We start from the raw sequence: 56,995 nt of genomic DNA on the forward strand, positions 1-56,995 counted from the left end.
CTACGGGGCCTCGCTGGCCGAGATCACCGACGGCACCAGCAACACGTTCCTGATGGCCGAGCTGATCCAGCTCCCCCACCCGGTAGGACAGCCCGTCGCCACGATCGATCGCCGCGGACGTGTCTGGAGCGACCAGCCCTCGTCCCACCAGATCAACACCCGCAACGGCCCGAACAGCCAGGTCCCCGACTACGGTGCCTGCTGGCACGACACCGATCCTCGCAAGGCCCCCTGCACCCGCCTGCTCGGCTCCCCCGAGACCCACCACCTCGCCTCGCGCAGCAAGCACCCCGGCGGGGTGAACGTCCTGCTGGGGGACGGCTCCGTCCGGTTCATCAAGGACTCGATCGCCATCCCCACCTGGCGTGCCCTCAGCAGTCGCGCCGGCGGCGAGGTCATCAGCGCGGACTCCCTCTGACAACCACGGCGTGCGTCGACTTCAAAGATCTGGCGACCCGACGAACGGGAGCGGATTGGGATTCTCTAGTTGTTTGATAGAAAAAAGCGGTTATCCAAGTTGACAATGCCGATAGAGATTGCCAGTATTGGGCCGTGAGCCGCCCCCGCAGGGGAGCGAGCCTGACTCTTCCAGGAGAGGGCGCTCCCGCGACGACCGCCGGTCGATCGCGGGACGACGGAACGAGGATTGAGATGCTGAACCAAGATGCGAACGGACGACGAGGCGGGTTCACGTTGATCGAGCTGCTGGTGGTGATCGCGATCATCGCCGTGCTTATCGCCTTGCTGTTGCCGGCGGTGCAGTCGGCCCGCGAGGCGGCGCGGCGGATCCAGTGCACGAACAACATCAAGCAGCTGGGCCTGGCCTTGCACAACTACCACGACGTGCACGGCCGGTTCGCCCCGGGCTCGATCACGGTGGCGATCACGCCGACGCGGGACTACCGCCAGCCGTTCGTCACCTCGCTGCTGCCGTATGTGGAGCAGGGGAACCTGGCCGCCAGCTACAACTTCAACCAGTCGTTCCAGCACGGGACCAACGACACGACCCGGCTGGCGCGGGTGAACGTATTCGACTGCCCCTCGGATCAGCAGGTCCTGTTCCTGAACTCCGACGGCACCAACGCCGACGTGAAGGGGAATTACGGGATCAACTGGGGCCAGGACACGTACGGGGACCCGATCCTGAAGGCCCCCTTCGCCCTGAACTACGGGGCCTCGCTGGCCGAGATCACCGACGGCACCAGCAACACGTTCCTGATGGCCGAGCAGATCCAGCTCCCGCAGCCGGCGGGGCAGCCGGTCAACGTGATCGACCGTCGGGGTCGGATCTGGAGCGATCAGCCGTCGTCGCACCAGATTTCCACCCGCAACGGCCCCAACAGCCAGGTCCCGGACCTCGGCGCCTGCTGGCCCGCCACCGACCCGCGCAAGGCCCCTTGCGTCCGGCGGACCGCCCAGGGGCCCACGCACTACATGGCCTCGCGCGGCAAGCACCCCGGCGGGGTGAACGTCCTGCTGGGGGACGGCTCCGTCCGGTTCATCAAGGACTCGATCTCGATCCCGACCTGGCGGGCGCTCAGCAGCATCGCCGGCGGCGAGGTCATCAGCGCGGACTCCCTCTGATGCTCACGAATCGCACCGATCGCCCCCGGAACCGTTCGCTCGTCTCACTCGCCGCGAGGCTCGTCCCGGCGGCCCTCGTCGTCGCCGCCGTCGTCGGCTGCGGCGACTCCTCGGAGCCGCCGCGGCTGCCGGTATCGGGCAAGGTCACGCTCGACGGCAAGCCGCTCCCCGCGGGCCAGCTGACCTTCGTCCCGCTGGACGGCCGGACCGCTTCCGTCGCCGAGGTCCGCGACGGCGCGTTCCAGACCGACGGCTCCACCGGCCCCGCGCCAGGCCGGTATCAGGTCGAAATCTACGCCGTCGAGTCGACCGGCAAGACGATCCCCAGCCCCGACATCCCCGGCGCGACGATCGAGGAGGAGCGAGACCTCGTCCCCGAGCGTTACAACGTCAAGTCCGAGCTGACCGCCGAGGTCAAGCCCGACGGCGACAACGCCTACGAGTTCGCCCTCACCTCGCAGGCCCCCGCGGCGCGAAAGGTCCGACGCCGCTGAGGGCCGGGGCCGACTGGGGTCAGCTCCCCTCGAACCGCTTCAAGAGCCGGTCGAGCTTCTCCTCGACCGACCGGAGCCGCTCCTCCATCGAGGGCGAGCCCGAGGCGGGCGCGGCGGCATTGCTCCTGGCGGCCCCCGCGCCCTCGGCGGCCGCAGGGTCGGGGTCGGCGAAGACGTCCGAGGAGATGATCTCGCCGCCGGCCCGGCTGATGAGGGCGGTCAGGACGGCCTGGACGTCCGGGCGATCTTTCTTCAGCAGGCGGGGTTCCCCGTAACAGGGGCCCAGCAGGTAGCCCCGGGGGTCGGAATCGTCGAGCGCCGGGAGTTCCTCACCGGGCACGAACGGCAACTCGCCCGGCTTCGTCCAGGGGGTGGCGTCGCGGGCCACGACGGCGAAGACGGTGTTCGACGTGCCGTCGAGAATCTCGGCCGACAAGACGCCCCGTCGCCCCGGTGATGGAGGGGGCGATCCCATCATCATGCCCATACCCCCGTCCATGTCGGCGGCGCCCATCATGCCGCCCATCCCCATCATCGACGACCGGCCGCCTTGGGCGGCGTCTTGCGGGCCGAGCTTCGGGTCGAAGACCGATCCCTCGCCGGCGACGCCTCGGAAGCGCGTGAAGCCTCGCGGGGCGGGGGAGGCGGGAGTTTCGAAGACGGCGGGCATCCGGCCGATCAAGGTCTTGTTGTGCGGGCTGTCCCAGCGCTCGTTCAGGTGGAATTCCCGGTACAGCTCCATCTGGCCGAGGTAGGGGAGGATCGCCACCCGCCAGCTCAGCAGGGGGCCGGCATCGCCCTGAATCGCCGGGGGAGGGAAATAGCCGTTGGCCGCTTCGTGATTGACCGCGGCGAGGAGGATCTCCTTGAGGTTCCTCGCCTGCCTGCGCGCGTCGTCGGTCTCGGCCGACGCCGGGGACGACGCGCTTGCGGGTGTGCCGCGAGGTGGTTCGACCTGGATCGGGGGAGGGGCGGTCCAGGTGGCCGAGGCGAGCCCGGCGACGCCCAGGCCGACGACGACCAGGGCCGAGAGGGTCGATTTCGAGATCATGGTCGGTGCGACTCCCGCGAGGAGTGTGGCGACGCTCGGCGACGCGGCTCGGGCCGCGACCGCCGTCAGGGTCGCGCGGATCAGATTGGACGACACGGGAGATGCGAACGCCGACGCCTCGCCCGCCAGCGCCGAGAGAGCCACGGCCGGGGCGACGCCTCGGCTGGTCAGGCGGGCGCGGAGGGCCTCGCGGGCGCGGGACAGGCGGCTCTTGACGGTCCCGACCGGGCAGTCGAGCCGTCGCGAGGCCTCCTCGACCGTCGCGCCGTCGAGCAGGCAGGCGACGAGCACCTCGCGATGCTTCGCCGGCAGCCGGGCCAGCTCGGAGTCGATGATCGGCATGACGTCGGACCATTCGGCCCCCGGGGCCGCCCCTTCCTGACAAGGGACGTCGGGCAGCGCCCGGTCCCCTCGACGCGCGGCGCGGGCCTTGAGGGCCTCGCGGGTCGCGACGCCGTGGAGCCACGGCCCCAGGCGGTCGGGGTCGCGGAGCCGCCCCCCCTTCCGCACCAGGACCAGGAAGGTCGCCTGGAACGCGTCGTCCGCGTCGTGCGGGCTCGCCAGCAGCCGACGGCAGACGCCCCGGACCATCGGCCCGTGACGACCTACGAGCGCCTCGAAGGCCGACTCGTCCCCCCGTCTCAGGAACAGGTCGAGCAACGCGCCATCCCCGGACGGCACCGTCCCTCGGCGGAACAGGCGATCCAAGTCATGAAACACCAGACCTTTACCGGATCTCGTCATCGGCGGCCCCCCGTCGATCGATTCCCATCTCCTCAGGATACCGCGGTCCGAGGGTCGTCCGGTTCCATCTGCGGCCGAATAATTCGCCAGAGCGAGCCTCGAAGCCCGGGCTCAAGTTCGTTTGCAAAGGGGGTGGCGATGGCTCGGACGACGCCCGATGGGGATTTCGACGGCCCGCCGAAGGCTCCGGGGGCCGACGAGGGCGAGGCCGGGGCGCGGCTGGCGCTCTTGCTGGCCTTGCTCGCGGCCTTCACCTTGCTGACGTTCCTGGCGGTCTCGTCGGGCTCGCCGAGCGACGTTCGTCAGCGGCCGAGGATGCTGACCACCCTCGCCACGGCGACCGGGCCGTTCACCGGGGCGATCGCCCGAGGCGGGCAGTCGTGCTGCCTGGAGTTCTCGCTCCGGCTCGCCGCCTGGCTCGCCCCCATCCTGGCGGCGGGCATCCTCGCCTCGCTGGCGATCCCCGGGAACGACCCGGGCGCGCGGGCCCTCCGCCTGGGCTGCTGGACCCTCGGCTGGTTCCTCTGGCTGGCCGGCGGGCCCGTCTCGTTCCTGCACGCGCTGAACTGAGGCTCGCAAGCCGCGGCCGTGCCGCCGAGCCGGGCTCTTGCATGGGAACGCGGCTGACGTCATGATCCGGCGTTGGGAAGGGCCTCGGCCGGGGCGGACGCTCTCCGAGGCCGTCGACCGTCGGAGCGTCGTCGTCGATCTCATCGAACCTCTGTGAGGCCGTGGGCCATGCGTCGCATCCTGCCGATCTACCTCGTCCTCACGGCGTCCGTCCTGCCCTGGTCGGTTCCCGTCGCCCGCGGAGGCTTCGCCTACACCACGCTCAGGCCGACGGGCTCGGTCAACGGCTTCGCCTACGGGATCAACGATCGGGGGGATATCGTCGGCAACTACGCCACGGCGGGGGGGGAGTCGCACGGGTTCCTGCTGAGCGGAGGGGCTTACTCCACCGTCTCGTACGGGCTGCTCTACGGCACGTCGGTCGCGGGCGTCAACGACGCGGGCGACATGGTGGGATACTACGCACTGGCCTTCGATTCGAACCCCGGCGGGTTCAAGACGTTCGGAGGCTCGACCCTGCCGCTCAACATCCCCGACGCCCGCAACACGCAAGCCCTGGGGATCAACGCGGCCGGCCGGATCGTGGGGACCTTCGAGGCCGCCGACGGTCGACGGTCCGGCTTCCTCGTCGACGGCCCGAACTTCACCGTGCTCGACGCCCCGGGGGCTTCCACGACCGCGCGCGGGATCAACGACGCGGGGGACGTCGTGGGGAGCTATCTCGGGCAGGACGGATACCGGGGCTTCGTGCTGAGCGGCGGCCTTTATACGACGCTCTCCTTCGCCGACGACGTGGACACCTACGCCACGGGGATCAACCGGCTGGGCCAGATCGTCGGCTATTACGAGGACGCCGCCGGGGGCGCGCACGGCTTCCTGTACAGCAACGGCGCGTTCACGACGCTGGACGCCCCCGACGCGGTCGGGCGGACCTACGTCTACGGCATCAACGCGAGCGGCCGGATGGTCGGCGCCTATCTTGGCGCCGACGGCTTCCAGGCCTTCACGGCCGTCGCCGTGCCCGAGCCCGCCTCGCTGTCGCTCTTGGCCGGCGGCCTGGGCCTCGCCTTCGCGGCCGGGACGCGCGCCCGGCGATCCCCGACGCAGCCTCGCGGCGAATCCTCGGTCTGATCCGAACCGCCTCAGCCCTTCACCTCGACGCCGAGCCTCGCCGCGGCGCGCCGGGCGGTTTCGAGACGCTGCTTCGTGAGGGGGGCCGTGGCGGACCGGGCTGCTTCGAGGACCTCGGGGGGCGCGGTCTTGGGCGTGCCGCTCTGGAAGGGGGGCTCGGGCGCGTACTCGATGCCGAGCTGGATCGCCTGCGCCGCGAGGTCGCCGCGCAGGAGAGCGGCGAGCTTCAGGGCCCCGTCGATCCCCGCCGTGACGCCGGCCGCGCTCAGGTGCTTGCCGTCGAGCACGACCCGTTCGTCCGTCGGCAAGGCGCCGAAGTACCGGAGCAGGTCGAACGACGCCCAGTGCGTGGTGGCCCGGACGCCCTTGAGCAGCCCCGCCGCCCCGCAGATCAGGGCCCCGGTGCAGACCGAGTAGACGTACTGCGCCTTCGCCGCGCGATCGCGGAGGAAGGCCAGGACCTCCTCGTCCTCCATCAGCGCCTCCTGGCCGGGCCCGCCGGGGACGACCAGCACGTCGAGCGGCGGGACCTCGGCCAGCGACTCCTCGGGGGTCAGGATCAGCCCCTTGACGTCTCGCAGGGGTGCCTTGTCCTTCGCGAAGACGTGCACCGTCGAGTCCGGCACCCGCGAGAGGACCTCGAATGGCCCGGTGAAGTCGATCTGGTCCATCCGGGGGAAGATCAGGATGCCGATGTGGAGGTGCCCGGTCGGATCCTCGGCCGCCGCGGCCTGCGCCGTCCGTTTCGGGACGCCCGCCAATCCGGCCGCCGTGCCCGCGAGCCCCTGCTGGAGGAATCCCCTGCGCGTCGCCATGTCGTCGGACCTCGGGGGTGTGGATCGCCGGCCGGCGTGCTCGTCGGCCGGATCTCGCCCCATGGTAGCGGGATTTCCGCCGCGTCGAACGGGGGCGGCGGCCGAGGGACCGGCGGGCGGCGCATTTGCATTGGCCTGATCGGGCGCACTGTCAGGATGGAGAGCTGCGCGACGACGTCGCGGGTGGAGTCGTCAGGGCCTGACCTCGCCGAGGATTCGAACACGCGAAGCGCGTCGAACGAAGCCAATTCGCGAGGCGGTTTGCCTTTCGTTAGTCTCTACTGTATATGAATTTAAGGTCGGAGTGTGCCGTTGGGGTCGGCGCGAACGAAGCCAATCTCAAACCCACTTCACCGGCTGCGAAGGTCTGGCTTTCGGGAGGCTCGACCTGACGAAACACGGTGAGTTTTGACGGATCTTGCTTTCGTTCGGCGTTCAACAGGCTGTGTCGTTTTGGGATGTCTTCGTGCTGGACGGGTGAGGGGTGGCTTGGTTTGGCCGGGCCCGGGTCCGCAGCCGAGCTTGTTCCGGTGCCAGGTTGAGTAACGGACCGGTTTTGAATCGACGGGACCCTAATTGTGTTTGGCGGCCGGGCGTGGCCAGAATGCCGGGATCGCCGCACGGTCCCGTCGACCCTGCCGGTGGATTCGACACGCGCCGGAGAGCAGCCCATGCCTTCGCCCCATCATCGAAACAGGTCGTCCCGCCGCCGGAACTTCAGGCCCTGGAGCGAACGCCTGGAGGCGCGGGCTTTGCTGGCCGTGGACCTCGACGACCAGTTGAGCGAGGCCGTGCTCCTGGGACCCGTCGCCTCGTCCAGGTCGGTTGCAGGGACCATTTCCGAAGCGGCCGACGTCGATATGTACGCATTCGAGGTCCAGGCGGGTCAGGTCGTCGAGTTCGACATCGACACCCCCACGAACGGGGTGCCCGGCCTCGGCTCTTACATCCGGATCTTCGACGCGAACGGGACTCAACTCGCCGCGAACAACGACGCCCAGGCCCCCGACGAGCCGCAGCCCCCGTCGGGCGCCTCGCACGTCTCCACCTTCTTCGACTCCTATGTGCGGCGCACCTTCGGGACCGCGGGAGTCTATTACATCGGAGTTTCGAACTGGGAGAACACCCAATACTCGGCGGCTGAAGGAGAGGCCGACTTCGTCGGCAGCCAGCACCTGACCGGGCCTTACACCCTCACCATCTCCGCCGTGCACCCGAACGTCTACATCGACCGGGGAGCCGACGGCCTGTGGGGCTGGACGGTGGGCGTCGGCGTCGCGCCGCTCAACTCGGGAAACCCGGAGGCGATGGCCGTCGCGCAGGACGGGACCCTTTTCGTCGACTTCGGCCCCAACGGGCTCTGGACCAGGACCGGGGCCGGATTCGTGCAGATCAACCCCGCCAACCCCCAGAACATGGCGGTCGCCGTCGACGGCTCGCTCTATCTCGATTACGGCCCGTTCGGCCTCTGGCGGTTGACGGCGTCGGGGCTGGGGATCATCAACGGCGCGAACCCCGAGAACATGGTACCGGCGGCCGACGGCTCGCTCTACGTCGACTACGGCACGTTCGGCCTCTGGCGATTGACGGCGTCGGGGCTGCGGATCGTCAACGGGGCGAACCCCGAGAACATGGTACCGGCGGCCGACGGCTCGCTCTTCATCGACTACGGCCAGTTCGGGCTCTGGCGGATGACCGCGGGCGGGGGCTCGATCTCTCAGATCAGCGTCGCCAATCCCGAGGGCCTGACCGCGGCGCCCGACGGGACCCTGTTCGTCGACTACGGCCCGTTCGGCCTCTGGACCTGGATCGCCGGCTCCATCACAAGGATCAGTTCGGGCAACCCGGAGGGATTCGACGTGGGGAGGGACGGCTTCCTCTATGTCGACTTCGGGCGGTTCGGGATCTTGCGGCGCAGCCCGACCGGCTCCTTCGTGCTCATCGTGACCGAGGATCCGGAGGCGCTCGCCGGGTGAGTCGCAGGGCTTCGCCTACCTCGGCCGGGCGAGGGCGGGCATGGCGAAGTCGGAGGCGAAGGTGAGCGAGGTCTGGCCGCCACGGGCGAACTTGATGGTGTTGTCCAGCAGCCGCATGGCGAGGGGGTCGCCCTGGCGGCTGTTGAGGACGGCGATCTCGGAGGCGGACCAGTCGTAGTCGACGACCCGGATGGTGACGGGATCGCCGTACTTCCAGACGACCGGCTGGGGGAACGTGTAGTCCCAGATCGGCCGGGTGGAGTTGGCGATGACCGGCGAGGGCCCGTAGGTCACGCCGCCGACCTGGATCGTCACCCCCAGGTCGGGCCCGCCGCCGGCCAGGTACTTGCCGGTGGACGAAGCCACCTCGCCCCGGCGCAGAGTGACACGGTAACCGTGGGGGGTGGACGCCTTGTCCCACCAGTCGAGGTAAGTCTTGGAGGTCTCGGCGAAGCGGCCGTCGGGGTGGTCGCGGAGGTAGTCCCGGAGGCGGCGGGCTACCTCGGCCACGTCGTCGGGGTGGGACGCGGCGTGGTCGTAGGCCTGGCGGTAGGAGTAGGCGTCCCACTCGCGGAGGATCTTGTCGCGGGCCTCGATCGCCTCGCTGATGTACCGTCCGCCGGCCTGGTGGGCCTTCAGGTATTCCTGGTACTTCTCGATCCGCGCCGCGAAGCTCGTCGGCTGGCGCTGGGAATACTCGCGGGCGCGGGCGATGTCGCGGTCGTCGAGGCGGCGGACGTACTCGTCGAGCCGGTCCTGGACCTCGGTCCGGTAGGGGCTCTCCGGGTGCTCGTCCAGGAACTTCCGCGAGCGTTCGATCAGGTCGGCGAGCGAGGCGTTGGGGAGGGCCTCGGACCGAACCAGGTCGTCGACGGTCCGGCGCTCGGCGGCGGTGCGGCGGGTGGTCAGCTCGGCCTTGAGGCCCTGGGCCAGCTTGAGGATCTCGGGCCGTCGCGTGGTGTCCGGGAACTCGCGGAGGAAGCCGTCGAGGGCGGCGACCCCCTTGTCGGGCTCGTCGACCGTCTCCAGCGAGTTCACCTGGGCGTACACGTCCTTCCAGCGCTCGTCGTGGCGGACCTGCTCGCGGGACTTCTCGACTTCGCGGATCGCCGGGGCGAGTTCGGGCGCCTGGGTGCGGGCGGCCTCCAGCCGGGCGTCGAGGTCCGGGACGACCGTACCGGCGGCGATCTGCACGCCGGTGGCCTTGACGGTCCACTCGGCCCTCTTGTTCGCCGCCTCGCGGGCCAGGCGGGGGAGGAAGTAGGGGAGCGTGGGGTGGGCCTCCAGCAGATCCGACCAGCTCCGGGCGACGGCCGTCGCCGCGTTGCCCGAGTCGCGCTCGAAGGCCGAGGCCCGGGTGTAGCCCCAGTAGTCGTAGCCGACGGCCAGGCCCGCCAGGATGGCGGCGGCCCCGGCGAGCTTCCCGAACCGGGCCAGCTTCCGGCCCCGTTCGCGGCGCTTCAGCCGCTCCCGGAACTCGTAGGTCCGGTTCGAGCGGGGGTAGCGTTTCTCGTACGCGGCCAGGCAGCGCCGGAGCCTCGGCAGGTCCTTCGGGGCGAGGTCCCAGAGCAATTCCATCTGGGCCCGGTCGCGGGTTTCGAGCTGCTCGGCGACCCAGCCCAGAGGGCCTTCGAGGCCCATCGGGCGGATCTCCGACGGAGGCCGGTTGCCGTCCGAGCCGGAGCCGAACGAGCTGACGGCGAAGATCACGCCGTCGGGGGCGTGCTGGCGGAGGGCGTGACGGGTCATGCCGTACTGGCGGTCGACCAGGGCCTCGACGAACGCCTCGTCGGCCGTCGACCCCCGGCCCTCGCGGTCGAGCACGCGGTCGAACTTGGTCAGCAGCAGGGCGACGGGGCGGTCGGTGCTGATGTCCTCGGAACGCTCGATGTAACGCTCCAGGAGGTTCTCGACCTCCTGCTGGCGGCGTCGGCGCTCGGCGACGTCGGTGGAGCCCTCGGGGTCCAGGCAGAGGAACACGGCGTCGCAGCCCGCGAAGAACTCCTGGATCGGCTCGTCGGTCCCCAGGGTGACGTGCTCCCCCTGATAGTCCTTGACGATCAGCTCGAACCGGGCCGGGCCGTGGTAGAGCCGCAAGTGCAGCTCGGTCTCCGAGAGCGTGCCCGAGGTCGGGTCGCCGGACTCGATCTGGGCGATCTTCTCGGCCAGGTACTCGGCCGTGGGCGCATCGGCGGCGGCCAGGCGCACGCCCGGGACCAGCCCGCCGGCGGCCTGGCGGTAGAACATCGCCAGCAGGGTCGTCTTACCGACGTTGCGATGCCCGAACAGGGCGATCCGCTTGGGGCCGGTGAGCCTGGCCTCCAGGGCGTCCAGTCGCGCGTTGCGGTTTGACACGCTCGTCCCCGATATCCTGGTTCACCGAGACGTGAGGGCATCCATGCCCACGGTAGACGGGCCCGCGAGAGAGGCGAACCCCTGGCTTCATCGACCGATCCCACCCCCGACCCGCAAGCCCCGGAATGGTCCCGAGGCGTTTCGGGACGGTTGCTCCGCGCCCGACGAGTTTGCCGGCCCATCCGGCGCGGAACGATCCCGGATTCGCTACGAGCGTCGAGGCCCCGGGGTTCGGCCCCGGCCGCGATCAGGTCGGGCGTCGGAGGACGGCCCGGCGGAACAGCCAGGCGGCCCCGGTGAACGGCCGCAGCAGCGTGCGGACCGGCATCCCCACGACCACCAAAAGGGCCCCGCAGGCCACCAGCCCGGCGAGCACCGCGCCGATCCGACGGAAGATGGGGACGTCCAGGCCGCGGCTCGCCAGGGCCTCGCCGATCGACGCCTCCAGGCCCTGGGCCAGGCCGCCGCCGACCGTCGTCGCCAGGGCCACTCCGGCGCGGGCGAACTCGCGGGCGGCGTATTCGGTGGCGCGGCCGGTGTAGTCGATGAAGGCGTCCGGGTTGGCGTAGAAGGCGGCCAGCACCCCGGCCGCCGCCAGCTTCTTCTTATGCGGGAGCACCTGGGTCGTCAGGAACTCCCAGCCCCCCCGGCCGGTCTTGCGCAGGACGCCCAGGCTCTCCGGGCCTTCCTTTGCCAGGACCTCGGCCACGTCGTCGCCGAAGACCCGGACGGCCGTCAGGCCCTCGGGGCCGAGCTGCCGGACCATGGTCTCGGCCTCCTGCGGGTAGCGCTGAGCGATCCGGCGGGCCGACTCGCCCATCTCGACCACCACCCGCTTCTCGGCCGGCTTGAGCGCGGAGAAGGTCCGCAGGGCGTCGGCGTCGCGGCCCACGAGCTGGCCGAACCGGGTTTCCAGCAGTAGCTCGCTCGGGGTCTCGACCCGACGCGCGGCCGTCGCCAACTCGTCCGACTGCTTGACCAGGCCTTCGAGCCCTTCCTCCGACCCGCGGGCGAACAGCTTGCCGACGCCTCGGGCCTCGACCCGGGCGGCGTCGCCGCCCTGGAGCACCGCCTTGCCGCCGCGGGCCTCCACGATGATCTGCTGCACGACCTCGTCCAGCCAGGAGAACGCCCCCGCCCGCGCCGGGGCCGAGACCCCGAGCGTCGCCAGGGCCAGCCCGAGCGTCAAAATCAGGCCGCGTCGGCCGGCCGGGCGTCCGCTGTGGGAGAGGAGCTGCATGTTCCCTTTCCTTCCGCGCGTGTTCCGAGACCCAGAGGAAGTCGATTCGGCCGAGGCCGTCCCCTTATTGTATCGCCCGGAAGGAATTCCCAGGTGAAGCCCGGTTCGAATGCAAAAGTTGAACCGGGCCGGTCAGGGGGCCTGGCGGTAGAGCTTGTGCGCCTCGATGTACGCCTCGACCGACCTGGGCGTCATGTAGCGGATGCTCCGCCCCTCGGCCAGCCGGGCCCGGAGGTCCTGCGAGGCCACGCCGATGGGGGGGATGGAGACGAGACGGAGGGGCAGGGCATCGGGACCGAAGGGGGAAGTCGGGGGGGGCTCGACGTCCGAACCCGGCCGGTTGGCCACGACGATCGTCGCCATCGCGGCGATCTTGCCCGGCTCGCGCCAGGTCGGCAGGTCCACCAGGCTGTCGCCGCCGATCAGGAAGAACAGCTCGTCCTCGGGCCGCTGCTCGCGGATCTGGGCCAGCGTCTCGACGCTGTAGGAAGGGCCCGGGCGGGAAGCCTCGATCTCCGAGACCTCGAACGCGGCATGGCCGGCGATCGCCAGTCGGGTCATCTCGATCCGGTGGTGGACCGCCGACCGCTTGGCCCCGCGTTTGTGCGGCGGCTCGTTCGCCACGACGAACCAGACCCGATCCAGCTCGCAGGCCTCGCGGCACTGCTCCGCCAGGATCAGGTGCCCCAGGTGGATCGGGTCGAACGTGCCGCCGTAAATCCCCAATCGCATGGACGAGCAAACCCCCTCCGACCCGCCGCGACCTCGCCCCCGGCCGTCTGGACAGGCGTGCAGAAGTCCGGCGGTTCGGCGTATAATGACGGTAGTCAGCCGACGACCCGGAAACCCGACGATAGGTCCGCCCGATGAGCGTTGTCAATCAGGATCAGGACGGCGAAGACGCCCGATCCCCGGGCCGGCTGGTCCGCCCCCCGTCCTGGTTCGGGGGCGAGGACGAAGCCCGGGCGGATCGCGGCGGGCTGTTCATCGAGGTCGTCGTCAACCGGGCGTTCGACCAGGCGCTCACCTACGGCGTCCCCCGCAAGCTGGTGGGGGGCGTCAAGGTCGGGCAGAGGGTCCGGGTGCCGCTGGGGAGGGGCGGGGCTCCCGTCACGGGCTACTGCGTGTCGGTCGGCCTGCTCCCCCCCGAGGGCCTCGATCCGTCTCGGATCAAGAACATCGTCGAGATCCTCGACCCGGTCCCGCTGATCGACGACCGGATGCTGGAGCTGACCCGCTGGATGGCCGGGTACTACATGTGCTCGTGGGGCCAGGCCCTCGACGCCGTGGTGCCGGCCGGGGTCCGCAATCAGGCGGGGACGCGCATCGGCACGTTCCTGGTCGTCACGCCGGAGACCCGCCAGGCCTGGCGGGACGGCACCCTGGAGGCGACCCTCACCGCCAAGCAGGCCGCGGCGATCGACGCCCTCTGCCGGTCTGAGGAAGAGCCGCTCACCGCGGCCGACGTCTGCCGGCGCGCCCGCTGCGGCCCGGGCGTCCTCGCCGGGCTCCGGAAGGACGGCGTGATCCACACCGTCAAGCGTCGGCTCTCGCTCGACGAGTCCCGGAAGGCGGCGAAGGAGGCGGAAGCCGAGGGCCCCGCCGCCGTCGACGCCGCAGCGGCCGTCGAGGCGGCATCCAGGCCGGCGCTCACCCCCGAGCAGCAGGCGGCGATGGATGCGCTGACGCCGGCCTTGCAGGGGGACGCGTTCGCCCCGTTCGTGGTCTTCGGCGTCACGGGGAGCGGCAAGACCGAGGTCTACCTGTCGGCCATCGAGCAGGTCGTCGCCCGGGGCCGCGAGGCGATCGTGCTGGTCCCCGAGATCAGCCTGACGCCCCAGACGATCCGCCGCTTCAAGCGGCGGTTCCGCCGGGTGGCCGTGCTCCACAGCCACCTGAGCGACGTGGAGCGGCACCGCCACTGGAGCCGCATCGCCCGGGGCGAGGTCGACGTGGTCGTCGGCGCGCGCTCGGCCATCTTCGCCCCCGCCCGCCGGCTCGGCCTGATCGTCGTCGACGAGGAGCACGAGAGCACCTTCAAGCAGGAGTCCGTCCCCCGCTACCACGCCCGCGACGTGGCCGTGAAGCGGGCCCAGCTCGAAGGGGTCCCGGTCATGCTGGGCTCGGCGACCCCGTCCCTCGAATCCTGGGCCAACGCCGAGCGCGGGCGGTACGCGCGGATCGCCATGCCGAGCCGCGTCGAGGGCCGGCCGATGCCGGCCGTCGAGCTGATCGACCTCCGCCACGAGAAGAACCTGCACGGCGGCCTGAGCGACTCCCTGCGCCTGGCCATGCACCAGGCGCTCGACGACGACGGCCAGGTCATCCTGCTGCTGAACCGCCGGGGCTACAACACGTTCGTCATCTGCCCCAAGTGCGGCGACGTGGTCAAGTGCCGCCACTGCGACGTGGCCGCCACCTTCCACAAGGGGCGGCGGCTCCTGATCTGCCACACCTGCGACGCCGAGCGGCCGTGCCCCCCCGCCTGCCCGTCGTGCCAGGCGCCCGTCCTCCACTACGGGGGCATCGGCACCGAGCGACTGGAGCGCGAGGTCCTCTCGGAGTTCCCGTTCCACGCCGCCAGGCGGATGGACTCCGACACGATGCGACGGCACGGCAGCCACGAGGAGACGCTCGCCGCGTTCAAGGCGGGAGACGTGCGGATCCTGCTGGGGACGCAGATGATCGCCAAGGGGCTGGACTTCCCCAACGTCACCCTCGTCGGCGTGGTCGACGCCGACGTGGCCCTGCACCTGCCGGACTTCCGCGCCGCCGAGCGGACGTTCCAGCTCGTGGCGCAGGTCGCCGGCCGGACCGGCCGGGGGAGCCGCGCCGGGCGGGTCCTGGTCCAGACCTACAGCCCGGACAGCCCGGCGATCCTCCACGCGGCCAGGCATGATTACGAGAGCTTCGTCGCCCAGGAACTCCCCCAGCGCTCCGGGGTCCTGGCCTCGCCCTACGGCCGGATCGTCCGGCTGCTGGCCCGGGGCCGCGACGAGGCCCGGGTGAAGGCCTACATGGAGGGACTGGCCGTGGCGCTTCGGGACCGGGCCGACCCCTCGGTGCGGTTCCTCGGCCCCTGCCCGGCGCCGGTGCTGAAGATCAAGGAGGAGTTCCGGTTCCACCTCCAGCTCCGGTGCGCGACGGCGGGGCCGCTCCGGTCCCTCCTGCGCGACCTCTCCAACCCTCCCCTCCCCCCCAAGGTTGAGCTGGCGGTCGACGTGGACCCGGTCAGCATGCTCTGATCGGGCGGGTTTCGGCCTGTTCGGGCGAGCCGCCGGGCCTGGCCGGGCGGTTTCGGCAATCGCCCGGGGGAAATCCACGGAATTTCCGACAAAGGGCCAAACTCACGTTTACAGGATCGGCGACCGGGGGTATCTTCCCCGCCGTTGGCTCACATCACGGACACCTTGACGAAGAGACTCACGGCGGAGTCTTCATGCGGAGGCGGGCATGGATGCGATAGCCTTCAGCTTTCGTCCCTCTCGTCCCCATCAAGTCCGTCGCGATCTCGCGGCCTCTCGCAAGGGGGCCCGTCCGGGAAGCCTGTCCGGGTCGTGATCCCCGTGTCTCGCGACGTCCGTTCCGCACCGCGTCTCCACCGAGCGGGCGAGGCCGTCACGACGCGAGTCGAATGAAGCGACCGAAGGACCAGGATTGCGTCGTGACAATCCGATCTTGTTCAGGAGGAAGAGATGGGCATGACTAAGGGATTGACCAAGCTGCGATCCGCGGCCATCGCGTTCGGGATCGTCGTGGGGATGGGCCTGGGCTCGAACGTCGAGGCCGCCGCCATCCTCAAGTATCAGACCGCCACCGCGATCGACCTGAGCAAGGGGATCAGCGGACCGAACCTGATCAGCTTCACCCCGGCCGGCGCCGCGGGCGTGGACCTGGCTTCGGGCTCCGTGAACGCCGGCCTGGGTACGTTCGTCGTCGCCCCGCCGGCCGCGGGCGCCGCCACCACCTACGACAACGTCAAGTTCGCCATCACGGTCCTGCCCCAGGACCTGAACGGCACCCCGCTGACGGCCCTGTCCACGGTCATCACCGGCGTGCTCAACGGCGTCATCGACAGCCCCTACCACTCGACGGTCACCGCGACCTTCGACCAGCCGATCGAGACCCTGGACCTGGGCTCGCAGCAGCTCACGTTCAGCTTCCCGGACGGCGCCAAGCTGCTGGTCCCCTCGCAGTCGAACGGCGGCCTGACCACGGTCGAGGCCCTGATCACCTCGACCAACTCCGAGGCCCCGGTGCCCGAACCGAGCACCATCGCCCTGGTCCTGACGACGCTGGGCGGCCTCGGCCTCCGGCAGTACGTCTCCGGCCGCCGCGCCAAGCAGGCCTGAGCCGAGACCCGGCCCCGACGGGCCGGCCTCTCCCGCTCCGCCCGAACAAATCCGACACGACGACCTTCCTCCGGACCCCCGGCGATCCCTCGATCGCCCGGGGGTTTTCGCGTGCGCCTCGCCCCCCGACTTGCCGGCGGACGGGGGCCTCCCGATGATGGAAACGGGGGGCGTCCGCCATCGGCCGTCTCGCCCGGCGGCGATTTCGGGCGTTCGACGGTCCGGCCGGGGCCGGGGCGTCGCCTACTTGACTAGAGACAGAAGAAGGCGGGGGCGACCGTCATGGCCGAAGGGCCGATCGAGCTGCTGGCCAGGGCGCGAGCCGGAGAGGCCGATGCGCTCGGCGAGCTGTGCGCGCTCTACAGGAACTACCTGAGGATGGTCGTCCGGACCGGCCTGGGCCCCCGGCTGCGCGAGCGGCTGGAGCTATCGGACGTGGTCCAGGAGGCCCTGGTGGAGGTCGTCCGCCAGTTCCCCCAGTTCACCGGCCAGAACGAGGCCGCGCTGGTGGGCTGGCTGCGCCGCCTGGTGGGCCAGAAGCTCGCCGACCTCGGGCGCTACCACAGCCGGACCAAGCGGGCCGGCGGCGTCGCCGCGGTCCCGCTCGACGCCCTCTGGGACGGCGGCCGGGGGGAGGGGAAGGCCGAGCCGGGGGGGGGCGGCGGGGGCGGCGGGCGGCTGCTGGACGTGCTGGCCCTCAGCCAGACCAGCCCGAGCGAGGTCGTCAGCCGCCGCGAGCTGATCGTGCTCCTGGCCGACGCGCTCGGGGCGCTCCCCGAGGGCGAGGCCGACGTCCTCTGGCTCTACCACGCCGAGAACCTCTCGTTCGAAACGATCGGCGAGCGGATGGGGCTCAGCCGCAAGTCGGTGCGGGGCGTCTGGGCCCGGGGCCTGAAGCGCCTGAAACGCTCCCTCGAAGGCCCGCCGGGCGGATCATTGAGGTATGAAGATGGCTCGACCGCTTGACGAAGCGACCCCCTACGCCCCCCTCGACGAGGACGAGCTCCTGGGCGAGGCCATCGAGCTCTACCTGGAGCTGGCCGAGCGCGGCGAGGCCCCGCCCGCCGAGGCCTTCGCCGCCCGCTACGGCGACCTCGAAGGGGACGTCCGGGCGGCCCTCGAAGGCCTGGAGCTGGTCCACGGCCTGGTCGGCGGGGCCGGGGGCTCGGGGTCCGGCGCGGACGCGGGCCCCGGGCGGAACATCGAGTCCGGGCGGCGGATCGCCGGCTATCGCGTGGTCCGCGAATTGGGCCGGGGCGGGATGGGGACGGTCTACGAGGCCGTCCACGTCGGCCTCGACCGCCCGGTGGCCCTCAAGGTCCTGGGGACGCACGCCGCCCCGGACTCCTCGGCCCGCCGCCGCTTCCTCAACGAGGCCCGCGTCGCCGCCGGCCTGCACCACACCCACATCGTCCCGGTCTTCGACGTCGGCCAGGTCGGCGGGCTCTGCTACTACGCCATGCAGCGGATCGAGGGGAGCGGCCTCGATCGGGTCGTCCGCTGGATGCGCCGCGAACGCGGGCCCGGCGGCGCGCGGTCGGGCGACTCCGGGTCGCCGCGCGGGGCGGGGTCCTCCGCCGCCCGGCTCTTCGGGGCGTGGGCCCGCGCCTCTTCGGGCCTCTCGTGGAACCGCCGCGCGGCCTCGCCCGGCCCCCGATCGCTGCCGGCCCGGTCGACCTCGGGCGGCGAGGATCCGACCTCGACCTGGAGCCTCTCGCAGCACCCGAAGGCCCTCGCGGCGGGCCGCCCGGCCGACGACGACGCGGTCCCCCCGTTCGCGCCCCCCCGCGGCTCGGCCTACCACCGCTGGGTCGCCCGGGTGGGGATGCAGGCCGCCGAGGCGCTCGCCCACGCTCACCAGCATGGGGTCATCCACCGCGACGTCAAGCCCTCGAACCTCCTGATCGACGCCGAGGGCTCGATCTGGGTCGCCGACTTCGGCCTCGCCCGCCGGCTGGCCGACCCGGGCCTCACCCACCACGAGGGGATGCTGGGCACGCCCCGGTACATGAGCCCGGAGCAGGGCCGGACCGGCGTGATCGACGGCCGGACCGACGTCTACAGCCTGGGCGCCACCCTCTATGAGCTGCTCACCCTCCGCCCGCCGTTCGACGGCTCCAGCGCCGCCGAGCTGCTGGACCAGATCGCCGGCCGCGAGCCGGTCGCCCCCCGGGCGATCGACCCGAAGATCCCCCGCGACCTGGAGACGATCGTCCTGAAGTCGCTCGCCAAGCGGCCCGCCGACCGCTACGCGACGGCCGCCGATCAGGCCGCCGACCTGGAGCGATTCCTCAACGTCGAGCCGGTCAAGGCCCGTCGGATCAGCCTGCCGGGGCGGGCCTGGCGGGTCGTGCGGCGGCACCCGGGCATCAGCTCGGTCACGGCCGCCGCCAGCCTGATCATCCTGGCGGTCGCCGCGTTCGCCTACCACCGCGTCGACCGCGCCCGCGACCTGGCCGAGCGGGAGCGCGACCTGAAGGTCGCGGCGCTGGCGCAGGCCGTCTCGGCCAAGGCCAGCACCGAGAGGGCGATGGAGGAGACCCGCGCCGCCCTGCGGGCGGGCCTCTGGCGGCACGCCGAGCTGGTCCGCCGCACCGACACCCCGGACCGCCGCTCCCTGGGCCTCGACCTGCTGCGGCAGTCGGCCGCGCTCGGGCCCGACCCGGAGATGAAGGCCCGGCTCCGCGACGAGGCGGTCGAGTTCCTGACGCTGCGGGACATCGCCCCCCGCATCGACCTGGCGACCGGCCCCACCCGCGACGTGCTGCTCGGCGCCGCCGGGTCACGTCTCGCCGCTTTGACCGCCCCGGTCGACGGCGAGGAGCTGGCCTTCTGGGAGGTCGCCTGCCGCCGCCGCGGGGAGGCGACGTCGATCCGCCGGCTCGCCGGGGCCGAGCCCGGGGCCGGAGAAGCCCCGCCGCCCGGCGGCCCCGGCCCGCGCGGCGGGGGCGGGCCCCGGCGGGGGAGCTCCTGGTTCTGGGGCGACCGCCTCGTCTCCTGCGGGCCGAACCTGGCCGTTGTCCCCGAGGGGGGGTCGTCGATCCTGCTCCTCGACGCCGCCACCGGCGGGCTCGCGCGCGAACTGGACCCGGGCGAGTCGCGCGTCTTCGGAGCCTTCGGCGACCCGACCGGCAAGCGTCTGGTGGCGGTCGAGGCCGAGCCGGACCGCTTGGACCGCCTCCCGCCGCCCCCGGGCGGCGGCCCCGTGCGCACCCTGTTCCGCCTGGCCCTCTGGGACCTGGAGCGGGCCGAGCCCCGGGCCAGGGTCCTCGACCTGGAGCTGGAAGGCCGGCCCCAGTGGGGGGGGGGGCCGCCGCCGATGCTGGTCGCCGTCTCGGCCGACGGCAAGACCGTGGCCGCGGCGGCCTGGAAGGGGACGACGATCCGCTTGCTCGCCGCCGAGGACGGGGCGGAGCTGCGCACGGTCGACGCCCCGGCCGAGGTCCTCTCGCTGGCCCTGGGGGGGGCGGACCTGCTGGCGGCGGCCTCCGAAGGGAACATCCACCTCTGGAAGCTCGGCAGCGCCGACGCCGGCGGCTTCGTCATCAGCCTGCCGTCGCAGAGCCAGGCCTTCCGGCTCCAGTTCAACCCCCAGGGGACGCTCCTGGCCGCGGCCAACCCCGTCGGCGCCCAGGTGGAACTGTGGGACGCGGCCAGCCATAAGCTCGTCGCCGTCCTCCCCAGCGCCGAGCCGGTGGCCGACCTGGCTTTCTCGTCGGACGGGCGGACCCTCGCCGCCGGCGGCCGGACCATGACCACGTCGACCTGGACGATCCGCGAGCCGGCCGCGCGAGTGCAGGTCGGCGGGATCGGAGGCCGGCCCGCCTCGGCCGCCTTCCGCGCGGACGGCCTGCTGGCCGTGGGTGACGGCGAGGGGGACGTCTGGATCTGGAGCCCTTCGGACGGGGCGTCGGCCGATGGCTCGGCGCATCGGCTGGGCCCGACCGTGGCCGAGGCGGCCGTCGACGACCTCGTCGGCCCGCCGGCCGAGGCCGCCGGGCGGGACGACTTCCGGGGGGGCGGCCCCCGCGGCCGCGACCGATCGCGAGCGGTCGCGCCGGCTTTCGACGCCGACGGCGGACTGGTCGCCCACGATGCCCGGGGGCTGGAGGTCCGCCCGTCGGCCCTCTCCCCCGATGCGCCCGTGCGTCGCGTCGAGCCGCCGGCTGCTGCACGCTCGCGCCCGCCGGGCGGCTCCGGCCCGCTCGCCCGGTCGTCGGACGGACGGACCTTCGCCCTGGCGCGCGGCCGCTCCGTCTACCTCTGGGAGGTCGAACGCCCCGACCGACTGATCCCGGTCTCGCGCACGGACGAGCCGCTCGTCGGCCCCGCCTCGCCCTGGGGCGACGGCCCCGGCGAGGAGACTCCGAGGCGCGGCGCGGGGGGCGCCCCGCCCGGCCGTCCCGGCGCAGGGCCTCCGCCCGAAGGGGAGCGTCGACGCCCGCAGGGGGCGCCCGAGGGGAACCCCTGGGGGGGGGGCCGGGTCCGCGCCCTCCAGCTCGCGCCGGGGGGGGATCGGCTCTACCTGATCGCGGAGCCGTCGTCCGTCCAGGCCTGGTCCCTGCGGCGCGAGGGGGAGCGGGTCGAGGCTAAGCTGGAGCCCTGGGGGGCCGAGCCGCCGCCGGTCAACCCGGTGGCGATGGCCCTCGGCCCCGACGGCGGGCTGCTGGCGATCAGCGACTGGGCCGGGGCGATCGTCCTGCTGGACGCCCGCCGGCTGGAGGTCCTGGGTCGGATCCCGCCGAGGCCTGACGGCGCCGAATCGATCGCGACGGCCCTGGCCTTCTCGCCTGACGGCCGTCGGCTCGCGGCCGGCTCGCAGCTCGGCGTGCAGCTCTGGGACGTGACCCGCCCCGCGTCCCCCGTCCCGACCTTGCGGCTCCCCTGGCAGGGGGGTCGGGCCTTCGCGCTGGCCTTCCAGCCGGACGGCCGACGGCTGGCGATCGTCGGGCCCGAGTCGCCGGTCGAGGTCTGGGACCTCGCCGCGCTGGAAAGCTCGCTGCACGACCTCGACCTGGCCGAATGAAAGGCGACGGCCCCTCGCCCCCGACGGGCGGGGAGGGGCCGTGCGTCGAATCCAAGGGCCGGACGTCTCGTCAGACGACGATCTCGTAGCCGTCGCGCTGGGGGCGGGTGAGGAAGCCGTTGGCCTCGTCGTCGCCGACGATGAGTTCCTTCTCCGGGTCCCACGTCAGCTTTCGGTTGCCGAGCCGGATGGCGATGTTCGCCAGGTGGCAGGTGGAGAGGGCGCGGTGGTGGCTCCAGACGTCGGCGGCCGGCTTGCCGCGGTCGTTGCAGCAGGCGAAGAAGTTCTCCATGTGGCCGTCGAGCGCCTTGCCGTTGCGCAGCTCGGCCAGGAGCGACTCCGGGATCGGGTCCTTGTAGAGCGCCCCGACCGCGCCCCCTTCGAGGTCGATGCGATCTCGGGTGACGAAGATCTTGCCCCGCTCGCCCTGGAAGGTCACGCCGTTTTCGGTGTCGTCGCGGATCTCCAGCGGCGTGCCGTCGGCGAAGGTCGCCTTCACCAGGAAGGAGTTCACGGTGTTGAAGCAGTCGTCGACCGTCGCGTATCCGGCCTTGTAGGCGACCGGCAGGACGGCCCGCTCGACCTCGATCGTGGTCGGCCCGGTGTCGCCCTTGCCGAGGCCCCAGTGGGCGACGTCGACGTGGTGCGCTCCCCAGTCGGTGAGCTTGCCGCCGGAGTATTCGTACCACCACCGGAAGTCGGCGTGGGCGCGCTTGGCGATGTAGTCGACCTTGGGGGCCTGGCCCAGCCACACGTCCCAGTTCAGCTCGGGGGGCGGGGTCTCCTTGGCGAACGGCCCGCCGGAGGGCCCGCCGCCGATGGCCGCGGTCACCTTCTTGATCTTGCCGATCCGGCCCGAGCGGACCAGGGCGACGGCCATCAGGAAGACCTTGTTGTGGTCGCTGCGCTGCTGGGTGCCGACCTGGAGCACGCGGCCGGTCTTCTCGACGGCCTCGCGGAGCTTCTTGCCCTCGTCGATCGTGAGGGTCAGGGGCTTCTCGCAGTAGACGTCCTTGCCGGCCTTCATGGCGTCGATGCAGATCTTCGTGTGCCAGTGGTCGGGCGTGCCGATGACCACGGCGTCGACGTCGTTGCGGTCGAGGACCTTGCGGTAGTCCTCGAAAGCCTCGGCCTTCTTCTTGCCGATGCGCTCGCTGTCGCGGGCCTTCTCGGCGTGGTTCTTGTCGACGTCGGCCACCGCGACGAAGTCGCCGAAGTGGGCGGCACCGATCGCGTCCCAGGTCCCTTGCCCCCCCGCGCCGATGAGGGCCAGCCGAGGCCGCTCGTTCTTGGCCCGGAACCCCGCGCCGAGGGCCGCCCGCGGCGCCTCGCCCAGGATCGCCAGCGCCGCGCCCGCCGCCCCAACTTGCAGGAACTCCCGCCGATCACCGCCGGTCCGCACTCGCATCGTCGCGCCTCCCGTTCGCTTGAGCCACAGGGTTCGACCTTTCGCGAACATACCCGGCGGCGCGGGGCGGCTCAAGGAGGCGGCGACGGAACGGGAGCGGTGCAATGGGCCCGCGGCCGTCCCGACGGTCAACTTTGGGGACGGGCCCAGGCGTGGTGGAGCCAGATCCCCGGGGCCCAGCCGATCAGCGCGCCGACCACGAGTTCGGGACGCCAGATCGCGGCGCCGGCCGTCAACCAGGATCGGAGGGCGACCTGGAGCCAGATCCCCGCGAAGATCCCGACCCCGGCGACCAGGCCCGAGACCAGGCCGCGAAGGGAAAGAGGCGTCGCGATCGCGCCGGCGACGGCCCCGCCGAGGGTCGCGACGGCCATCCAGCCGCCGAACGGGAGTACGTCCCAGGATGGCATCAGGCCGTTCGCGATCATGGCCGGGATCACCGTGACGGCGAGCAGCAGATACTCGGACCAATTCTCGCGGGGGGTCTCGTCCACGTCGGCTCATCCAGGAAGGAGCGACCCCCGCGGTCGGTTCTCGGATCGCGTCGTTCGAGAAGCGAAGGGCGGGTCGGTCACTCGACTTCGTGGACGAGCAGGGCGTTGTGGCTGGGGTTGCCCGGGATCACGCCCCGGACGACGACCAGGCGGTCGCCGGTGTTGATCAGGTCGTGCTCGCGGCACCACTCGTCGGCGAAGGCGGCGACCTGGCCGGACTGGTAGAGTTCCGGGACGTGCAGCGGGGTGACGCCCCAGTACAGGGCCATCGCCTGGGCGACCTCCAGGTCGTCGGTCAGGGCGAGGGTCGGCGTGGCGGATCGCTGCTTGGAGAGGGCCAGGGCGGTCCGGCCGGAATGGGTGGCGACGACCAGCAGGGCGGCCCGGAGCTTGGCGGCGACGAGGCTGGCGGCCTCGACGACCGACTCGGTGATCGGCAGCACCTGGCCGGCGCGGGCGACGGTCCCGGTGGGGCCGCAGGGGCAGTTCCGGCAGGTCTCCGCCCCCATCGGCCAGCCGCCGTAGCCGCTCTGCGAGCGGTTGAAGGCCAGGATCTCGGCCTCGTGGGCGATCTGGCTCATGGTCGCCACGGTCTCGACCGGATACATGCCGATGGCCGTCTCGCCCGAGAGCATGACCGCGTCGGAGCCGTCGAGCACGGCGTTGAAGACGTCCGACGCCTCGGCCCGGGTGGGGCGGCTGGACGACTCCATGCTGTTGAGCATCTGGGTCGCCGTGATGACCGGGACGCGGGCGCGGTGGCAGGCCTCGATGATCTGCTTCTGGACGGCCGGCACCTTGGAGACGTCGATCTCGACCCCCAGGTCGCCGCGCGCCACCATCACGCCGTCGGCCTCGGCGACGATCGACTCCAGGTTGGCGACCGCCTGGGGCTTCTCGATCTTGGCGATGATCCGCGCCCGGCTCCCCCGGCTCTGCAACTCGGCCCGGAGCCGGGTCACGTCGGCCGCGTGGCGGACGAACGACAGGCCGACGTACGAGACCGCGTGGCTGGCCGTCCACTCCAGGTCGGCCAGGTCCTTGGCCGTCAGCGCCGAGACGCTCAGGGCCGCCCCGGGGACGTTGATCCCCTGGTTCGACCGGATGCGGCCGGGGAGCGTCACCTTCATCCGCACCCACCCCGGGCGCTTCTCCATCACCATCATGCCGACCGTGCCGTCCGCGAACAGGACGGTCTGGCCGATGTCCAGGTCGTCGGGCAGCTCCTCGTAGGTGCAGGTCAGCTCGTGGGGGTCGAGCGGGGCGACGGGGTTGCGGGTCAGCACGAACTGGGCGTCGAGGTCGCAGGCCACCACGTCGCCGGCGATCGAGCCCAGGCGGATCTTGGGCCCGCACAGGTCCTGCAGGATCGCGATCTGCCGGCCCGTCTCGCGGCCGATCTCCTGGATCGCGTCGAAGGTCTTCGAATGCTCCTCGTGGGAGCCGTGCGAGAAGTTCAGCCGGAAGACGTCCACCCCGGCCTCGACCAGCCGCCGCAGCATCGCCGGCTCGCGCGAGGCGGGCCCCAGCGTCGCGACGATCTTGGTCCGGACCTTGCCCAGCGGCTCCACCTGATTGACCGTCATAAGCCGTCCTGATTGTTGGAAGTCGCCGTGCTTGGTCGCGAGGCCGCTCCGACGCGGAAGTCCCACGGGCCCATGATTCTAGAAAGACCGGCCCTTCCTGCCCAGGTCACCCGCCCCGATCCTCCGCCGCCCGTCGCCGGCCCCCGGGCCGGCCGACCCCCCGATCGCTCCCAACCCGCACGCCGGCGCGGCCGTCCGGCCGGGCGGAATTGACGAATCGGCGAACGTCGCGGACAATTGGAAGGTTGATCCAAACAAAGGCCGACCCGCCGCGAATCCCCAAAGAGCCCGTCCGCCCCCGGGAGCCCAGTGTTCCCTCATCGCGTCGATCCTGACGCGGCGGGTGTGGAATGCGCCGGGGACTTTCGGGACGGCGGTCGCCGTCGGGATCATCGGGTTCCCCCCACCACGAGGCCGGCCCCCATCATGAAGCGAACCTTCGCGGTCGTCGTCCTGCTCGCCGCCCTCGGCGTGATGGTCAAGCTGACCGTCAAGCCGGCGGGCGTCCCCGCGCGCCCCGACGCGCCCGCCCGCCCCGACGCGGCGGGCCGGGACGGCGCGGCCGTCGCCGAGGCGACCGAGGAAGACGCCCTGGTGGCCCGCTACAAGGACGCTTCGGCGGAAGATCGCGAGCTGGTGGCCCGCACCGTGGAGCGCTATCGACGCAACGCCGTGGCCGTCGAACGCTCCGACGGCCTCCGCGGCCTGAAGCTCCTGGACCGACTGGACCTGGAAGCCCTCTTCCTCCACGAGAAGTACCCCAGCGAGTTCCGCCGCCTGCGCGACCTGCTGGACGACGCCGCCGCGGCCGACCTGCTCCTGCACTGGCGGGAGTACTTCGGCATGAAGCGGGCCGACGAGACCGACCGCAAGATCCTCATCGCCGAGCTGGAAGGGCTCAGCCCCGCGCAGCGCCGGCTGGTCGCGAAGCATCCCAACGCCCTCCCCCTGATGCTGGCCGAGCCCGAACGCGTGGCCGAGATGATGGCCGCCCACGCCGACGACCCCGCGCTGGTCGACCGCCTGGTCGTCCTCAGCCTGGTCAGCCTGGAGCACGGCGCGGCGGACGTCCGCGCGGCCCTGCGGATCCTGGAGGACCACCCGACGCTGGCTCTCGACGCCTTCCGCCTGTACGGGCCCGAGGGCTTCGCGCTGGTCGGCCTCTACGGGCCCGTGCTGGAGAGCCTGGGCTCGGCGATGCCGCTGGACGAGAGCCTGATCGTCCTCCGCGTGAACACCGAGTTCCTCGACGAGCAGCTCCAGACCCACCGGCCCGAGACGGTCGCGCGGCGGCTGGCGCACGTCAAGGCGGCGGGGCTGGTGAAGGAGGTCGGCGGCAGCCCGAACGCGCTGCGGCTGGCGGTCGAGTACGGCGAGGTCGGCGAGAAGGCCCTGGCCAAGGCCGGGCCCGACGCCGCCGACGTGGTCTACGACGACTTCACCGACCCGGTCCTCCGCCGCCAGGCCGCCGCCGCCCTGGGTGACCACGGCGCGATGGCCCTGGCGATGCTGGAGAAGTACGCCGTCGATCCCGACTTCCGCGAGATCCTCCGCCTCCACGGCGGCGCGATCATCCCCCCCATCGCCCGCGCCGACGCCGGGCCCGAGACCCTCGCCTTCCTCCAGGCGAAGGAGCGGCCCACGTTCACCGAGAACCTCGCCAAGACCGCCCTGTACCTCTCCGGCGACGACGGCCAGGCCGTCGTCCGCGCCATCCGCAACGACGGCCTGGAGCGGATCGCCAGCCTGGGCGACCAGGAGATGCGGTACTACCAGTTCCTGCCGCTGTACGACATGATCCACCTGGGCGACGTGCTGCGTCGGGGCTACGCGCCGACGACCGGCGAGACGGCCTGGGCCCTGCTCGACGCCTGCTTCGTGGTGACCGACGTCCTGAGCCTGGCCGCCATCCAGCCCGGCGCGGCCGTGGCCGTCGAGGCCGCCCGCTCCGAGGTGAAGGCGACCGTCCGCGAGGCCTCCCGCTCCGTCGCCCGCGAGACGCTCGAAAACGGCGTCGAGACCGCCGCGAAGGCCGCGACCCGCGAGTCCGGCGACCTGGCCGCCCGCCGCCTCGCCCGCTGGTGGACCGTCCGCGCCGCCGGCGGCCTGTATCAGGTCCTCCGCCGCGCCCCCGAGGCCCTCCCGCGCATGCCCCTCGCCCAACTCGCCGCCGTCGCCCGCCCCCTCTGCGCCAAGGCCGGCCTCCGCCTCTCCACCTGGGCCCCCTTCCGACTCCTCAAGGAAGGTGCCGAGGTCGTCCTCCAGATCCCCCCCCAGACCGGCCTCAAATACCTCGGCGCCCAGCTCGCCCAGGCCACCGTCGGCGTCGTCGGCTTTCAGAAGATGGAAGAACACCTGGCGTCGCGAAGGCCCCGACCGGCGGTAGAGCCTCCGGGCTGATCAGGGTTCCTCGGCCACCGGCACGGCCTGCACCGCGTCGACGACGACGTGGCCGTCGGTCCCCGCGTTGGAGATGACGACTTCGGCGGGGGCGTCGGCCGTGAAGCGGAAGACGCCGAGGGGGTGGAAGGGGGCGTCGGCGGGCTTTCTCCGCTGGTCGACTTGCAAGGGGTGGACGCCGTCGGCGTCGCGGATGGCGACGGGGACGTTGGACGCGCGGTTGGGATTCGGGGTATAGGCGACGCGGACCTCGTAGCGGCCGGGCTGCGCGACGTGGAGGAGGAAGCGGGCGGACCTGGCGCCCTTGGCCTCGTTGTTGTCGTGGAGGTAGCCGTCGCCGACGTAGGGGGCGAGGGTCGCGCTGCGGCCCCAGTCGCCGGTCAACTCGGCCTGGGCGTCGTCGAGGGCCACGCCGGGGAGGCTCGCGGCGTCGAGCGGCGGGGTGCGTCGGGGGCCGGTCCAGCGGAGGACCTGACCGTCCTGGGCGAGCCTCGCCTGGAGCGCGGGCACGTCGACCTTCTGGACCGAAACGCCGGCGTCGAGAGCGAGGCCCGCCGCCGTGGCCGCCGACTGGCCGAGCACCATGAAGACGGGCTCCATCCGGATCGACCCATAGGCGATGTGCGACGCCGAGAGGCAGACCGGTACGATCAAGTTCGTGCACTCGGCCTCCTTCGGCACGATCGACCGATAGGCGATCGAGTAGGGGGAGAAGCCGCCGACTTCCACGTCCCCCTCATTCCAGGCCTTGCCGTCCTTGACGTAGCGCTGGACGTTGTGCGAGTCCATCGTGTAGGCCGCCAGGCCGACCGCGTCCTCGACCACGCTGCGACCCTGGCACTCGTGCTGGGTCATGACGTGGTCGGAGATCATCCGCCGCGCCTCGCGGACGTAGAGCTGGTGAGGCCAGCCGCCGGTGTCGAGGAACTCGTCCTTGCAAAGCCCCCAGCGGCCGGCGTCGGCCCGGACCTCGGCCGGCACACGCGGGTCGTTAGCCAGGAACCAGAGCATCCCCTGGTGATACGTGACGTGCTCCTGGATGATCTCGTCCCGGCGCGCATAGTCGGCCTCGGGATAGTCATAGTTCATCCCGATGTTGTCGGACGAGACGGCCCCGTGGTTGTTGATGTCGGTCTTGCGGTTGGGCATCGGCGTGTTGAGCTTGAGCGCGTCGTAGACTCCGGCCTGGATGTAGCGCAGGAGCAGCTCGTGGCGGAGCGGGTCATACCCCTCGGGCTTGGGGATCGGCAGGCGGTTCTCGGGGGCGTCGGTCAGGCAGACGCGGAAGTTGTAAGCCTGCACGCGGCGGTCCCCCTCGCCGTGGACGCCGGGAGGGCCGTCATGCACGCCCGGCAGCAGGCCGCTCGACGGGTCGCCGGGGACCTTGTAGGGGTCGACGGGCTTCAAAAACTGGTGGTGCGGGTGTCCGAACTGCACGCCGTTGAGCGTCTCGCCGTAGGTCGCGTTCGCCTCGCGGCCGACGTGGTACGACACGCTGGCGGCGGCCATCAGATCCCCTTCATACATCGTGTCCAGGAAGATCGAGCCCTCCAGCACGAGGCCGCTCTCCATGCGGATCGACTCGATCGCGGCCCCCCGCTTGCGGACGCCGACCTTGCGGTCGAGCCGCTCGCCGAAGCGGACGGGGACCTTGGCGTCGGCGATCCAGCGGTTGAGGATCGCTTCGGCGACGTGGGGCTCGAAGGTCCACATCGTGTCCTCGCTCGCGCCGCCTCGGCGTTCGGAGTAATGCTCGCGGGTCTGCTGCCGCCACGACGAGTCCTGGGCGTAATGCCGCGCGACCTCGCGATAGAACTCGCGCGAGATCCCGCCGATGGCCGCCTTGTTGCCGATGTCGGTGGCGCCGAGGCCCCCCGTCGTCAGCCCGCCGAGGTGCCGGCCCGGCTCGATCAGGACCACGGATTTTCCCATCCGGCTCGCCTGCACCGCCGCCGCGACCCCGGCCGAGGTCCCGCCGTAGATCACGACGTCGTACCGCAGCGTCTCGGCCGAAATCGGGTTCGCGGCAACGATCAGGCCCGCGAGCGACGCGAGGCGGATGCACAGAAGTCGCAACATGGCAGGGATCCCGAAATCGCGTGGAGAGGTCAGGGTTTGGCGGGGGCGCCGAACTCGTCGTCGAACAGCTTGTAGGCGGCCTGTCGCATCGGCTCGGGGAAGTCGTGCGGGCCGTCGGGGTGCTCGACGCGGAGGTGGTCGGCGGTGCCGTACAGGCCGAACACGGGCCTCGCGGCGGCGGCGATCCGGTCGACGCTCTGCCAGTCGAAGTTGGAATCGCCGAGCGGGGCGACGATGAAGGTTCGGCGCGGGGCGAGCGCGGCGATCAGCTCGTGGAAGTCGAACGGGATCTCCGCGAGCCGGCCGCGATAGTCGGCGAGTCGGGGCATGTAGCGGGTCTGGCACCAGCCCTTCTCGGGGCGCCAGTTGGCCTCGTCGCCCTGCTTGTAGTCCAGGAACGAGTCGAGCCCGCAGCTGGAGACGACGGCCTGGATCCGGTCGTCGAAGACGGCCGTGTAGACCGCGTTGTGACCGCCCAGCGAATGGCCGATCGCGCCGATTGCCTCGGCCCGGACGTACGGCAGCGAGGTCAGCAGGTCGATCCCGCGGATGTTGTCCCAGACCGCCTTCAGGCTGCCGCTCTCCCAGCCGAGCTTCGCCAGGTCGGGCTGGTACTCGGCCAGCAGCGGATAGTTCGGCGCCAGGGTCACATACCCGCGCTCCGCCAGCTCGCTGGCGTACTGGCGGTTGGGCTTCCCGCCGATGCCGACGACCGTCCCCGCGCCCGTCACGTTGTCCGTGCCGTGCAGGCAGAGGATCGCCGGGACCTTAGCGCCGGCATTCTGAAGCACGGTCTTCGGGATGAGCAGATAGGCCGGCACGTGCGAGCCGGGCTCGGACTGATACAGGATCTTCTTCCGGACGTAGCTCCCGCAGTCCACCTCCTCGACGGTCGTCACGTCGAGGGGCGATCGCTTCGATTCGCCGGGGAGACGGCCCATGATCGACTCGACGCCCCGCACGATCTCCGCCCGCCGGGCCTGCCAGTCGTCGACCGATCGGACCGGAGCGGGGGAGCCGTCGGCCGCGCGACGGATCAGCAGATCCTCGCGCGGCAGGCGGGGCGGGGCGGGGCGGCCTCGTCGGGGCCGGAAGCCGTCGCGGTGCAGGGGACCGCGATCAGGAAAACGTTCGCAAACATCAGCAGGCGAAGGCGATTCATGCGGCGGCCCCGGGGACGGTCGGCGTCAAGTCGACGCTCTCGCGAGCGCCGCCTCCAGGACACCACGAACCCGGCCGCGAATCCAGACCGTCGCGGGGCCGCCGTCGGTCAGCGGGCTTCCTTCCGCAGCGGGCGGTACGCGATGGCCCGCCGCACGTAGGGGGGCTGGGGGGCGTCGGGCCCCTTGATCGCGTGCCAGAGGATCTCGTTCAGCTCGAAGTCGTCGATCCGGTCGTACTCGCTGAAGTCCATCTTCGACGAGCGGTCGGCCCCGTAGGCCAGCTCGGTGTTCCGGGCGTTGAGGTCGATCCGGGCCGGCAGGTGGTCGTACGGGGTGAGGTCGGCCGTATCGGTGAACGACTCGAACATGGGCCGGGCGGCGGCGTCGAACTGGGAGAGCGGCGGCAGGCCGAGGATCAGCTCCATCGTGCGGATCATGCTGACGGTCTGGTACTGCGTGCTGTCGACGTGGTTCCGCTTCGTGTACGGGCTGACGACGAGGCCGACGGTGCGGTGGGCGTCGACGTGGTCCGGGCCGTTCTGGGCGTCGTCCTCGATGACGAAGATCGCCGTCTCCTTCCAGTACTTCGACCTGCTCACGGCGTCGACCAGGCGGCCGAGGGCCAGGTCGTTGCTGGCCACGCAGGCCTGGGGCGTGAACGCGCCGGGGGTGGTGCCCGAGGTGTGGTCCTCGCCCATGCTCGTGACGATGAATCGCGGGAGGTCGCCGTTCTTCTCGTACTCGCGGAACTCGGCGAGGAAGGCCTCGACGTTGTCGGTGTCGCGGTCGCGCTCGCCGGGGACCTTGGGGATGCCGTAGTCCGGGGCCATGTGGCCGACGAGCCCCGGCACGGCGGCCTCGAACTTGAGCGAGCCGTCGGGCTCGCTGACCCGCCGGCCGGCCTCGCGATAGCTCCGGTAGGTGAGCCCGGCTCGGGCGCAGGCGTCCCAGATGTAGCCGGACGGCGCCTTGGTCAGGTTGCCCTCGTCGTCGTCGTCGATCCCCTCGCGGCGCGAGTACGTCAGCATCCAGTCGCGGGCGACGTAGTCTGTGTTGTACGCCATGGTCGACCAGGGGTGGCCGTCGCGCGAGACCTGGCCGTTGCAGTAGAGGTTGTCCAGCAGCACGAACTCCTCGGCGAGCTTGTGGTGGTTGGGCGTGACCTCGCGGCCGAACATCACCAGGCTCGGGTCGCCGTTGCCCTTCTCGATGTCGCCGAAGACCTGGTCGTAGGTCCGGTTCTCCTTGATGATGTAGATGACGTGCTTGATCGGCGAGGGGTCGCCGACCTTCGTCGGGATGGCCGTCTTGCCGGCGTAAGGAGCGTCGGACAGCAGCTCGTCGGAGTAGGGGCAGTTCTTGTAGACCTGCTCCGTGTAGGTCGCCAACTGCTTCTCGTCCGGGATCGGCACGATGGAGAGCGCCCCGGAGAGAGTCGTCCCGATGTGGGGGAACGGCCGCCCGGCCTTCTTCTTGGCCGTGGGCTGCGCCTTGGCCTCGGCGACGCGCTTCTCCAGATCGGTGAAGAACGGGTTGGCCTTCGTCTGGTTCCCCTTTCCGACGCCGACGAGCAGCGACTTGCCGTCGGGCGTCACGGCGACCGCCGTGGGATACCAACCGGTCGGGATGAACCCCTTGATCCCGCTCTTTCCGGGGACCTCGACGTCGACGACGGCCACGCAGTTGTTGTCGGCGTTAGCGACGTAGAGGGTCTCGCCGTCCGGGCTGACGGCCAGGGCGTCGGGCGTGCTCCCCTCGGGCGAGCGGGGGAAGAGGCCGGTCGAGATCGTCTCGATCACGACCCCCTTCGTCGTGTCGATCACGGAGACGGAGTTGCTCGACGCGCAGGCGACGAACAGGCGGTCGTCCTGCGGGTGGCGGGCGATCTGGTTGGGGTGTTCGCCCACGCCGATCTTGGCGACCACCCGGAGGTCGACCGGGTCGATCGCCAGCACGGCCCGGCCGGCCCAGTCCGAGACGTAGAGCCGCGAGCCGTTGCGGGCGACGGCCAGGTCGTAGGGCCGGCCGCCGATCGTCGCCGTCCGCTCGGGGGCCGCGCCCGAGGCGTCGATCGCGGTGAGGGAGCCGTCGTCCACGCCCAGGGAGTACAGCACCTTGCGGTCCGGGTCGAAGGTCAGCCCCCCCTTGAACGACGTGGCGAGGGCCTTCGCCGCCTTGGCCTTCTTGGTCAGCCCGGAGTCGTCGGGCTCGTCGGCGCCCACGCGCTCCAGGGTCCGGCCGTCCAGCTTGTACGAATGGAGGATCCCGCCGCCGCCGCCGGCCCACCAGACCCGATCGGTGGCCGGGTCGTGCGCCAGGCCGAACCAGCTCTGGCCGACGTTCTGCCTCGCGACGACCTCCTTGCGGCCGAGGTCGATCAGGCTGAGGTCGTGGTCGTTGTAGCCGTTGCTCGTGACCAACACGCGCTCGCCGTCGGCTAGGGGGAGGATGTCGAGCGGCAGGTCCGGGATGACGACCTGCTCGCCGGCGGGGGTGATCGTCCAGCCGTTGGGCAGGAGGTAGCCCCCCTCGACCGGCCCGGCGGTCCGAGGCTTCTCCTTCGCCTGGACGGGCGCGGGGGCCTGCGTCTTCTCCTGGGCCAGCAGCGGGAACGCCAGGGTGGCGGCCGTCGCCAGCGCGGCGGCCTGGAGGCGGGTGGGCTTGGGCATGATCGGCTTTCTCGGGTCGTGTCGGGTCGTGTCGTCGTCAGAACGAGTCGGCCGAGATGATCTCGCCGCCGGCCCGGGAGATCATGTTAGCGTACACCTGGATCGACGCGGTTTCCTTGATGAATCGGACGGAGCCGTCGGCGAACAGGTTGTGCGCGCCGCCGGGGTGGAAGCTGAAGACCTCGTTGGCGTTGGTGCAGTTGGTGTGGCAAGGGCCGGGCGTGACCAGGCCGTCCATGGTGAAACCGTGCAGGCCGTAAGGGCTCTCGCGGTCGGCCCAGCCGGCGCCGGAGACGCGCACGCGGGGCGTCGAGCCCGGCGGGTTGGACGCCGTGAAGTTGTTCCCCCGCCGCCAGCGGTCGGGGCGGCCGGCGACCTCGGCGATGACCTCGGTGTTGCTGGTGCCGTCGGTGATCTCGGCGATCGTCCGCACGACATTGGCCTGCATCACCCCCGCGTAGTTGCCGGGGGCCACGAATCCCGCCGCGATCAGCGGGGCCTGCACGCTGTTGTTCGGGCCGTAGTCGCCGCAGGCCGCCTGCCAGCCCCGGTAGCCGCCGGAGTTGTGCGTGTCGATCCGCGCGGGGCTCGGCGTGGACGGGCAGGTCATCATATTCAACTGCGTCGTCATGACGGTCGAGTTGCCCGGGTGGCGATAGTCCAGCGTCAGGTTGTACGCGTTGGCGAGGTTCGCCTGCTCGGCGTAGGGGAGCAGCAGGATCGACCAGCCGTGCTGCACGAGTTGGTCCGTCGGCAGCGGCTGGCCGTTCGGCCCCATGTTGATGTTCAACTTGGGGAACGGCTGGTCCACGGCCGCAGGGGGGAAGAATCCGTTGGTCGACTCGAAGTTGTGCGAGGCCAGGCCGATCTGCTTGAGGTTGTTCAGGCACTGGACTCGCCGAGCGGCCTCGCGCGCCGACTGCACGGCCGGCAGCAGGAGCGCGATCAGGACCGCGATGATCGCGATCACCACCAGCAGCTCGATCAGCGTGAAGCCCGGTCGGCGGGTGCGAGTCGTCGGGACGTTGAGTTCGATCAAGGCTGGATCCTCGTCTCGGCGGTCGGGGGAGGGGATGAGGTCGGCGGAGGGATGTACCCTATCCGCGGTCATCCCCGGATTTGATGAACCGGGCGAGAAGGTCTCGCGAAGGAAGGCGCGGCGACGCCCCTGGATTTCCTTGGCGTGCGGCCCCGACGCGCGCTAGGGTGGGCGTGGCGTCGATCCCGCCGGCCGGCGGACGATCGGCCGCCCCCGCCTCCATCACCCTCCAGGGAGTCTCACGATGACGTCGAAGCCGGGAGTGGATCGTCGCGCGTTCCTGTACGGGGCCTCGCTCGCGGGGTTCGGGGTCTTCTGTCAGGGCCGGAACGGCCGGGCGGCCGGGGTCGGGCCGAACGACGTGATCCAGGTGGCCTGCATCGGCGTGGGGGGGAAGGGGAGCAGCGACACCGACCACGCCGGCAACCACGGCCGGCTCGTCGCCCTCTGCGACGTCGACGACCGCCCGCTCCAGGCCAAGCGCGAGAAGTACAAGGACGCCCGGGCGTTCCACGACTTCCGCGAGCTGTTCGCCGCGATGGGCGACAAGATCGACGCCGTGACCGTCTCGACGGCCGACCACGCGCACGCCGCGGCCTCGGTCGCCGCCATGCGACTCGGCAAGCACGTCTACTGCCAGAAGCCGCTGACCCACACCGTCTGGGAGGCCCGCCTGATGCGCGAGACCGCCCGCAAGCAGGGCGTCTGCACCCAGATGGGCAACCAGGGGTCGGCGACCGACGGCCTCCGCCAGAGCGTGGAGATCCTCCAGGCCGGAGTGCTCGGCGACGTGGCCGAGGTCCACGTCTGGACCGACCGCCCCGCCCAGTACTGGAAGCAGGCCCCCGTCATCACCGCGAGGCCCGAGGGGACGTTCGAGGTCCCCGACTACCTGCACTGGGACCTCTTCCTCGCCGGCGCCCCGGAGCGGCCGTTCGCCCCGGTCTACACGCCCATGCTCTGGCGGGGCTGGTGGGACTTCGGGACCGGCGTGATGGGCGACATGGCCTGCCACAACACCAACGTCCCGTTCCACGGCCTGGACCTCGGCCTGCCGTCGCGGGTCTCGGCCCAGAGCGGCGAGATCAACCCCGAGACGTTCCCCGCCTGGGCCACCGTCGTCTACGAGTTCCCCGCGCGCGGAAAGCGTCCGCCGGTCAAGCTGACGTGGTACGAAGGGGCGAAGGACGGTCGGGTCAACCGGCCCCCCACCGACCTGTTCCCCGAGGGCTACCAGGTCGAGGACAACGGCTGGCTCTGCATCGGGTCCGAGGGCTCGATGGTCTCCGCCCGGGGCGAGTCGCGCGGCCGCCGGCTCTGGCCCGAGGGGCGCTTCAAGGACTTCAAGGCCCCCGAGCCCACGATCCCTCGGATCCAGGGCGGTCGCGACAACGACGACAACCACAAGCTCGAATGGTTCCAGGCCATCCGCGCCGGCAAGCCCGAGATCGCCTTCTCGAACTTCGAGTTCGCCGCCGTGCAGACCGAGGCGATCCTGCTGGGCAACGTCGCCATGCGGACCGGCGAGGCGATCGCGTACGACGGCGAAGCCGGTCGGATCACCAACAGCTCCGACGCCGCCGCCCTCCTGAAGGGGACGTATCGCAAGGGCTGGGAGATCTGACGCGGACGAACCGGCGGGGCGATCGAGACGCCCCGCCGGCCGACGTCGGGATCAGAGCCGCCGGCCGTAGCGGGCCAGCAGCGTCAGGACCAGGACCGCGCCGACGGTCGCGCTGATCAGGTCGCCGATGATGTTGGTGGGCCCCAGGCCGACGATCCGGAAAAGGACGCCGCCGAGGACCGCTCCCAGGACGCCGACGATCATGTTGTTGACGGCGCCGAAATCGCGCCCGCGGGTAAGCTGGCCCGCGAGCCAGCCCGCGGCCAGGCCGATGAGGAGGAACCAGAGCAGGGAGAAGAGCATGACGCGACTCCGGTCGGGGGGAGCGGGGCGGGGATGACGAATTAGCCCAGGCCGGAGGCGGCCCGCGCGCGATCGAGGACCTTGCGGGCCGTGGCGCGGGCCTTCTGGGCGCCGGCGGCGCGGACCTCGGCGACGCGTTCGGGGTGCGCGACCCACTCGGCCCGGCGCTCGCGGGCCTCGGCGAAGCGTTCGACGATCGCCTCGCCCAGCCGCGTCTTGACCTCGCCGTAGCCGATCCCCCCCTCGCGATACCGGCGCTCGACCTCGTCGCGGTCCTCGGCCTTCGCGAACAGCTTGAAGAGGCCGAACAGCGGGCAGGCGTCGGGGTCCTTGGGGGCCTCGACGGGGGTGCTGTCGGTCACGAACTTCTTGACCTTCTTGCGGATCGCGCCGGGCTCTTCGAAGATCTCGATCGTGTTGTTGTAGCTCTTGGACATCTTGCGGCCGTCGAGGCCGGGGATCACTGCCACGTTGTCCAGGATGTAGGGCTTGGGGAGCCGGAAGACCCCCTTCTTGCCGCCGTAGACGTGGTTGAACCGCTCGGCCACGTCGCGGGTGATCTCCAGGTGCTGCTTCTGGTCCTGGCCCACGGGGACGAGGTCGGCGTCGTAGAGGAGGATGTCGGCCGCCTGGAGGACCGGGTAGGCGAAGAGGCCGTGCTCCGCCGGCAGGCCCTGCTGCACCTTGTCCTTGTAGCTGACGCACTTCTCCAGCCAGCCCATCGGCGTGACCGAGGTCAGGAGCCATGACAGCTCGACCGTCTCCGGCACGTCCGACTGGACGAACAGGACCGCCTTCTCCGGGTCGAGCCCGAGCGCCAGCAGGTCGACCAGGACGTCGAAGACGTACTTGCGCAGGGTCGCCGCGTCGCGCACGCTGGTGAGTGCGTGATAGTCGGCGACGAAGTAATAGGCGTCATTCTCGTCCTGGAGCGTGATGTACTGCTGGATGGCGCCCAGGTAGTTGCCGATGTGCAGCGGGCCCGAAGGCTGAATCCCCGACAAGATCCTCATCGATTCCTCCTCAGCCGAGGCCCCCCGTCCCTCGCGGGCGACCGCGTCCGACCAATCTACCAGGATCGCCCCGCCGCGTCCAAGCGGGGGGCCGCGAGCGAGCCCGCTGCGACAAGCGTCCGATTACATGAGGATGTTTGCCAGGATTGATCTTAGGGCGGCCGTCCCCGTAATCCGACGTGCGTCGTGGCAGGCCAAGCCCGGCTCCTCCCGGGCGGCGATGCGGGGGAATATCCAGAAGCGAGTGCGCGAGAGAAATCCGATGTCACGCCAGAGAATGTCTTTGACATGACACAGGCCGCGCGGTATCTACCGATGATCTCTCCGGAAACCTTGCTCCACCGGCGACCTCTCCGCGCCGACGCCCCACTCGCCGCTCCCCGAGCCTCGGGGACGGTCCGCAAGCCCTCTTGAGTCCCAGTCTCCATTCATGCGGGAGGGCTCGGCCCTCCGCCGCGGGGCCTCCGCGCGCCCCGCTCGAAGCCCGAAGGAGGTGTGTCATCCGACAGACAATGATCGGCCCCCGCGCGTTCGCGTGGTCGGCCGCCGCCGCGGCGATCTTCGCGGCCGGCTGTTCCGAGGGGTCGTACGACGGCCTGGACCGCAAGGCCGTCTACGGCAAGGTCACACTCGACGGCGCGCCCCTGACGAAGGGGGCCATCACGTTCGACCCGGCCGAGGGCCAGGCCGGCGCGGTGGGATCCGGGGGCGCCGTCATCGACGGGGCCTATTCGATCGACGCGGCCCAGGGCCCCACCCCGGGCAAGTACAAGGTCTCGATCCGATCGGCCGGCGGCGACGCCCCCGCCGAGAAGGCCGCCCCCGGCATGCCCCCCAAGAAGGCCGCGCCGGACCCCATCCCCAAGCAGTACAACGCGGCGTCCACCCTGACCGCCGAGGTCGGCCCCGGCGGGTCGACCGAGGCCAACTTCGAGCTGACCACGAAGTGACCGCCTCGCCCTCGTCGCAAAACGTCGAAATCGAAGGAACATCCATCATGATCGAGTCGCGTCGGAAGTCGGGCTTCACCCTGATCGAGCTGCTGGTGGTGATCGCCATCATCGCCGTCCTCATCGCCCTGCTCCTCCCCGCCGTCCAGTCGGCGCGCGAGGCGGCCCGCCGGGCGCAATGCGTGAACAACCTCAAGCAGATCGGCCTGGGCATGCACAACTACGAGAGCTCCAACGGGGCGCTCCCGCAGGGGATGCGGGGCTGCTGCTGGGGCTCGTGGCTGATCCCCGTCCTGCCGTTCGTCGAGCAGCAGGCGCTCTTCAACTCGTGGAACGCCTCGGGCAACAACGATTCGAGCCTGGCCGCCAGCATCGGCTCCGAGGGCCTGTTCCGCTACGCGGGCGACGCCAACATCACCGTCACGTCGACGCGCGTGAACGCCTACATGTGCCCCAGCGACGGCAACAACACCCAGACCGTCGGCATCGGCGCGCTGGGCAAGCTCGTCACGTCGCAGAACTACGTCGTGAACTTCGGCAACATCACCATGCAGCAGGGGAGCGTCCAGGGGGGCTCATTCCAGCCCTACTTCCTAGACAACGGCATCCGCTACGACTTCCGGGGCGCCCCCTTCGGCGACGTCGGCTCCCCCTTCCCGGACATCGCGGCGGGGGGCGGCCAGGGCGCCCGCAACGGCACGATCCGGTTCTCCTCGATCACCGACGGCCTGAGCAACACGATGATGGTCTCCGAGGTCATCGTCGGCCAGTCCGGCGCGAGCTGGGACCTCCGCGGCTTCTCGCACTGGGCCTACGCCGCCAACTTCTCCGGCTTCCTGACCCCCAACAGCTCGAAGCCCGACTGGATGCAGAGCTCCGGCTACTGCAACTACCCCTTCGGCAAGAACCCTCCGTGCATCGGCGGCCCCGACAACCTCGTCATCATCGCCGCCCGCAGCAATCACTCCGGCGGCGTGAACGTCGGCTTCTGCGACGGCAGCGTGAAGTTCATCAAGAACTCCGTCAGCCCGCCAACCTACCAGGCCATCGCCTCCACCCAGGGGGGCGAGGTCGTCAGCTCCGACGCATTCTGACGCGTCGGCCCGACCTCTGTCGGTCCTGATCCCCGGGCCCGGCCTCGCACACCTCGCGAGCCGGGCCGGGCTCGTTCCTGCCTCGGGGGCGACGCCATGTCGGCGAGTGAGATGAGGAGTCTTCGGATCGGCCTCGCGGCTGCGCTCCTCGTGGTCGCCGCGACCTGCCTCGTCGTCCGACGGGCCGCCCCGCGTGGCGATCCGGCGGTCCGCGTCCTGGCCGACCATGCGCCCGCTCCGAACGAGGACGGCCTGGTCGTCGATGTCACGCTCGTCGGCCCGGAGGATCAGGCGCGGAGCCTGCGGGCGGGCTCGCCGGAGACGAGCTGGGGTTTCACCCGCCATCCGTCGTTGCTCACCGCCCGGGTGCTCGCCAATCCGCTGTTCGCGGACGACCTGAAGGCGACGATCCGGAACGCTTCCGGAGGGCTGCTGACGCTCGCGAACGCGAGAGGCGGCGCCCGAGACGCCTTCCGGATCGAGACTCGCCTGGAGGACGCCGCCGGCCGTCCGGTCGGTTTCCGGGGCCTTGGCGAATCGGGCCTGAAGTGGCTCGGGACGAGTCTGCCCGGCGACCCGACCGCGACCATCGAGCCGGGTGGGAGCGTCGAGCAGAGGGCTTCGATCTGGACGGGCCTGAATCCCGCCTCGCTCCCGGCTCCCGGGTCCTACACCGCCCGGCTGGTCATCACCTACGTCCGGACTGCCGACGGCGGCGTCGGTCGCATCGAGTCCCCGCCGATTGCCGTCGCCGTGACCGCCGAGGACGTGGCCGATCACCGAGCCCTCGCCATGCCGCTCCGGTCGGACGCCCCCGGCTTCCTCGACCTGTGCATCCACCTGCTCGGGTGGTAGGTGCTACGCGCGACGGACTCACTCCGGCTCGTCGTCGTCCGGGTCGGCGGCGCGGTTCCGCTTCTTCTTGGCGGCCTCGGGCTGGGGGGTGTGTGGGGTGGGCATGGGGGCCTTGACGTGCTTCCGCCAGGCGACGAGCTTGGCGTGCAAGGCGGCGGCGCGGTCGGGCTGTGCGGCGGCGAGGTCGCGGGTCTCGCCGGGGTCGTCGCGGAGGTTGTACAGCTCGACCTTGCCGGTCTCGAAGAACTCGACGACCTTCCAGTCGCCGTCGCGGATCGCGCCGGCGGGCGTGGTCCGCCAGTCGCCCTTCGAGGCGCCGAGGTAGCCCGGGAAGTGCCAGTACAGCGCGTCACGCCCCGGGCGGTCCTTGCCGCCGCTGGTGAGCAGCCGCAGGTAGCCGGTGCCGTCGAGCGTCGATTTCGCGCGGCCGCCGGTGATTTCCAGGAGGGTCGGATACAGGTCGACGCTGTTGATCGGCTGGTCGCTCGTCGTCCCGGCCGGGATCTTGCCGGTCCACCGGAAGACGTAGGGGACGCGCACGCCCCCCTCGTAGAGCATCCCCTTCCCGCCGCGCAGGGGGGCGTTGTCGGTGGGCTCCTTGCCGGTCTGGATCCCCTCGCGGGAATAGCCGCCGACGCCGCCGTTGTCGCTCGTGAAGACGACCAGCGTGTCGGCGCCCAGGCCCAGGTCGTCGATGGTCTTCAGCACCCGGCCCACGCTCTCGTCGACGCTGGCGATCATCGCCGCATAGGTCGTGTCGTGGTGGCCGCCGACCGGCTTCGTACCGACGAACCGGGCGACGACGTCCGGCTTGGCCTGATACGGCGCGTGCACGCCGAAGTGGTGGAGGGCCACGAAGAACGGCTCGTCCTTGTGGCGGGCGATGAAGTCGACCGTCCTATCCGTGAGGAAGTCGGCGAGATACGCCCCCTCGGGCACGTCGACCTTGGGGATGGTCTCGAAGTCGAAGTGCCGGCCCATGGAGACGATCGCCTCGTCGTAGCCTCGCTTCGAGGGGTGGTGCGCGTCGTCCTGGCCGAGGTGCCACTTGCCGAAGTGGGCCGTCGCGTAGCCGGCTTCCTTCACGGCCTGGGCCAGCGTGTAGGTGTCCAGCGGGAGCTTCGCGGCGTTGTCGACCGGCCGGAGCGGCCGGGTCCGCCAGGGAAACCGCTCGATGGACCCCACGGTGTAGATCCCGGTGCGGGGCCCGTACTGGCCGCTGATCAGGGCCGCGCGGGTCGGCTGGCAGTTCGGCCCGCAGGTGTAGCCGTCGGTGAGGCGGATCCCCTCGGTCGCCATCCGGTCGATGTTCGGGGTCCGGTAGAACTTGCTGCCGTAGCAGGCGACGTCGGTGTAGCCGAGGTCGTCGGCCAGGATGAACACCACGTTCGGCTTCCGATCCGAGGCGGCCGCCGTGGTCGGGCCGGCGCACGCGAGCCCCGTCGCGGCCAGCAGTCCCGCCGTGATGATCCGAAAAGGTCGCTTCATCGAGATCTCGCCCGTGGATTGGAGTCGGCCGATCGTCGCCCCGGCGGCGCGGAGACCGAACTATAGGGAATGCGCGCGCGGCGGGTCAAGCCTCGCCGCCGCGCGGCCGGCTCGCGATTGGCGGTCGCCCCGCGGCGCGTTACCATCGGCCGTCCGGATCTTGCGGCGCTCGGGATCGCGGCGCGTCCGGGTTCGTGGCGGCAGGCTTTCCAGCGAAGGAGGCGCGCGGTGTCGGTCCAGACTTACGACGAGCAGGGGCTCCGGTTCGAGTATCCCCCCGACTGGGTGCTGGAGGAGACCGAGGAGGGCGCCGTGCGGACCGTGGCGGTCCAGGCCCCCGACGGCCTGGGTTTCGCCGTCATCCAGACCGACGACTCGCGGCCCGACCCGGCCGAGATCGCCGACGCCGCCCTCCAGGCGATGCGCGACGACTACCCGGACCTGGAGGCGCACCCGGTCCTGGAGACGATCAACGACCACGCCGCCACCGGGCACGACCTGGAATTCCTCACGCTCGACATGACGAACGCCGCCTCGATCCGCTGCTTCCGCACCCCGAGGCGGACCTTCCTGGCGCTCGCCCAGTGGTCCGACCTGGCCGACAAGGAACTCTCCGACCAGGTCCTGGCCGTCGTCCGGTCCATCGAGGAGACCGAGTGACCAAGCGGCTCGAATCGACCCGGCGAAGATCCTGTCACGCTCCCGACGGCGAGAGCCTATCGACCCGGCGGCGGGCCCGATAGCCCGGGGATCGCGGCCTGCTCCGCCGCCTCCTCGCCCCGCGCCTTGATGTGGGCCGTCAACCCTCACAGCTCCACGACCTCGCGGACGTCGGCGTCGTCGCACCCCTTGTCGGCGCGGAGCGTTGGATTTCGTCCGCCTGGCGTCGAACGGCCGAGGCCGGTGCCAAGGGCGTGGACGCGGAGGCCCGAGGCCGCCCGTCGAAATCCAGGCCGGTCAAGCAGGGGCCTCTCGCAGGGCGGGGTCGCGACCACGAAGGGAAGCGCGGCGACGACTCGGCGGGCGGTCTCCGCACGAGCATGCTGCTGGATCGACGCGGTGCGATCGGCGGTCAATCGGAGGTGTCGACGGTCCATTCGCATTCGTAGACGTAACCCGGCTCGGCGTTGAGGATCGACCAGGCGATGATCGATCCGTAGGGGTGGTCGATCGTGTACTGCGACTCGATCTCACGGGCCGTGGAGGGGTCGTCGGCCGCGTAGCGGACGAGGCGGTAGTCCTTATACGGCCGCGAGTCCGGGAACAGGACCCAGACAGACGCCTGCTCCGTCCGGGCGGGGGGCGAGTAGCGCAGCCAGTTCTCCTGCTTGCCCTTGCGGGCCTCGAAGTCGTGGACGATCGCCTCGATCTCGACGTCGACGGGGGTCTCGGGTCGCACGCCGGACATGTCGAACTCCAGCTCCCAGGTCGTCTTCCCGCCACCGACCTCGGGAGGGATGCGGCGCGCCACGGGCTTCAGCTTCTCGGGGCCGGCCTGGAAGTCGATCCGGTCGAACGGGATGCCGGGATACTGGAGGACCAGCCTGTCCTCGCCCGCCCGCCTCCGGACGCGGACCCGGCGATAGTAGCGAGCCGCGTCTCGCGATCCCGATCGCCAGTCGCGGAGGTCGACGATGCTGGTGTCGCTGAGGAAATCGAAGCCCTTGTAGTCCACGTCCGCCGCCCGGGACGCCTCGAGGACCGGCATCGGGGTCCGCGCCCTCTGGTCGGCCCGCTGCACGACCTCCAGGATCTTGCGGAAATCCGGGCTGCCGTGGGCGATCGCCTCGACGATCGCGGCGTCGGCCACGGCCTGGCGGCGGTATCGGTAGGCCGCGACGGGGAGCACGCCCAGGAGCAGGACGAGGATCGGGATGTAGACGTAGGTGGGCCAGTCGTGGAAGTCGAGCAGCGTGCTCCAGACGCGGCGGTCGGCCGAGCGGCGGAGTTCCAGGGCCTGGCTGGTCACCAGCGCGGTCACGGGAGGCGCGGCGTGGGACGCGGGGGAGGCGTCGCCGACGGCCGCCGGCGCGGGCCGGGGATCGGCCTCGCCGGCCCCTTTCATCGGGTCCCACGGCGGCGTCGAGGGCAGGTCCGCGCCGTAGACGTCGGGGCGGCTTCGGCACTGCTTCCGGGCCACGCAATAGCCGTGCTGGACCAGCGCGGAGATCTCCAGTGGGGAGAAGCGATCGATGTCCGTCCGGATGTTGGCCACCTCGGTCTGGACGACCGGGTGGAGCGCCGTGGGGTCCTCGTCCGGGGAGACCCGGTCCAGGGCCGCGACGAACAGGAATCGGGGGTCGTCCTGGAACTTCTGCTTCTCGAGCTGGCCGACGCGGTCCCAGAGGATGTCGGTGGCCCGGAGGGCCCGGCCGATCATCCCCAGAGGCCTGGGCCGGACGACGCGGAACGTCTTGCCGACGTCGCTCACGAGGAGCTGGTCGAGCGTCGGGTCGAGGTCTTCGAGGAGGTCCAACGCCCGGACGCCGAGGTTGTCGTACACCCCGCCGTCGGTGAACGTCTGCGGCGGGAACTCCCCCTCGGAGAGCCCGAGGTCGTCGGCCGTGATCAAGGCCGGGGGGAAGAATCCGGGGAAGGCCGAGGACGCCGTGACCGCCAGGGCGACGGTCGCCAGGCGGGCCGGGAGCAGGTCGACCTTGACGCCCCCGCTCGTCCTCCGCTGCATGAGCAGCCCGGCCCTGGTGAACGAGCAGAGGCCCCCCTCGCTCACGTTCGTGGTGAGCAGGTGCAGCTCCGGCGTCTCCGGCAGCTGGTGCACGCGGGCGTCGCCGTAGAGCCGGCTCGCATAAAGGCCCTCCAGGAGCCCCGTGGGCGTGAAGCGTCGGCTCGCGCCGCTGAGCGAGAGCCGTTGGAGGAAGCGGAGCGGGAACAGGAACGGGATCCGCCGCGCGATCTGATTCCGCGCGTCGGACCGGACGAACTCGATGATCCGCGCGGCGGCCTCCTCGAAGTCGGCCGTCGTGCCGGTGTACCGATCCCAGTTCAGGGCGAGATGGGCCCCCAGGATGCTCCCGCCCGAGACCGAGACGATGTGCGTCACGTCGCGGAGTCGACCCGCGTCGTGCAGAAACCGCACGACGCCCAGGTGGAACAGCGTGGCCCGCAATCCGCCGCCGGAGAGCGCCAGTCCGAGACGAGGCATCTCGCCTTCTCCTTCGCTTCGTCCCCTCGCGGTCGCTCGCCGCCCCGGGCCCCTCCGCGGGCCTCTCGGCCCGCGGAGGTTCCGGATCAACGTCCCGGGCCGAAGCCGCCGAGGCCCATGCCGGGCCGCACACCCAGCCCGGACGCCGGCCCGCCGAGGCCGCCCGGGTTGTAGCCGGGGCGACCGAAGTCGTAGCCGCCGGTGGCCCCGGCGGGGTAGCCGCCGTACGCCCCGGCCGGATAGCCGGCGGCGGCCCCGGCGGGATAGCCGCCGTACGCCCCGGCCGGATAGCCGGCGGCGGCCCCGGCGGGATAGCCGCCATAGGCCCCGGCGGGGTAGCCGCCATAGGCCCCGGCGGGGTAGCCGCCGTCGGAGTAGGCCGCCGGTGCCGCGTAGCCCTGCGGCGAGCCATAGTAGCCCGATTGGGCGGAGGCCGGAGCGGCGTATCCCGCGTCGCCCTGCGGCGCGCCGACGCACGCGACGGCGGCCCGGGCCCTCCGCTTGTGGCAAGCCTCCGTCGTGGTCGCCCACGCGACGACCAGCGAGACCGCAACCACACTCCGCAACAAGGTGCGCGTCATGGATCGATCCTCCACGGGACCGGGACGTTCGCGGTCCGACCGCGAAATCGCGGTGCGACGCGACGTCTCGCCGACCCCGTGGGCGTCATCCTAGATCGCGCCATGCGCGAAAGGTAGCCCTTGAATATAATGAGTTCCAAAATGTCCCGATGCCACGCACGCTCGCTCCGTCCGCGCGTCGACGGGTCAGAACGCTTTGACCACGGCCGTCGACATCTGATAGTCGAACGGCTTGTCGCCGGTCAGCGGGAACTCCCAGTAGTGGAGGAAGTACCAGTCTCCGACGATCTGGAACCGCGTGCCGGGGCCGACGCCGACGTAGGTCGACCGGTTGCGGTCTTCCATCGGCACGACGACGTTGCAGTCGGCGTAGACAACCAGGTCGCCGAATGCGACGTCGTGGGGCGTGAAGTAGCGGCCGACCGCCACGTCGAAGTTGAGGTTCGTCTGGGACGGGGACTCGCCGAACAGCGCGCCGCCGCCCGAGGACGCCTGGACGGGCCGCTGGTCGTTCTTGTTGAGCGGCACGTTGACGCCGGTCCCGCCGCGCACCACCCACGAGCCCCCCGGGTTGCTCCAGAACGAGTAGCGCGGAAAGATGGTCATCAGGTTCCCCCCGGTCTCGACCTGGCCCGTCGGCACGATCGTGCCCAGCGTGAAGAGCTGGGTGAAGGCCTTCGACTCCGAGAGCAGGAACGAGCCGGCGATGGACATGTCGCCGAAGTCCGAGCGGTAGCCGCGCCTCGGATCGTCCGTGCCGTTGGCCGTCACGAACGGGACGTTGAGGAACAACTCGAACCGCCGGCTGAAGGGGAGGAAGATGGCGAAATCCCCCTTGTAGCCCTCCCCTCCGAACGGCTTGCTCAGGTTGTTCTGGTAGATCCCGTCCACCAGCCAGAGACGGTAGAAGACGCCTTCGAAGGACCCCAGCCAGCCGTGTCGCGGCGTCAGGCCGGACTGACCGGCCGGCCCGCCGGCCCAGGCCTCCCGCCAGCCCTCGCTGAAGAACGTCCCGAGGGTCAGCGGGCGCCACTCGTTCGGGTCGTCGGGGTCCTCGAAGATCGACGACGTGATCGTGTCGAAGATCCCCATCTCGACCCGGGGCCTCGTCGGCGTCAGGCCGGTCCCGGGCTGCGCCATCAGCCCGGCCGCCCTTGCGTCGGCCGAGTCCGCGCCGACCAGATCGGCATAGCTCGGCGCGAGTGTTTGCGCCTGCGTCGCGGCCCCAGCGCCGATGGTCAGGACGGCGAGCGCGGCCGCAACGTACGGGATGGTCGAACGGATCGGCTTCCTGCCATCTCTCAGGCTCCGAAATGAGTTGGATTTCTCCGTCGTCGTCGACGGTCGGCCGCGAACGATCCGGACGGTTCCGAGTCGCGCACGACGCGACATGCTGCTATCACTGTCGGATGAGAGGGCGGCACGACTAGGATCGATCCCGACGAATCGACCGAATCGCCATGTTTCCCGACCATGCATGGATGGAACACTCAGGGCGGGGGCACCGGTCCGAATCAACGGCCGCGGCGTACTCGACGGCAGTTCTCAGGCCGGCCAATCGCTGCAATCCACAAGGGCGTCCACGCCGGCGAGCAGCAAGGCCTTTCCCGAACGTTCGTCCTCACTGAGGAAGGAAGCCGCCTGTCGTGAAACTCGCCGGCTGCAGCCGATCGGCATCGTCAAGGTTAAGACCCGATCTCGGTAGTCGGCGATCGTGCCCCGCGCAATGCCCGCGTGGACGACGGGTGGCCCCACGGCCCGTCCCGGAGTCGAGGGCCTCGAAGGACGACCTGCCCCGAGGGGCCAGGCCCCCCTGGGGGCTCTCGTCAGGTCGCCGATGATCGAATCGAGCGCGCAGTTGGAGCTCATCAAGTTCCAGCCCCTCGCCCAGAAGCAGCAGGCGATCCTCGAAAAGAGCACCTCGCAGATGCAGACGTTCGCGGACGCGAGGTCGGTGATCGCCGGCCTCCGATGACGCCGACCGGGGCGATCGGGCCGGTCGTCCGCCCCGGCCCGGCGCGCCCGGAACATTCGGGACAGGGCGGACCGTCGCGAGGCGCGGATTCATCGCGCCCACGGTCGTTTCCGCGAAGGACGGAAAGCTTGCGAGAACCCGCGCGGCGGCGGATTTCCGGGGCGCCATACGGCGTCGGCGGGCCGCCGCGCGGGCCGATGAGGAAGGGGGTGGGTTCGATCGAAGCCGAGGCCTGACTAAGGACGGTCGCTCGCAATGACGGTGAAGAAGCCCCCGCTCGCGGCCTGGCTCGTCCTGGCCTGCTGGAGCGGCCTCGCGGCCCTGGCGGCGTCGACCAACGACCTCCGCGACGAGGCGTTCACGCTCGAACGCGCCGGGCGATACGCCGAGGCCCTGCCGCGGCTCGACGCCGTCCTCGAACGCCATCCCAACGACCTGGAGGCTCTGGTCCGGCGCGGCAACGTCTACCTGCGGCTCGACCGGCCGTCGAAGGCCGTCGGCGATTTCGACCGGGTCATCCGGCGCGACCCGCTCAACACCTCGGGCCACACCGACCGCGCGGTCGCGCTGCTGATGCTCGGCCGCCTGGACGAGGCCGAGGCGGCCTTCGTCCGCGCCATCCGCCTGTGGGAGGTCCCGCTCAACGGCGCCCGGGGGATCGGCCGCGGCGGGCGGGATGCGGTGCAGGAGGCGAGGGCGACCGCCTTCGCCGGGCTCGCCCAGGTCCACCATCGGCTGAACCGCAACGACGAGGCCCTGGCCGAGTACGACCAGGCCATCCGGATCTTCCCCGGCGACCCGAACAGCCACATCGGCCGGGGGGACGTCCATCGCGCCCTCGGCGACTTCCCCCGCGCGCTGGCGGACCTCGACGAGGCCGTCCGCCTCGGGCCGGGATATCCCCGCGCGTTCGCCAGCCGGGGGCGGCTCCTGGAAGATCTGAAGCAGGACGACCGCGCCGAGGCCGATTACTCCCGCGCCGTCGAGGTCGACCCGAATTACGCCTTCGCCTACCGCCTGCGCGGGGCGCTCCGCTCGCGGCTCGGTCGCAACGACGAGGCCCTGGCCGACTTCGAGGTCGTCGGCCGGCTCCGGCCCGACGACTCCGAGACGCTCAAGGACCGCGGCGGCGTCCTCGAACGGATGGGGAGGCATCAGGAGGCCCTCGTCGCGCTCGACCGGGCGATCGCGATCGACCCCAAGAACGCCAAGGCGTACCAGAACCGAGGCGCCGCCTATAACAGCCTGGCCCGCTACGAAGACGCCGTGGCCGACCTCGACCGCGCCATCGCCCTCGACCCCAAGAACGCCGGGGCTCGGACCAACTGCGGCCTGGCCTACTTCATGCTCGGCGAGTATGAGCGGTCGCTGGAGGACCTGGGCGAGGCGGTGAAGCTCGCCCCTCGCAACGCGATCGTCCACTTCAACCGGGGCAACGTCTACGCCAAGCTCGGGCTCCGGGAGCAGGCCCTGGCGGACTACCAGGCCGTCGAGGAGGCCGACCCGAAGCTCCTGGCCTCGTACGGCGGAGCCCACAAGGTCTTCGCCGAGATGTCCCGCGAGCGGATGGCCGTACGCACCCCCGCGCCGCGCGTCGAGCCCGCGAGCGAGGCCCAGACGCGCCTGGCGGAAGGCCGTTCGCTCCAGGCGTCGGGCGACTGGGCCGGGGCGATCGCCGCCTTCGATAAGGCCGTCGCCGCCGACCCCCGCCGCGGCGAATCCTACATCGCCCGAGGTTGGTCCCGCCTCTGCGCCGACGTCGACGGCGCCGAGACCGACGCCCGCGCCTATCTCAACCTGAAGGGCTGGGACGACCCGGCCTCTCCCTACATGGCGATGCTCGGGGTGCTGGCCGAGCGCCGAGTCGGCCGCGACCCGGCCGCCTACGCGTTCCTGGAAGAAGCCCTGGCCAAGCTGCCGCAGCAGGACGCCTGGCCCCGGCCGGTCCTGATGCACCTCAACGGCGACCTCGCCGACGCCGACCTCGTCGACCGAGCCGGCAACGACGTCCAGCGGGCCGAGGCCCGCACGATGGTCGCGCTCGATCTCCTGCGCAAGCACAAGGTCGCGGAAGCGCGCGAGCATCTGGAATGGGTCCGCGCCCACAGTGTGGACCGCTCGGTCGCGTCCGACCTGGCGCTCGCCACGCTGGCCCGGCTGGATCGGACGGAGCAGGTCGCGCGGAAGCCCTGACGCGGCCTCGTCGACGATCCGCCCCGGTCAGATCGACCGATCCACGAAGTCGAGCACCTCGTCCAGCAGGGCCCGGCCCCCCACGCGGGCGACGTCCGCGTGTCGGGCTTCGGCGACTTCGAGGAGCGGGGCGGGGGAGGGGAACGACTCGGCGAGCCGGCGGGCGAACGACGTCGGGATCAGGTCGTCGTCGGTCCCGTGGACGACCACGACGGGCCGGTCGAATCGGCCGGCCAGGTCCAGCGGCCTCGGCCGGCCCAGCGGCGTCCCGGCGATCCGGCCCGCGCGGCGGACGACCAGCCGCGAGAGCACGGGGGCCATCGGCAGGCGGCGGTTGCGCATCACGGTCGCCACGGACGCCTGCAGGTCGACCATCGGCGCCTCCAGAACCAGGGCCCGCACCCGCTCGTCCTCGACGCCCGCCCGGAGCGCGATCGCCGCGCCCATCGAGCGGCCCCAGACGACCGGGGCGAACGGCTCGCCGGCCGGGACGAGGTCGGCCAGGGCGTCGAGCCAGGCGCGGAGGTCGCCGGCCTCGCGCCCCCCGAAGCTAGAGTATTCCCCCTGGCTCTCGCCGTATCCCCGCAGGTCGATCGCCGCCACGTTCCATCCCCGAGCCAGGATCGCCGGCGCGCGGTCGACCATCATCATGCCGGGGCCGTCGATGAAGCCGTGGACCAGGATCATCACGCGGCCGGTCGGCCCGTCGGCCGGTGCCCATCGCCCCGCCAGTTCCACGCCGTCGGCCGCCCGGACCTGGATCGCGCCGCTCTCCTCCAGGATCGCCGCCCCGGCCGCCGCCTCGCCCTCGACCGCCGACTTCGGATCCGAGGCCGGTCGGCGGCCCTGGCGCCAGCGACGCGGAGCGGGCTCGGAGATCCGCCTGGGCATGACGAGCGCCCACGCGCCGAACTCGACGACGACCATCGCCAGGGCGGCGAACAGCCCCGAGCCGAACCCCAGCGATGCGATGAGCCACTTCATCCCGGCCGCCCCTCCGTATCACGCTCGGGCTCTCGGAACCCTCGCGCGACGATGCCCTCGGGCGACCATCTCAGGAGGATCGCGCCGGCCTTCCAGGTCCTCAGGATCACGATATCCCCCCCTTCCAGGGGCGTCAACGCGTCCGCCGATCCGGCGACCGGCGGCTTCTGGCTGACGGCGACGACCCGGGGCCGCGCCCACTCGAAGAGCCTCGGAGGGTTGGCCGCCCGGCCGCCGTGGTGAGGGGCGAGCAGCACGTCGATCGGCGGCTCGGGCTCGGGCCTCGCCAGCAGCTCGGACAGGCCGAGCTGCTCCAGGTCGCCGGTCAGGAGCAGGCGACGGCCCCGGTGCTCCACGTCCAGCACCAGGCTGCGGGCGTTGTCGGCCGCGCCGGGGGACCAGCCGGCCGGGGGGTGGACCGCCTCGAACCGCGTCGTCCCCGACCGCCAGACGGCCGGCGCGGCCAGCGTGCGGACGGGGACGCCCCGCTCGCCCAGCGTCGCCATCAGCTGCATCGCGGCCGGGTTGTCGCGGCCGACGAAGTCTGGGGGGACGACGACCTCGGCGACGGCGAATCGGTCGAGGAGGTCCGGCAGGCCGTCGAAGTGGTCCTGGTCGGCGTGGCTGAGGAACACGGCGTCGATCCGCGAGACCCCGCGCGACCAGAGCGCCGGGGCGACGATCCGGCGCCCGACCCCGGGATCGTCCATCTTCCCGCAATCATACAAGAACGTCTTCCCCTCGGGAGTCTGCACGACGATCGCCAGGCCGTGCCCGACCGCCAGGACGTCCGCCTCCAGGGTCGCCGGCCGCCGGCCGATCCCCGAGAAGGTCCAGCCCGGGAGGAATCCCAGCACCAGGCCCCAGGCGATCCCTCGCGCCCACATCCAGCCCTTGCGAGGGCCCTCCCGGCGGGGACCGGCGTGCAACAGGTAGACGGCGACCGCCAGCAGGACGTAGAAGGCGAAGACCGAGCGCTCGGGCGGGCCGGGCGTGTACCAGTGCCCGCCGGGGACCGCCGCGCCCCACTTCACGACGACCTCGGAGAGCCCCAGCAGCCCGCCGACGACCCGGCCGAGAGCCCAGGCCGCCGGCCAGAGGCCCGCCGCCGCCATCGTCAGCTTGAGGGCCCCCGCCAGCAGGGCCAGCGAGGTCAGCGGCACCAGGGGGACGTTCAGGAGGATCCCCACCGGCGAGATCAGGTGGAATCGGAGCGCCGAGAGGGGCGCCGCCACGGCCCAGACGATCGCCGAGGCCATCGCGAGCTGCGCCGCCTGCCGCGAGACGAACCGTCGGAAGCGTTCGAGCGGCGTCCGGTTCCACGACTCCAACTCGTCGAGCGGGTCGGGGGGGCCGAACGCCCGCGCCCGCAAGGCCCCGAGCAGCCGCGTCGCCGGCGAGGTCAGCCAGATGAGGGCGACGACCGCGAGGAACGAGAGCTGGCAGCCGACGTCGAACAGGAAGGCGGGGTTGAACAGGATCGTCAGCGTCCCGGCCAGCGCCAGGGCGTCGCCGGCCCGCGCCTGCCGGCTCGCCGCCAGCGCCGCGCAGAACGAGACGGTCATGACCATCGACCGCGTGACCGACGGCGAGCAGCCGACGAGCATCGCGTACCAGATCGCCGAGAGCGCCACCAGCGCGTACCGCAGACGCCTGGGGACGCCGACGACCACCAGGACCATGCCGATCGCCCAGGCGAGCACCTGGAGCTGGAGCCCGGACACCGCCAGCAGGTGCGTGGTCCCGGTCCGGGCGAACGCGTCGTCGACCTCGGCGTCGATCTCGTCGCGGAGGCCCAGCACCAGGGCCGAGGCCAGCGGCGCGACGGCCGGGTCGAGCCCCTCGACCAGGCGATCCCGGCTCCAGGCCCGCAGGGAGCCGAGCCAGCCCCGCCGCCAGGACCAGGATCCTTCGGGGTCGGGCATGACGCCCGAGGGCTCGTCGACCCCCATCGTCAGCCGGATCCCTCGCGCCTGGAGGTGGGCGCGGCGGTCGAACTCGCCCGGGTTGAGCGGGCCGGCGACGCGAGCCAGCCGTCCCGCGACCTGCACGGGCTGGCCGGCGACCAGGTCCGAGCGGTCGCCCTGCACGAAGACGTCGGCCCGGCCCGTCGCCGGTCGGAACGTCGAGCCGTCGCTGACGGCGGCGATGCGGAGCGTGAAGCGGGTCCGCTCGCGCGCGTCGTCGCCCGGCGAGCGGCCCTCGCGGCGGCGGAGGCCGACGACCTCCTCGACGTGGCCGCGGACCCAGGCCGGCGCCGGCGTCTCGTCCAGGACCGCCGCCAGGTCGTCGGGCGGGACGTCGAACCAGCGGAGGTGGTGATGGGCCCCGCCGGCCGCCGCGAGGGCCGCCGCCAGGGCCAGGCCGGAGATCCGGGGCCGCCGCGACGTCAGAAGCGCGACGGCCGCGAAGGCGACGAGCCAGGACGACCAGACGGCCGACCCCCAGGGGGCGAACCGGCGGTCCAGGACCGTCCCGACGACCAGGGCCGCCAGCACCGGCGCCATCGGCGCGACCGGCCAGCGCGGCGCCCGGTCGGGCCACGCCGCGGCCGTCGCCGCCGCGGCGCTTACTTGCCGAAGGTCAGGTAGATTTCCATGCTCGCGATCGCCCACTTCCCGTCCTTCTCGCGGCGAACCTGGTGGAACGGGACCTTGATCGAGTCGGGCTTGAGCGAGTTCGTGTCGAACACCCCGCCGATCGTCAGCACGTCCGGGCTCACGAGCCGGGCATGCTCGACGGTGTTGCGGGACTTGATCGTCTCCGGGTTCTTGAACAGCTCGGCGTAGGCGGCCTCGACGGCGGCGCGGCCCTCGCGGACCTCGCGCACGAGCTTGCCGTCTTCCTTCTTGTACAGGGTGAGCACGGCGTCGTCGGCGTAGGTGGCCGCCATCGCGTGGGCGTCGAAGGTGTCGAAGATCGCCGCGCCTTCGGTCGTCACCTTCTCGGCGATCTTCCGGGCCGGAGCGTCGGCGTCGTCGGCGGCGACCGCCGTCGCGGACGTCGCCAGGGCCAGGGCCGCCAGCGCGAGGATGCGGGGGATCCAGCGGTTCATGATGAGGCTCCGATTCATTCCAGGGGTCGCGTCTTCGAACTCATCCCTCATTGGACCCCCCCCCGCCTCGCCATGCAACCCGACGCCGGGTGTCGGTCCTGGGAATCAGAGGTGCCAATCCGAAGAAATTCCGATCTCAGAGCCTTGTCGACGCCGATGCGGGATGATACCGTAAAGGTCGCTTCGTCTCTTCTCTCGACAAATTTCAAGACTATCCATCGCGTTCTCAAGTCGGGCCTTCCTCGGGCTCCCGTTCGTCGTCCGCCCTTGCGCGGTGCGTCGCGCGCCATCCCCCGAGCGAGCCGGTTCGATCCCCGTCGTTCGTCGGGGAGACGCGTCCCGGGACCGGGCGGCCCCGGCGGGGATCGGTCCTGAAGGGAGTCGTCCGGACCGTTCGGTTCTCGCTCCGCACAACCTGGAGAACGCGTCTTCATGGGGACTCGACGTTTCGAAGGGGCCGCTCGCACCGCGGCCCTCGTCCTGGCCTTCGCGACGATCACGTCCTGGGCGGGATCCGCGCTCGGCGGCTCCTCGGGCTCGGCGCCGACCTACTGGGGCGACGTCCGGCCGATCCTCCAGGCCCGTTGCGTCGGCTGCCATCGCAAGGACAACGTCGCCCCCTTCCAGCTGGAGACCTACGGCCAGGCCCGCAAGCGGGCGCACGACCTGGCGGACGTCGCCGAGTCGCGCGTGATGCCGCCGTGGAAGGCCAACCCCAAATTCGGCCCCGCGCTCAAACACGACCCCTCCCTGAGCGACGCCGAGATCGCCACCCTCCGCGCCTGGGCCGAAGCCGACGCCCCCGAGGGGGAGCCGAGCGGCGACGACCCGGCCGAGACGACGACCGCGGTCGCCGCCGGGGACGGGGCCTGGATCCTGGGCGAGCCCGACGTCGAGCTGGAGATGCTGGAGGAGTTCCAGGTCCCGGCCGACGGGCCGGACATCTATCGCTGCTTCGTCATCCCCTCCCGCCTCTCGCGCGACGTCTACATCTCGGCCGTCGAATACCTGCCCGGCAACCGCAAGGTCGTCCACCACATGATGGGGTTCCTGGACCTGAACGGCGGCGGCCGGCTGCGCGACAAGGCCGAGGCGGGGCCCGGCTATACCTCGTACTCCGGCGCGGGCGTCCCGGTCGACGGCGACCTCGGGGGCTTCGCGGCCGGCAACCAGGTGGTCCACCTCCCCGACGGCGTGGGCCGGCTGATCTCGCGAGGGTCCGACGTCATCCTCCAGGTCCACTACCATCCCACCGGCAAGCCCGAGGTCGACCGCTCCCGGATCGGCCTGCACCTCTGCCGCAAGCCGGTGGAGCAGTCGATCCACTGGGCCAACGCCACCAACGACAAGCTCCGGCTCCCGGCCGGCGATCCCAACGTCGAGATCAAGGCGGACTGGTACGTCCCCGTCGACGTCGAGGCCCTGGCCGTCACCCCCCACATGCATCAGCTCGGCCGCGACTTCCGCATGACCGCGACCCTGCCCGACGGCTCCAACCGCGACCTGATCGACATCCCCGCCTGGGACCCCGCCTGGCAGAACACCTTCTACTTCAAGGAGCGGATCCCGCTCCCCAAAGGGTCCACGGTCCACGTCGTCGCCCACTTCGACAACTCGGCCCACCCCCGGAACCCCCACAGCCCGCCCAAACTCGTGACCTGGGGACCGGCCGCCACCGACGAGATGCTCGTCGGCTATATCGGGGTGGTCAAGAAGGGGCAGGACCTCACCCGAGGGGGCCAGAAGGACGACCTGTTCCAGATCCTGGCCAAGCAGTATTACCGCAAGGCCGTCCGCGAACGCTTCGCCCGGCGATGACCGCGGGGGCGTCCGGCGCACCCGGCCGGACCTCTTCTCGGCCCGATCGGCTTGATCTCGGGCGGGTTCCGGGCGATCATGGAGATGTCGGAGGCGATCGGTCCCGGTCGCCTGGGATGCTTGGTCTTTCCCCAGAGACGCCAACCATCATGAAGCGCGCCCTCTCGTTGACCGCCTTCGCCCTGGTCTCGGCGGCCTTCGCCAGCCCGGCCTCGGCCCAGTTCGGCGGCCTCGCCGACCAGATCCAAGGGCAAGCCAAGTCCCAGGTCTCCAACCAGAAGAAGTATTCCACCGCACCCCGGCGGTCCAACATGTCCGCCCCGAAGGCCCGTCCCAACTACGGGGGGACGGACGGCACGGGCCGGTTCGACATGTCGGGCCGCTCGGTCTCCGGCTACTTCTCGGTACGCGACCGCACGACCAGCTTCTCGACCCGCTACGACACCGACCCCGGACGTCGGTCGCGCAGCACCTATCGCCCGCCGACCTCCGCGGTCACCCGCCGCCCCTGACCGCCCCCGCGCTCGCGGCCCTCAGCCTTCGGGCCGCGATCGCACCCGCCAGGCCCGGCGCTGGAAATGGTAGATCAGCAGCCCCAGGCCGATCAGGAAGACCGCCATCAGCCCCATCCCCTCGGAGAGGGGAAGGCGGGGAGGCTGAACGCGGTTGGCGCGGACGGTCAGCAGGTGCAGCCCCACGAACAGCCCGGTGGCCAGGGAGGCCGTCCCCAGCCCGAAGGCCAGCAGCTTGGCGTACGCCTCGTCGCGACGTTCGGGCGCGAGCCAGTACTCGCGGTCCGGGATGTTCAGCAGCGAGTCGGGCAGATGCCGCGACAGCGCGAGGGGTGCCACGCAGAGGATCGAGGTCAGCGCCGCCCCGCCCAGCAGCGACGCCGCATAGGCCGGGCGTGACGACCAACCGTCGGCCCGGCCCGACGCGGTGAAGTGCGACGCCACCCGATCCGGGAGCGTCGCGTAGGTGGTCGCGATCGCGACGGCCAGGGTCCCGTGCGTCAGGAGCAGGGCGAGAAGCCCCCGTCGGACGCCTCGCGAGGCCGGGGCGTTCACGCCGCCGCCTCGTTGGAGTCGCCGGCGTCGCCGCCGGGCTCGCCGCCGCCTTTCATCGCCTCCCACTCTTCCCAGGAGAAGAGGACCTCGCGGGCCGAGCCGCTCTTGAATTCGCCGACGATGCCGTCCTCGGCCATGAAGTCGATGAGCCGCGAGGCCCGACCGTAGCCGATCCCCAGCGCCCGCTGGAGCAGCGAGCATGAGCCGCGGCCTTCGCGGACGACGATCTCGATGGCCGGCTCGTACAGGTCGTCTCGCTCCTTGAGCGCCGCGCCGCGTTCCTTGCCCGAGGGGCCGCCGCCCACCTTGAGCTGCATCATCTCGCGGCTGTACTCGGCCGGGTACTGGCTCAGGTAGTCGGTGACCCGGTTGAGTTCGGCGTCGGAGACGTAGGTCCCCTGGGCCCGGACGATCTGCGAGGTGCCGGGGATCAGGAAGAGCATGTCGCCGTTGCCCAGCAGCTTGTCCGCCCCCATCTCGTCGAGGACGACCCGCGAGTCGCTCCGGCTGGCGACCTGGAAGGCGATCCGCGCGGGCATGTTGCCCTTGATGAGGCCCGTCACGACGTCGACCGTCGGCTTCTGGGTCGCCAGGATCAGGTGCATCCCCACGGCGCGGGACTTCTGCGCGAGGCGGACGATGTGCTGCTCCACCTC

Annotated in this window: 45 protein-coding genes (2 of these 45 cut by a window edge); 20 read left to right on the plus strand and 25 right to left on the minus strand. The window is 71.3% G+C overall.

Annotated elements, in window-relative coordinates:
- The 3 genes from G6O68_RS07400 to G6O68_RS07410 form a co-directional block, all read left to right on the plus strand.
- Window positions 1–418, plus strand: partial view of a DUF1559 domain-containing protein gene (locus G6O68_RS07400; RefSeq protein WP_165246351.1) — the end only. Its footprint begins 515 nt before the window's first position; 418 of the gene's 933 nt are visible here — the last part of the coding sequence; the start codon falls outside the window, past its left edge; its stop codon occupies window positions 416–418.
- A 233-nt stretch (window positions 419–651) separates the two neighbouring features.
- Entirely contained in the window at window positions 652–1,584 is a 933-nt protein-coding gene (locus G6O68_RS07405; RefSeq protein ID WP_165246352.1) for a DUF1559 domain-containing protein, read from the plus strand.
- Window positions 1,584–2,078, plus strand: a complete 495-nt coding sequence (locus G6O68_RS07410) for a hypothetical protein (RefSeq protein WP_165246353.1) — start codon at window positions 1,584–1,586, stop codon at window positions 2,076–2,078. The genes G6O68_RS07405 and G6O68_RS07410 overlap by 1 nt, the downstream gene beginning before the upstream one ends.
- Window positions 2,079–2,097: 19 nt before the next feature.
- On the opposite strand, the gene G6O68_RS07415 is transcribed toward G6O68_RS07410, so the two are convergent.
- Window positions 2,098–3,789: a sigma-70 family RNA polymerase sigma factor gene (locus G6O68_RS07415; RefSeq protein ID WP_165246354.1), complete on the minus strand. Its 1,692-nt coding sequence runs from the start codon at window positions 3,787–3,789 to the stop codon at window positions 2,098–2,100.
- A 222-nt stretch (window positions 3,790–4,011) separates the two neighbouring features.
- On the opposite strand from G6O68_RS07415, the gene G6O68_RS07420 reads away from it, so the two are divergent.
- Together G6O68_RS07420 and G6O68_RS07425 are read left to right on the plus strand one after the other, a co-directional pair.
- Window positions 4,012–4,443 (plus strand): hypothetical protein, encoded by a 432-nt coding sequence (locus tag G6O68_RS07420; protein WP_165246355.1) that lies wholly within the window; start codon window positions 4,012–4,014, stop codon window positions 4,441–4,443.
- Between the two features lie 168 nt (window positions 4,444–4,611).
- Window positions 4,612–5,574 (plus strand): HAF repeat-containing PEP-CTERM protein, encoded by a 963-nt coding sequence (locus G6O68_RS07425; protein WP_165246356.1) that lies wholly within the window; start codon window positions 4,612–4,614, stop codon window positions 5,572–5,574.
- Window positions 5,575–5,585: 11 nt separating this feature from the next.
- Here G6O68_RS07425 and G6O68_RS07430 read toward each other — a convergent pair whose 3' ends face one another.
- The gene (locus G6O68_RS07430; protein ID WP_165246357.1) at window positions 5,586–6,389 is read right to left on the minus strand and encodes a DJ-1/PfpI family protein; all 804 of its coding nucleotides are present in this window, start codon (window positions 6,387–6,389) and stop codon (window positions 5,586–5,588) included.
- A 671-nt stretch (window positions 6,390–7,060) separates the two neighbouring features.
- Between G6O68_RS07430 and G6O68_RS07435 the strand changes: the two genes are divergently transcribed.
- Window positions 7,061–8,365: a DVUA0089 family protein gene (locus tag G6O68_RS07435; protein ID WP_165246358.1), complete on the plus strand. Its 1,305-nt coding sequence runs from the start codon at window positions 7,061–7,063 to the stop codon at window positions 8,363–8,365.
- Window positions 8,366–8,380: 15 nt separating this feature from the next.
- Here G6O68_RS07435 and G6O68_RS07440 read toward each other — a convergent pair whose 3' ends face one another.
- From G6O68_RS07440 to nadD, 3 genes are all read right to left on the minus strand, one after another.
- Complete coding sequence (locus G6O68_RS07440; protein ID WP_165246359.1) at window positions 8,381–10,720, minus strand: GTPase domain-containing protein; 2,340 nt, start codon at window positions 10,718–10,720, stop codon at window positions 8,381–8,383.
- Between the two features lie 247 nt (window positions 10,721–10,967).
- A complete protein-coding gene (locus G6O68_RS07445) occupies window positions 10,968–11,960 on the minus strand; it encodes a hypothetical protein (RefSeq protein WP_165246360.1) in 993 nt (330 codons plus the stop codon).
- Window positions 11,961–12,092: 132 nt separating this feature from the next.
- Window positions 12,093–12,692, minus strand: coding sequence for a nicotinate-nucleotide adenylyltransferase (gene nadD, locus G6O68_RS07450; protein WP_165246361.1), 600 nt, complete (start codon window positions 12,690–12,692; stop codon window positions 12,093–12,095).
- Between the two features lie 134 nt (window positions 12,693–12,826).
- Here nadD and priA point away from each other — a divergent pair, with 134 nt between their 5' ends.
- From priA to G6O68_RS07470, 4 genes are all read left to right on the plus strand, one after another.
- Window positions 12,827–15,205, plus strand: a complete 2,379-nt coding sequence (gene priA, locus G6O68_RS07455) for a replication restart helicase PriA (RefSeq protein WP_165246362.1) — start codon at window positions 12,827–12,829, stop codon at window positions 15,203–15,205.
- A gap of 456 nt (window positions 15,206–15,661) precedes the next feature.
- Complete coding sequence (locus G6O68_RS07460) at window positions 15,662–16,312, plus strand: PEP-CTERM sorting domain-containing protein (protein WP_165246363.1); 651 nt, start codon at window positions 15,662–15,664, stop codon at window positions 16,310–16,312.
- 282 nt (window positions 16,313–16,594) lie between these two features.
- Window positions 16,595–17,278, plus strand: a complete 684-nt coding sequence (locus tag G6O68_RS07465) for a sigma-70 family RNA polymerase sigma factor (protein ID WP_165246364.1) — start codon at window positions 16,595–16,597, stop codon at window positions 17,276–17,278.
- Window positions 17,262–21,338: a serine/threonine-protein kinase gene (locus tag G6O68_RS07470; protein ID WP_165246365.1), complete on the plus strand. Its 4,077-nt coding sequence runs from the start codon at window positions 17,262–17,264 to the stop codon at window positions 21,336–21,338. Before G6O68_RS07465 ends, G6O68_RS07470 begins: the two co-directional genes overlap by 17 nt.
- A 70-nt stretch (window positions 21,339–21,408) precedes the next feature.
- On the opposite strand, the gene G6O68_RS07475 is transcribed toward G6O68_RS07470, so the two are convergent.
- The 3 genes from G6O68_RS07475 to pyk form a co-directional block, all read right to left on the minus strand.
- Window positions 21,409–22,746 carry a Gfo/Idh/MocA family protein gene (locus tag G6O68_RS07475; protein WP_165246366.1) on the minus strand — a complete coding sequence of 446 codons (1,338 nt, stop codon included), beginning with the start codon at window positions 22,744–22,746 and terminating at the stop codon, window positions 21,409–21,411.
- A 128-nt stretch (window positions 22,747–22,874) separates the two neighbouring features.
- The gene (locus G6O68_RS07480; RefSeq protein ID WP_165246367.1) at window positions 22,875–23,240 is read right to left on the minus strand and encodes a hypothetical protein; all 366 of its coding nucleotides are present in this window, start codon (window positions 23,238–23,240) and stop codon (window positions 22,875–22,877) included.
- 77 nt (window positions 23,241–23,317) lie between these two features.
- Entirely contained in the window at window positions 23,318–24,826 is a 1,509-nt protein-coding gene (gene pyk / locus G6O68_RS07485) for a pyruvate kinase (RefSeq protein WP_165246368.1), read from the minus strand.
- Window positions 24,827–25,252: 426 nt separating this feature from the next.
- Between pyk and G6O68_RS07490 the strand changes: the two genes are divergently transcribed.
- Complete coding sequence (locus G6O68_RS07490; protein WP_165246369.1) at window positions 25,253–27,226, plus strand: hypothetical protein; 1,974 nt, start codon at window positions 25,253–25,255, stop codon at window positions 27,224–27,226.
- Here G6O68_RS07490 and G6O68_RS07495 read toward each other — a convergent pair whose 3' ends face one another.
- The 5 genes from G6O68_RS07495 to G6O68_RS07510 all read right to left on the minus strand — a co-directional run bounded on the left by G6O68_RS07495 (window position 27,227) and on the right by G6O68_RS07510 (window position 34,176).
- Window positions 27,227–29,305 carry an FAD-dependent oxidoreductase gene (locus G6O68_RS07495; protein WP_165246370.1) on the minus strand — a complete coding sequence of 693 codons (2,079 nt, stop codon included), beginning with the start codon at window positions 29,303–29,305 and terminating at the stop codon, window positions 27,227–27,229. It lies immediately after the preceding gene.
- A gap of 29 nt (window positions 29,306–29,334) precedes the next feature.
- Window positions 29,335–30,246, minus strand: a complete 912-nt coding sequence (locus tag G6O68_RS07500; protein WP_165246371.1) for an alpha/beta hydrolase family protein — start codon at window positions 30,244–30,246, stop codon at window positions 29,335–29,337.
- A gap of 95 nt (window positions 30,247–30,341) precedes the next feature.
- Window positions 30,342–30,467, minus strand: a complete 126-nt coding sequence (locus G6O68_RS33205) for a hypothetical protein (protein WP_261345592.1) — start codon at window positions 30,465–30,467, stop codon at window positions 30,342–30,344.
- 108 nt (window positions 30,468–30,575) lie between these two features.
- On the minus strand, window positions 30,576–33,137 hold the full coding sequence (locus G6O68_RS07505; RefSeq protein ID WP_165246372.1) for a bifunctional YncE family protein/alkaline phosphatase family protein: 2,562 nt from the start codon (window positions 33,135–33,137) through the stop codon (window positions 30,576–30,578).
- A gap of 37 nt (window positions 33,138–33,174) precedes the next feature.
- Window positions 33,175–34,176 (minus strand): DUF1559 family PulG-like putative transporter, encoded by a 1,002-nt coding sequence (locus G6O68_RS07510; RefSeq protein WP_240911095.1) that lies wholly within the window; start codon window positions 34,174–34,176, stop codon window positions 33,175–33,177.
- Window positions 34,177–34,420: 244 nt separating this feature from the next.
- On the opposite strand from G6O68_RS07510, the gene G6O68_RS07515 reads away from it, so the two are divergent.
- Complete coding sequence (locus G6O68_RS07515; RefSeq protein ID WP_165246374.1) at window positions 34,421–35,800, plus strand: Gfo/Idh/MocA family protein; 1,380 nt, start codon at window positions 34,421–34,423, stop codon at window positions 35,798–35,800.
- Between the two features lie 51 nt (window positions 35,801–35,851).
- Here the strand turns inward: G6O68_RS07515 and G6O68_RS07520 are convergent, their stop codons facing one another.
- Window positions 35,852–36,103, minus strand: coding sequence for a GlsB/YeaQ/YmgE family stress response membrane protein (locus G6O68_RS07520; protein ID WP_165246375.1), 252 nt, complete (start codon window positions 36,101–36,103; stop codon window positions 35,852–35,854).
- A 41-nt stretch (window positions 36,104–36,144) separates the two neighbouring features.
- On the minus strand, window positions 36,145–37,116 hold the full coding sequence (gene trpS / locus G6O68_RS07525) for a tryptophan--tRNA ligase (protein ID WP_165246376.1): 972 nt from the start codon (window positions 37,114–37,116) through the stop codon (window positions 36,145–36,147).
- Between the two features lie 512 nt (window positions 37,117–37,628).
- Here trpS and G6O68_RS07530 point away from each other — a divergent pair.
- From G6O68_RS07530 to G6O68_RS07540, 3 genes are all read left to right on the plus strand, one after another.
- Window positions 37,629–38,066 (plus strand): hypothetical protein, encoded by a 438-nt coding sequence (locus G6O68_RS07530; RefSeq protein ID WP_165246377.1) that lies wholly within the window; start codon window positions 37,629–37,631, stop codon window positions 38,064–38,066.
- A gap of 47 nt (window positions 38,067–38,113) precedes the next feature.
- Window positions 38,114–39,160, plus strand: a complete 1,047-nt coding sequence (locus G6O68_RS07535) for a DUF1559 domain-containing protein (RefSeq protein ID WP_165246378.1) — start codon at window positions 38,114–38,116, stop codon at window positions 39,158–39,160.
- A 111-nt stretch (window positions 39,161–39,271) separates the two neighbouring features.
- On the plus strand, window positions 39,272–40,015 hold the full coding sequence (locus tag G6O68_RS07540; protein ID WP_165246379.1) for a hypothetical protein: 744 nt from the start codon (window positions 39,272–39,274) through the stop codon (window positions 40,013–40,015).
- An 18-nt stretch (window positions 40,016–40,033) separates the two neighbouring features.
- Here G6O68_RS07540 and G6O68_RS07545 read toward each other — a convergent pair whose 3' ends face one another.
- A complete protein-coding gene (locus tag G6O68_RS07545; RefSeq protein ID WP_165246380.1) occupies window positions 40,034–41,503 on the minus strand; it encodes a sulfatase in 1,470 nt (489 codons plus the stop codon).
- A gap of 228 nt (window positions 41,504–41,731) precedes the next feature.
- Between G6O68_RS07545 and G6O68_RS07550 the strand changes: the two genes are divergently transcribed.
- A complete protein-coding gene (locus G6O68_RS07550) occupies window positions 41,732–42,163 on the plus strand; it encodes a hypothetical protein (RefSeq protein WP_165246381.1) in 432 nt (143 codons plus the stop codon).
- A 146-nt stretch (window positions 42,164–42,309) separates the two neighbouring features.
- Here G6O68_RS07550 and G6O68_RS07555 read toward each other — a convergent pair whose 3' ends face one another.
- From G6O68_RS07555 to G6O68_RS07570, 4 genes are all read right to left on the minus strand, one after another.
- Complete coding sequence (locus G6O68_RS07555; RefSeq protein ID WP_165246382.1) at window positions 42,310–42,600, minus strand: hypothetical protein; 291 nt, start codon at window positions 42,598–42,600, stop codon at window positions 42,310–42,312.
- The gene (locus G6O68_RS07560; protein ID WP_165246383.1) at window positions 42,576–44,666 is read right to left on the minus strand and encodes a patatin-like phospholipase family protein; all 2,091 of its coding nucleotides are present in this window, start codon (window positions 44,664–44,666) and stop codon (window positions 42,576–42,578) included. The genes G6O68_RS07555 and G6O68_RS07560 overlap by 25 nt, the downstream gene beginning before the upstream one ends.
- A gap of 86 nt (window positions 44,667–44,752) precedes the next feature.
- Complete coding sequence (locus G6O68_RS07565) at window positions 44,753–45,247, minus strand: hypothetical protein (protein ID WP_165246384.1); 495 nt, start codon at window positions 45,245–45,247, stop codon at window positions 44,753–44,755.
- A 186-nt stretch (window positions 45,248–45,433) separates the two neighbouring features.
- The gene (locus G6O68_RS07570; RefSeq protein WP_165246385.1) at window positions 45,434–46,387 is read right to left on the minus strand and encodes a hypothetical protein; all 954 of its coding nucleotides are present in this window, start codon (window positions 46,385–46,387) and stop codon (window positions 45,434–45,436) included.
- Window positions 46,388–47,084: 697 nt separating this feature from the next.
- Here G6O68_RS07570 and G6O68_RS07575 point away from each other — a divergent pair.
- A complete protein-coding gene (locus tag G6O68_RS07575; protein WP_165246386.1) occupies window positions 47,085–47,222 on the plus strand; it encodes a hypothetical protein in 138 nt (45 codons plus the stop codon).
- Between the two features lie 255 nt (window positions 47,223–47,477).
- A complete protein-coding gene (locus G6O68_RS07580; protein WP_165246387.1) occupies window positions 47,478–49,415 on the plus strand; it encodes a tetratricopeptide repeat protein in 1,938 nt (645 codons plus the stop codon).
- A gap of 27 nt (window positions 49,416–49,442) precedes the next feature.
- Here G6O68_RS07580 and G6O68_RS07585 read toward each other — a convergent pair whose 3' ends face one another.
- The 3 genes from G6O68_RS07585 to G6O68_RS07595 form a co-directional block, all read right to left on the minus strand.
- Window positions 49,443–50,399, minus strand: a complete 957-nt coding sequence (locus G6O68_RS07585) for an alpha/beta hydrolase (RefSeq protein WP_165246388.1) — start codon at window positions 50,397–50,399, stop codon at window positions 49,443–49,445.
- Window positions 50,396–52,906, minus strand: coding sequence for a ComEC/Rec2 family competence protein (locus tag G6O68_RS07590; RefSeq protein ID WP_165246389.1), 2,511 nt, complete (start codon window positions 52,904–52,906; stop codon window positions 50,396–50,398). Before G6O68_RS07590 ends, G6O68_RS07585 begins: the two co-directional genes overlap by 4 nt.
- Before the next feature lie 62 nt (window positions 52,907–52,968).
- On the minus strand, window positions 52,969–53,454 hold the full coding sequence (locus G6O68_RS07595) for a YybH family protein (protein WP_165246390.1): 486 nt from the start codon (window positions 53,452–53,454) through the stop codon (window positions 52,969–52,971).
- Window positions 53,455–53,886: 432 nt separating this feature from the next.
- Between G6O68_RS07595 and G6O68_RS07600 the strand changes: the two genes are divergently transcribed.
- The gene (locus G6O68_RS07600) at window positions 53,887–55,272 is read left to right on the plus strand and encodes a hypothetical protein (RefSeq protein WP_165246391.1); all 1,386 of its coding nucleotides are present in this window, start codon (window positions 53,887–53,889) and stop codon (window positions 55,270–55,272) included.
- Between the two features lie 149 nt (window positions 55,273–55,421).
- The gene (locus tag G6O68_RS07605; protein ID WP_165246392.1) at window positions 55,422–55,784 is read left to right on the plus strand and encodes a hypothetical protein; all 363 of its coding nucleotides are present in this window, start codon (window positions 55,422–55,424) and stop codon (window positions 55,782–55,784) included.
- A gap of 21 nt (window positions 55,785–55,805) precedes the next feature.
- On the opposite strand, the gene G6O68_RS07610 is transcribed toward G6O68_RS07605, so the two are convergent.
- Window positions 55,806–56,339, minus strand: coding sequence for a DUF1648 domain-containing protein (locus tag G6O68_RS07610; RefSeq protein WP_165246393.1), 534 nt, complete (start codon window positions 56,337–56,339; stop codon window positions 55,806–55,808).
- A protein-coding gene (locus tag G6O68_RS07615; protein WP_165246394.1) for an FtsK/SpoIIIE family DNA translocase crosses the window boundary here: on the minus strand, window positions 56,336–56,995 show its 3' end. Its footprint extends 1,692 nt past the window's final position; the window shows 660 of its 2,352 coding nt (coding positions 1,693–2,352); its start codon lies beyond the right edge, outside the window — the gene reads right to left on this strand; its stop codon occupies window positions 56,336–56,338. Before G6O68_RS07615 ends, G6O68_RS07610 begins: the two co-directional genes overlap by 4 nt.

The organism is Paludisphaera soli (genome assembly GCF_011064595.1).
Taxonomy (GTDB): domain Bacteria; phylum Planctomycetota; class Planctomycetia; order Isosphaerales; family Isosphaeraceae; genus Paludisphaera; species Paludisphaera soli.

What these genes read in the sequence shown, in the direction of transcription:
- G6O68_RS07405 (WP_165246352.1), top strand. Translation starts at nt 652, where the DNA reads ATGCTGAACCAAGATGCGAACGGACGACGAGGCGGGTTCACGTTGATC.
- G6O68_RS07410 (WP_165246353.1), top strand. Translation starts at nt 1,584, where the DNA reads ATGCTCACGAATCGCACCGATCGCCCCCGGAACCGTTCGCTCGTCTCA.
- G6O68_RS07420 (WP_165246355.1), top strand. Translation starts at nt 4,012, where the DNA reads ATGGCTCGGACGACGCCCGATGGGGATTTCGACGGCCCGCCGAAGGCT.
- G6O68_RS07425 (WP_165246356.1), top strand. Translation starts at nt 4,612, where the DNA reads ATGCGTCGCATCCTGCCGATCTACCTCGTCCTCACGGCGTCCGTCCTG.
- G6O68_RS07430 (WP_165246357.1), bottom strand. Translation starts at nt 6,389, where the DNA reads ATGGCGACGCGCAGGGGATTCCTCCAGCAGGGGCTCGCGGGCACGGCG.
- G6O68_RS07435 (WP_165246358.1), top strand. Translation starts at nt 7,061, where the DNA reads ATGCCTTCGCCCCATCATCGAAACAGGTCGTCCCGCCGCCGGAACTTC.
- G6O68_RS07445 (WP_165246360.1), bottom strand. Translation starts at nt 11,960, where the DNA reads ATGCAGCTCCTCTCCCACAGCGGACGCCCGGCCGGCCGACGCGGCCTG.
- nadD (WP_165246361.1), bottom strand. Translation starts at nt 12,692, where the DNA reads ATGCGATTGGGGATTTACGGCGGCACGTTCGACCCGATCCACCTGGGG.
- priA (WP_165246362.1), top strand. Translation starts at nt 12,827, where the DNA reads ATGAGCGTTGTCAATCAGGATCAGGACGGCGAAGACGCCCGATCCCCG.
- G6O68_RS07460 (WP_165246363.1), top strand. Translation starts at nt 15,662, where the DNA reads ATGACTAAGGGATTGACCAAGCTGCGATCCGCGGCCATCGCGTTCGGG.
- G6O68_RS07465 (WP_165246364.1), top strand. Translation starts at nt 16,595, where the DNA reads ATGGCCGAAGGGCCGATCGAGCTGCTGGCCAGGGCGCGAGCCGGAGAG.
- G6O68_RS07470 (WP_165246365.1), top strand. Translation starts at nt 17,262, where the DNA reads ATGGCTCGACCGCTTGACGAAGCGACCCCCTACGCCCCCCTCGACGAG.
- G6O68_RS07475 (WP_165246366.1), bottom strand. Translation starts at nt 22,746, where the DNA reads ATGCGAGTGCGGACCGGCGGTGATCGGCGGGAGTTCCTGCAAGTTGGG.
- pyk (WP_165246368.1), bottom strand. Translation starts at nt 24,826, where the DNA reads ATGACGGTCAATCAGGTGGAGCCGCTGGGCAAGGTCCGGACCAAGATC.
- G6O68_RS07490 (WP_165246369.1), top strand. Translation starts at nt 25,253, where the DNA reads ATGAAGCGAACCTTCGCGGTCGTCGTCCTGCTCGCCGCCCTCGGCGTG.
- G6O68_RS07495 (WP_165246370.1), bottom strand. Translation starts at nt 29,305, where the DNA reads ATGTTGCGACTTCTGTGCATCCGCCTCGCGTCGCTCGCGGGCCTGATC.
- G6O68_RS07500 (WP_165246371.1), bottom strand. Translation starts at nt 30,246, where the DNA reads ATGGGCCGTCTCCCCGGCGAATCGAAGCGATCGCCCCTCGACGTGACG.
- G6O68_RS33205 (WP_261345592.1), bottom strand. Translation starts at nt 30,467, where the DNA reads ATGAATCGCCTTCGCCTGCTGATGTTTGCGAACGTTTTCCTGATCGCG.
- G6O68_RS07505 (WP_165246372.1), bottom strand. Translation starts at nt 33,137, where the DNA reads ATGCCCAAGCCCACCCGCCTCCAGGCCGCCGCGCTGGCGACGGCCGCC.
- G6O68_RS07515 (WP_165246374.1), top strand. Translation starts at nt 34,421, where the DNA reads ATGACGTCGAAGCCGGGAGTGGATCGTCGCGCGTTCCTGTACGGGGCC.
- G6O68_RS07520 (WP_165246375.1), bottom strand. Translation starts at nt 36,103, where the DNA reads ATGCTCTTCTCCCTGCTCTGGTTCCTCCTCATCGGCCTGGCCGCGGGC.
- trpS (WP_165246376.1), bottom strand. Translation starts at nt 37,116, where the DNA reads ATGAGGATCTTGTCGGGGATTCAGCCTTCGGGCCCGCTGCACATCGGC.
- G6O68_RS07530 (WP_165246377.1), top strand. Translation starts at nt 37,629, where the DNA reads ATGATCGGCCCCCGCGCGTTCGCGTGGTCGGCCGCCGCCGCGGCGATC.
- G6O68_RS07535 (WP_165246378.1), top strand. Translation starts at nt 38,114, where the DNA reads ATGATCGAGTCGCGTCGGAAGTCGGGCTTCACCCTGATCGAGCTGCTG.
- G6O68_RS07540 (WP_165246379.1), top strand. Translation starts at nt 39,272, where the DNA reads ATGAGGAGTCTTCGGATCGGCCTCGCGGCTGCGCTCCTCGTGGTCGCC.
- G6O68_RS07545 (WP_165246380.1), bottom strand. Translation starts at nt 41,503, where the DNA reads ATGAAGCGACCTTTTCGGATCATCACGGCGGGACTGCTGGCCGCGACG.
- G6O68_RS07555 (WP_165246382.1), bottom strand. Translation starts at nt 42,600, where the DNA reads ATGGACCGTCGACACCTCCGATTGACCGCCGATCGCACCGCGTCGATC.
- G6O68_RS07560 (WP_165246383.1), bottom strand. Translation starts at nt 44,666, where the DNA reads ATGCCTCGTCTCGGACTGGCGCTCTCCGGCGGCGGATTGCGGGCCACG.
- G6O68_RS07565 (WP_165246384.1), bottom strand. Translation starts at nt 45,247, where the DNA reads ATGACGCGCACCTTGTTGCGGAGTGTGGTTGCGGTCTCGCTGGTCGTC.
- G6O68_RS07570 (WP_165246385.1), bottom strand. Translation starts at nt 46,387, where the DNA reads ATGGCGCAGCCCGGGACCGGCCTGACGCCGACGAGGCCCCGGGTCGAG.
- G6O68_RS07575 (WP_165246386.1), top strand. Translation starts at nt 47,085, where the DNA reads ATGATCGAATCGAGCGCGCAGTTGGAGCTCATCAAGTTCCAGCCCCTC.
- G6O68_RS07580 (WP_165246387.1), top strand. Translation starts at nt 47,478, where the DNA reads ATGACGGTGAAGAAGCCCCCGCTCGCGGCCTGGCTCGTCCTGGCCTGC.
- G6O68_RS07585 (WP_165246388.1), bottom strand. Translation starts at nt 50,399, where the DNA reads ATGAAGTGGCTCATCGCATCGCTGGGGTTCGGCTCGGGGCTGTTCGCC.
- G6O68_RS07590 (WP_165246389.1), bottom strand. Translation starts at nt 52,906, where the DNA reads ATGGCGCCGGTGCTGGCGGCCCTGGTCGTCGGGACGGTCCTGGACCGC.
- G6O68_RS07595 (WP_165246390.1), bottom strand. Translation starts at nt 53,454, where the DNA reads ATGAACCGCTGGATCCCCCGCATCCTCGCGCTGGCGGCCCTGGCCCTG.
- G6O68_RS07600 (WP_165246391.1), top strand. Translation starts at nt 53,887, where the DNA reads ATGGGGACTCGACGTTTCGAAGGGGCCGCTCGCACCGCGGCCCTCGTC.
- G6O68_RS07605 (WP_165246392.1), top strand. Translation starts at nt 55,422, where the DNA reads ATGAAGCGCGCCCTCTCGTTGACCGCCTTCGCCCTGGTCTCGGCGGCC.